This is a genomic window from Rossellomorea sp. SC111, assembly GCF_024733565.1.
Lineage (GTDB): Bacteria > Bacillota > Bacilli > Bacillales > Bacillaceae_B > Rossellomorea.
Genome location: NZ_JANIOC010000009.1, coordinates 112,907 through 170,577 on the forward strand (window position 1 = coordinate 112,907; position 57,671 = coordinate 170,577).

The 57,671-nt window shown below is 46.5% G+C and carries 58 protein-coding genes (1 of these 58 cut by a window edge); 15 read left to right on the plus strand and 43 right to left on the minus strand.

Going from position 1 to position 57,671, the window contains the following annotated elements; genetic code table 11:
* On the plus strand, positions 1–126 hold the 3' portion of the coding sequence (locus NQ095_RS13315; RefSeq protein WP_258263955.1) for a DUF4179 domain-containing protein. Its footprint begins 957 nt before the window's first position; only the last 126 of its 1,083 coding nucleotides appear in the window; its start codon lies off the left edge, out of view; it ends in the stop codon at positions 124–126.
* A gap of 51 nt (positions 127–177) precedes the next feature.
* Here NQ095_RS13315 and NQ095_RS13320 read toward each other — a convergent pair whose 3' ends face one another.
* The gene (locus NQ095_RS13320; RefSeq protein ID WP_258263956.1) at positions 178–573 is read right to left on the minus strand and encodes a VOC family protein; all 396 of its coding nucleotides are present in this window, start codon (positions 571–573) and stop codon (positions 178–180) included.
* A gap of 325 nt (positions 574–898) precedes the next feature.
* Between NQ095_RS13320 and NQ095_RS13325 the strand changes: the two genes are divergently transcribed.
* The 4 genes from NQ095_RS13325 (at position 899) to NQ095_RS13340 (ending at position 4,199) form a co-directional block, all read left to right on the plus strand.
* Positions 899–1,504: a DeoR family transcriptional regulator gene (locus tag NQ095_RS13325; RefSeq protein ID WP_309137642.1), complete on the plus strand. Its 606-nt coding sequence runs from the start codon at positions 899–901 to the stop codon at positions 1,502–1,504.
* A gap of 17 nt (positions 1,505–1,521) precedes the next feature.
* Entirely contained in the window at positions 1,522–2,853 is a 1,332-nt protein-coding gene (locus tag NQ095_RS13330; protein WP_258263957.1) for a PepSY-associated TM helix domain-containing protein, read from the plus strand.
* A gap of 16 nt (positions 2,854–2,869) precedes the next feature.
* Positions 2,870–3,337 (plus strand): FixH family protein, encoded by a 468-nt coding sequence (locus NQ095_RS13335; RefSeq protein WP_258263958.1) that lies wholly within the window; start codon positions 2,870–2,872, stop codon positions 3,335–3,337.
* Positions 3,338–3,437: 100 nt separating this feature from the next.
* Complete coding sequence (locus tag NQ095_RS13340; protein ID WP_258263959.1) at positions 3,438–4,199, plus strand: DUF3891 family protein; 762 nt, start codon at positions 3,438–3,440, stop codon at positions 4,197–4,199.
* 33 nt (positions 4,200–4,232) lie between these two features.
* Here NQ095_RS13340 and NQ095_RS13345 read toward each other — a convergent pair whose 3' ends face one another.
* The 3 genes from NQ095_RS13345 to NQ095_RS13355 form a co-directional block, all read right to left on the minus strand.
* A complete protein-coding gene (locus tag NQ095_RS13345) occupies positions 4,233–5,507 on the minus strand; it encodes an MFS transporter (protein ID WP_258263960.1) in 1,275 nt (424 codons plus the stop codon).
* On the minus strand, positions 5,507–6,112 hold the full coding sequence (locus NQ095_RS13350) for a TetR/AcrR family transcriptional regulator (protein WP_258263961.1): 606 nt from the start codon (positions 6,110–6,112) through the stop codon (positions 5,507–5,509). Before NQ095_RS13350 ends, NQ095_RS13345 begins: the two co-directional genes overlap by 1 nt.
* 135 nt (positions 6,113–6,247) lie before the next feature.
* Positions 6,248–6,679: a MarR family winged helix-turn-helix transcriptional regulator gene (locus NQ095_RS13355; RefSeq protein ID WP_258263962.1), complete on the minus strand. Its 432-nt coding sequence runs from the start codon at positions 6,677–6,679 to the stop codon at positions 6,248–6,250.
* A 166-nt stretch (positions 6,680–6,845) separates the two neighbouring features.
* Here NQ095_RS13355 and NQ095_RS13360 point away from each other — a divergent pair, with 166 nt between their 5' ends.
* The 3 genes from NQ095_RS13360 to nagZ all read left to right on the plus strand — a co-directional run bounded on the left by NQ095_RS13360 (position 6,846) and on the right by nagZ (position 9,543).
* Entirely contained in the window at positions 6,846–7,229 is a 384-nt protein-coding gene (locus NQ095_RS13360; RefSeq protein WP_258263963.1) for a CidA/LrgA family protein, read from the plus strand.
* Positions 7,214–7,906 (plus strand): LrgB family protein, encoded by a 693-nt coding sequence (locus tag NQ095_RS13365; RefSeq protein WP_258263964.1) that lies wholly within the window; start codon positions 7,214–7,216, stop codon positions 7,904–7,906. The genes NQ095_RS13360 and NQ095_RS13365 overlap by 16 nt, the downstream gene beginning before the upstream one ends.
* Positions 7,907–8,343: 437 nt before the next feature.
* On the plus strand, positions 8,344–9,543 hold the full coding sequence (nagZ, locus tag NQ095_RS13370) for a beta-N-acetylhexosaminidase (RefSeq protein ID WP_258263965.1): 1,200 nt from the start codon (positions 8,344–8,346) through the stop codon (positions 9,541–9,543).
* A gap of 39 nt (positions 9,544–9,582) precedes the next feature.
* Here nagZ and NQ095_RS13375 read toward each other — a convergent pair whose 3' ends face one another.
* The 13 genes from NQ095_RS13375 to NQ095_RS13435 form a co-directional block, all read right to left on the minus strand.
* Positions 9,583–9,765: a DUF4177 domain-containing protein gene (locus NQ095_RS13375; protein WP_258263966.1), complete on the minus strand. Its 183-nt coding sequence runs from the start codon at positions 9,763–9,765 to the stop codon at positions 9,583–9,585.
* 28 nt (positions 9,766–9,793) lie between these two features.
* Positions 9,794–10,561 (minus strand): alpha/beta fold hydrolase, encoded by a 768-nt coding sequence (locus tag NQ095_RS13380; RefSeq protein WP_258263967.1) that lies wholly within the window; start codon positions 10,559–10,561, stop codon positions 9,794–9,796.
* A 6-nt stretch (positions 10,562–10,567) separates the two neighbouring features.
* Entirely contained in the window at positions 10,568–11,506 is a 939-nt protein-coding gene (locus NQ095_RS13385; protein ID WP_258263968.1) for an MBL fold metallo-hydrolase, read from the minus strand.
* Entirely contained in the window at positions 11,490–12,224 is a 735-nt protein-coding gene (locus tag NQ095_RS13390) for a DUF5694 domain-containing protein (RefSeq protein WP_258263969.1), read from the minus strand. The genes NQ095_RS13385 and NQ095_RS13390 overlap by 17 nt, the downstream gene beginning before the upstream one ends.
* Entirely contained in the window at positions 12,221–13,174 is a 954-nt protein-coding gene (locus NQ095_RS13395) for a phosphotransferase family protein (RefSeq protein WP_258263970.1), read from the minus strand. Before NQ095_RS13395 ends, NQ095_RS13390 begins: the two co-directional genes overlap by 4 nt.
* Before the next feature lie 86 nt (positions 13,175–13,260).
* Positions 13,261–13,437, minus strand: coding sequence for a hypothetical protein (locus tag NQ095_RS13400; RefSeq protein ID WP_258263971.1), 177 nt, complete (start codon positions 13,435–13,437; stop codon positions 13,261–13,263).
* A 61-nt stretch (positions 13,438–13,498) separates the two neighbouring features.
* The gene (locus NQ095_RS13405) at positions 13,499–14,368 is read right to left on the minus strand and encodes an aminoglycoside phosphotransferase family protein (protein WP_258263972.1); all 870 of its coding nucleotides are present in this window, start codon (positions 14,366–14,368) and stop codon (positions 13,499–13,501) included.
* A 24-nt stretch (positions 14,369–14,392) separates the two neighbouring features.
* Positions 14,393–15,223 (minus strand): P-loop NTPase family protein, encoded by an 831-nt coding sequence (locus tag NQ095_RS13410; RefSeq protein ID WP_258263973.1) that lies wholly within the window; start codon positions 15,221–15,223, stop codon positions 14,393–14,395.
* A 14-nt stretch (positions 15,224–15,237) separates the two neighbouring features.
* Positions 15,238–15,369 carry a hypothetical protein gene (locus NQ095_RS13415; RefSeq protein WP_258263974.1) on the minus strand — a complete coding sequence of 44 codons (132 nt, stop codon included), beginning with the start codon at positions 15,367–15,369 and terminating at the stop codon, positions 15,238–15,240.
* Positions 15,370–15,381: 12 nt separating this feature from the next.
* Entirely contained in the window at positions 15,382–15,636 is a 255-nt protein-coding gene (locus tag NQ095_RS13420) for a hypothetical protein (protein ID WP_258263975.1), read from the minus strand.
* A 123-nt stretch (positions 15,637–15,759) separates the two neighbouring features.
* On the minus strand, positions 15,760–17,259 hold the full coding sequence (locus NQ095_RS13425) for a malate:quinone oxidoreductase (RefSeq protein WP_258263976.1): 1,500 nt from the start codon (positions 17,257–17,259) through the stop codon (positions 15,760–15,762).
* A gap of 404 nt (positions 17,260–17,663) precedes the next feature.
* Positions 17,664–20,072, minus strand: coding sequence for an MMPL family transporter (locus tag NQ095_RS13430; protein WP_258263977.1), 2,409 nt, complete (start codon positions 20,070–20,072; stop codon positions 17,664–17,666).
* The gene (locus NQ095_RS13435; RefSeq protein ID WP_258263978.1) at positions 20,069–20,521 is read right to left on the minus strand and encodes a MarR family winged helix-turn-helix transcriptional regulator; all 453 of its coding nucleotides are present in this window, start codon (positions 20,519–20,521) and stop codon (positions 20,069–20,071) included. The genes NQ095_RS13430 and NQ095_RS13435 overlap by 4 nt, the downstream gene beginning before the upstream one ends.
* 189 nt (positions 20,522–20,710) lie before the next feature.
* Here NQ095_RS13435 and NQ095_RS13440 point away from each other — a divergent pair, with 189 nt between their 5' ends.
* Positions 20,711–21,403, plus strand: a complete 693-nt coding sequence (locus tag NQ095_RS13440; protein ID WP_258263979.1) for a GntR family transcriptional regulator — start codon at positions 20,711–20,713, stop codon at positions 21,401–21,403.
* The gene (locus NQ095_RS13445; protein WP_258263980.1) at positions 21,400–22,017 is read left to right on the plus strand and encodes a sterol desaturase family protein; all 618 of its coding nucleotides are present in this window, start codon (positions 21,400–21,402) and stop codon (positions 22,015–22,017) included. Before NQ095_RS13440 ends, NQ095_RS13445 begins: the two co-directional genes overlap by 4 nt.
* A gap of 40 nt (positions 22,018–22,057) precedes the next feature.
* Here the strand turns inward: NQ095_RS13445 and NQ095_RS13450 are convergent, their stop codons facing one another.
* From NQ095_RS13450 to abc-f, 12 genes are all read right to left on the minus strand, one after another.
* Positions 22,058–23,149 carry an ABC transporter permease gene (locus NQ095_RS13450; protein WP_258263981.1) on the minus strand — a complete coding sequence of 364 codons (1,092 nt, stop codon included), beginning with the start codon at positions 23,147–23,149 and terminating at the stop codon, positions 22,058–22,060.
* Positions 23,146–24,072 carry an ABC transporter ATP-binding protein gene (locus NQ095_RS13455; RefSeq protein WP_258263982.1) on the minus strand — a complete coding sequence of 309 codons (927 nt, stop codon included), beginning with the start codon at positions 24,070–24,072 and terminating at the stop codon, positions 23,146–23,148. Before NQ095_RS13455 ends, NQ095_RS13450 begins: the two co-directional genes overlap by 4 nt.
* Positions 24,073–24,132: 60 nt before the next feature.
* The gene (locus NQ095_RS13460; RefSeq protein WP_258263983.1) at positions 24,133–24,561 is read right to left on the minus strand and encodes a DUF6526 family protein; all 429 of its coding nucleotides are present in this window, start codon (positions 24,559–24,561) and stop codon (positions 24,133–24,135) included.
* 450 nt (positions 24,562–25,011) lie between these two features.
* The gene (locus NQ095_RS13465; RefSeq protein ID WP_258263984.1) at positions 25,012–25,482 is read right to left on the minus strand and encodes a hypothetical protein; all 471 of its coding nucleotides are present in this window, start codon (positions 25,480–25,482) and stop codon (positions 25,012–25,014) included.
* A 129-nt stretch (positions 25,483–25,611) separates the two neighbouring features.
* Complete coding sequence (gene xylF, locus NQ095_RS13470; protein ID WP_258263985.1) at positions 25,612–26,664, minus strand: D-xylose ABC transporter substrate-binding protein; 1,053 nt, start codon at positions 26,662–26,664, stop codon at positions 25,612–25,614.
* Between the two features lie 15 nt (positions 26,665–26,679).
* Positions 26,680–28,200: a response regulator gene (locus tag NQ095_RS13475; protein ID WP_258263986.1), complete on the minus strand. Its 1,521-nt coding sequence runs from the start codon at positions 28,198–28,200 to the stop codon at positions 26,680–26,682.
* On the minus strand, positions 28,175–29,635 hold the full coding sequence (locus NQ095_RS13480) for a sensor histidine kinase (RefSeq protein ID WP_258263987.1): 1,461 nt from the start codon (positions 29,633–29,635) through the stop codon (positions 28,175–28,177). The genes NQ095_RS13475 and NQ095_RS13480 overlap by 26 nt, the downstream gene beginning before the upstream one ends.
* Complete coding sequence (locus tag NQ095_RS13485) at positions 29,632–30,612, minus strand: sugar ABC transporter substrate-binding protein (RefSeq protein ID WP_258263988.1); 981 nt, start codon at positions 30,610–30,612, stop codon at positions 29,632–29,634. The genes NQ095_RS13480 and NQ095_RS13485 overlap by 4 nt, the downstream gene beginning before the upstream one ends.
* Before the next feature lie 163 nt (positions 30,613–30,775).
* A complete protein-coding gene (locus NQ095_RS13490; RefSeq protein WP_258263989.1) occupies positions 30,776–31,948 on the minus strand; it encodes a sugar ABC transporter permease in 1,173 nt (390 codons plus the stop codon).
* Positions 31,949–31,962: 14 nt separating this feature from the next.
* The gene (locus NQ095_RS13495; protein WP_258263990.1) at positions 31,963–33,483 is read right to left on the minus strand and encodes a sugar ABC transporter ATP-binding protein; all 1,521 of its coding nucleotides are present in this window, start codon (positions 33,481–33,483) and stop codon (positions 31,963–31,965) included.
* Between the two features lie 76 nt (positions 33,484–33,559).
* Positions 33,560–34,678: a sugar ABC transporter substrate-binding protein gene (locus tag NQ095_RS13500; protein ID WP_258263991.1), complete on the minus strand. Its 1,119-nt coding sequence runs from the start codon at positions 34,676–34,678 to the stop codon at positions 33,560–33,562.
* A gap of 162 nt (positions 34,679–34,840) precedes the next feature.
* Positions 34,841–36,472, minus strand: a complete 1,632-nt coding sequence (gene abc-f, locus NQ095_RS13505; RefSeq protein ID WP_258263992.1) for a ribosomal protection-like ABC-F family protein — start codon at positions 36,470–36,472, stop codon at positions 34,841–34,843.
* Positions 36,473–36,846: 374 nt separating this feature from the next.
* Here abc-f and NQ095_RS13510 point away from each other — a divergent pair, with 374 nt between their 5' ends.
* Complete coding sequence (locus tag NQ095_RS13510; protein ID WP_258263993.1) at positions 36,847–37,620, plus strand: TerC family protein; 774 nt, start codon at positions 36,847–36,849, stop codon at positions 37,618–37,620.
* Positions 37,621–37,661: 41 nt separating this feature from the next.
* On the opposite strand, the gene NQ095_RS13515 is transcribed toward NQ095_RS13510, so the two are convergent.
* The 9 genes from NQ095_RS13515 to NQ095_RS13555 all read right to left on the minus strand — a co-directional run bounded on the left by NQ095_RS13515 (position 37,662) and on the right by NQ095_RS13555 (position 46,455).
* Complete coding sequence (locus NQ095_RS13515; RefSeq protein WP_258263994.1) at positions 37,662–38,783, minus strand: NADH-dependent flavin oxidoreductase; 1,122 nt, start codon at positions 38,781–38,783, stop codon at positions 37,662–37,664.
* Positions 38,784–38,934: 151 nt separating this feature from the next.
* Positions 38,935–39,222 (minus strand): hypothetical protein, encoded by a 288-nt coding sequence (locus NQ095_RS13520; protein ID WP_258263995.1) that lies wholly within the window; start codon positions 39,220–39,222, stop codon positions 38,935–38,937.
* A 652-nt stretch (positions 39,223–39,874) separates the two neighbouring features.
* A complete protein-coding gene (gene rlmD, locus NQ095_RS13525; protein ID WP_258263996.1) occupies positions 39,875–41,278 on the minus strand; it encodes a 23S rRNA (uracil(1939)-C(5))-methyltransferase RlmD in 1,404 nt (467 codons plus the stop codon).
* Between the two features lie 15 nt (positions 41,279–41,293).
* A complete protein-coding gene (locus tag NQ095_RS13530) occupies positions 41,294–42,163 on the minus strand; it encodes a DNA-3-methyladenine glycosylase family protein (protein ID WP_258263997.1) in 870 nt (289 codons plus the stop codon).
* A gap of 119 nt (positions 42,164–42,282) precedes the next feature.
* Positions 42,283–43,056: a delta-lactam-biosynthetic de-N-acetylase gene (gene pdaA / locus NQ095_RS13535; protein ID WP_258263998.1), complete on the minus strand. Its 774-nt coding sequence runs from the start codon at positions 43,054–43,056 to the stop codon at positions 42,283–42,285.
* 216 nt (positions 43,057–43,272) lie between these two features.
* Entirely contained in the window at positions 43,273–43,845 is a 573-nt protein-coding gene (locus NQ095_RS13540) for a DUF4825 domain-containing protein (protein WP_258263999.1), read from the minus strand.
* Positions 43,846–43,969: 124 nt separating this feature from the next.
* A complete protein-coding gene (locus NQ095_RS13545; RefSeq protein ID WP_258264000.1) occupies positions 43,970–45,526 on the minus strand; it encodes a fumarate hydratase in 1,557 nt (518 codons plus the stop codon).
* Positions 45,527–45,608: 82 nt separating this feature from the next.
* Positions 45,609–46,055, minus strand: coding sequence for a GNAT family N-acetyltransferase (locus NQ095_RS13550; protein ID WP_258264001.1), 447 nt, complete (start codon positions 46,053–46,055; stop codon positions 45,609–45,611).
* Between the two features lie 217 nt (positions 46,056–46,272).
* The gene (locus NQ095_RS13555) at positions 46,273–46,455 is read right to left on the minus strand and encodes an SE1561 family protein (RefSeq protein WP_034761313.1); all 183 of its coding nucleotides are present in this window, start codon (positions 46,453–46,455) and stop codon (positions 46,273–46,275) included.
* A 115-nt stretch (positions 46,456–46,570) separates the two neighbouring features.
* Between NQ095_RS13555 and yfkAB the strand changes: the two genes are divergently transcribed.
* Complete coding sequence (gene yfkAB, locus NQ095_RS13560) at positions 46,571–47,698, plus strand: radical SAM/CxCxxxxC motif protein YfkAB (protein WP_258264002.1); 1,128 nt, start codon at positions 46,571–46,573, stop codon at positions 47,696–47,698.
* A 247-nt stretch (positions 47,699–47,945) separates the two neighbouring features.
* Here yfkAB and NQ095_RS13565 read toward each other — a convergent pair whose 3' ends face one another.
* The 4 genes from NQ095_RS13565 to cax form a co-directional block, all read right to left on the minus strand.
* On the minus strand, positions 47,946–48,122 hold the full coding sequence (locus NQ095_RS13565; protein ID WP_258264003.1) for a hypothetical protein: 177 nt from the start codon (positions 48,120–48,122) through the stop codon (positions 47,946–47,948).
* Positions 48,123–48,227: 105 nt separating this feature from the next.
* Positions 48,228–49,070, minus strand: coding sequence for a YfkD family protein (locus NQ095_RS13570; RefSeq protein WP_258264004.1), 843 nt, complete (start codon positions 49,068–49,070; stop codon positions 48,228–48,230).
* A gap of 227 nt (positions 49,071–49,297) precedes the next feature.
* On the minus strand, positions 49,298–51,739 hold the full coding sequence (locus tag NQ095_RS13575; RefSeq protein WP_258264005.1) for a transthyretin-like family protein: 2,442 nt from the start codon (positions 51,737–51,739) through the stop codon (positions 49,298–49,300).
* Positions 51,740–51,864: 125 nt separating this feature from the next.
* On the minus strand, positions 51,865–52,923 hold the full coding sequence (gene cax / locus NQ095_RS13580) for a calcium/proton exchanger (RefSeq protein ID WP_258264006.1): 1,059 nt from the start codon (positions 52,921–52,923) through the stop codon (positions 51,865–51,867).
* Positions 52,924–53,009: 86 nt separating this feature from the next.
* On the opposite strand from cax, the gene NQ095_RS13585 reads away from it, so the two are divergent.
* Positions 53,010–53,423 carry a pyridoxamine 5'-phosphate oxidase family protein gene (locus NQ095_RS13585; protein WP_258264007.1) on the plus strand — a complete coding sequence of 138 codons (414 nt, stop codon included), beginning with the start codon at positions 53,010–53,012 and terminating at the stop codon, positions 53,421–53,423.
* A gap of 238 nt (positions 53,424–53,661) precedes the next feature.
* Here the strand turns inward: NQ095_RS13585 and NQ095_RS13590 are convergent, their stop codons facing one another.
* Positions 53,662–54,045: an OsmC family protein gene (locus NQ095_RS13590; protein ID WP_258264008.1), complete on the minus strand. Its 384-nt coding sequence runs from the start codon at positions 54,043–54,045 to the stop codon at positions 53,662–53,664.
* Positions 54,046–54,175: 130 nt separating this feature from the next.
* Here NQ095_RS13590 and NQ095_RS13595 point away from each other — a divergent pair, with 130 nt between their 5' ends.
* Both NQ095_RS13595 and NQ095_RS13600 read left to right on the plus strand, forming a co-directional pair.
* Positions 54,176–55,360: an MFS transporter gene (locus NQ095_RS13595; protein ID WP_258264009.1), complete on the plus strand. Its 1,185-nt coding sequence runs from the start codon at positions 54,176–54,178 to the stop codon at positions 55,358–55,360.
* A 213-nt stretch (positions 55,361–55,573) separates the two neighbouring features.
* Positions 55,574–57,490 carry a heavy metal translocating P-type ATPase gene (locus tag NQ095_RS13600; protein WP_309137643.1) on the plus strand — a complete coding sequence of 639 codons (1,917 nt, stop codon included), beginning with the start codon at positions 55,574–55,576 and terminating at the stop codon, positions 57,488–57,490.
* The last annotated feature ends 181 nt before the right edge of the window (positions 57,491–57,671 follow it).

Sequence of the window (57,671 nt, forward strand, 5' to 3'; positions counted from 1 at the left end):
ATTAACGACTATGTTAAACAAATTATTGATGTTAAGAAAAAGGAACTCTCAGTTGAGGATATTCCTTATAAAATCATCATTCGGGATAAAAAGCATAAACAGATGTATGAAGAATTATATGAATGAAGTCTAGAAAAAGGTGTTCGCGTTTTGCGAACACCTTTTTTAGACAGTCAGTTATTTCGCGTCCTTATCCGGCTGATGAATCCCGAACACATTGCCTTCCGTGTCTATGTAATACCCCTGCCACGCCATTCCCGGCAATGCGTACTTCGGCATGGCCACCTGGCCGCCGTGCTCAAGGATAAGCTTCTCGGTTTCATCATAATTCCCGACGCCCATCGTGCAGGAATATCCGTTCATCGGCTGATTCGGTTCAGGTGGAGGACTTTGACGCTGCATCAGTGCACCATTGATCCCCATCTCATTCTCATCCCCTGTCACAGCCCCGACATAAGGCATTCCGGCGTATTCGCTCCAGTCCTCGAATTTCCAGCCGAATACTTCCCCGTAGAACGTCTTGGCCCGTTCCATATCATCCACATGCACTTCGAAATGTACCATTCTTCCCATTGTTCATACCTCCCATATACTGGATTTCATTATAATGATTTCGATATTACGGAGAGAATCCCTTCTTTTATATTTATTAAATGCGGTTCATTCTAGCAGGCTTGCTTTCTGGCACATGACATCACAGAAGACTAACAAAAACAAACAGAAATAAATCGGCGAATAAGAAACATTTTATGATCCATCCCCTCTATCCTTACGTTTTCTTCATGATTATCATTTGTGTGGAAAATCAAAAGTTTCTTTGTCGGTTATGTTACACATCAACATTTCCTCACTTTTTTTCACATTAAATCTATTGAATAAAGGTTAAAGCTTATCTATTATGAATCTAGCATACATAGAAGAAAGGATGGTTATCATGCTGCCGATCGATCGACAAGAACAAATTTTAACCTGGCTTGAAGAAGAGGGAACACTGCGTGTATCAGACATCAGCACCCGCCTCGAGGTATCGGAAATGACGGTCTACAGGGACCTTAAGCCACTGTTGGAAGCGAACAAAGTCCGCAAGACGTCAAATGGCATTTCTACGATGGAATCTGAGGGCATCCCAACTGATTCCTGTGTATATTGCCTGAAGACAACGACCTCAAGAAGAGCTTTACAACTCATAAAGAAGGATCATTCGATTGAACAAACATGCTGTCCGCACTGTGGATTACTCCGTTATGAAGACATCAAGGAGGATGTGATGCAGATTCTCTGTCGTGACTTCCTGACGGACATGACGATCAGTGGAAAAACCGCCACATACCTGATTGATGCGGACCTGAACCTGAACTGCTGTCAGCCACAGGTCATTTCCTTTGAATCGAGGAAGCAGGCCGAACAATTCCAAACCGGATTCGGAGGTAAAATCTACACGCTTCCACAAGCCATCATGGCGATCTCGAATGACATGCAAGGATCGGGCAGTTGCCACGACTAGGAAAAGAGGAAAAAACGATGGACAAAAAATCATATCAAACGATTTGGAGATGGCATTTCTACGCAGGCATCATCATTGCCCCATTTCTATTGATCCTCGCTGTGACGGGATCGATTTATCTCTTCAAGCCCCAGATCGAACAGAATCTCTATCAACAGTATTACGAAATTAATCCACAGGGAGAGAAGCTTCCAGCCACTGAACTCATCGATAATGTGAAAACGCTTCACCCCGATGCACAGATCACAAGCTTCCGCCCAGGGGAGAGTGCCGACCGCTCCAGTGAAATCGGCATCAGTACAGAAAACGGGTCTGCAACCGTCTTCTTGAATCCTTACACAGGAAAGTCCCTCGGTAAATTGAAGCCCGAGGACCGGATTATGAATAAAGTCGAAGAAATTCACGGAGAGCTGATGGCGGGTACAATCGGCGACCGCATTGTGGAACTTGTTGCCTGCTGGGCCGTCGTCCTCATTGTCACGGGATTATTCTTATGGTTCCCGCGTAAGAAGGACAAGCTATCAGGCGTGTTCCTTCCCCGCATCAATAAAGGAAAGAAGATCTTCAGAAGGGATCTCCACGCAGTACCGGCGTTCTGGGTCACAGCAGGAATGCTGTTCCTGATCATGACAGGTCTTCCCTGGTCCGGATTCTGGGGAACCAACTTTCAGAATCTCATGACCAACGCAGGAGCCGGCTACCCTCCTTCTATCTGGACAGGGGAAGCTCCTCAGTCCGTCGTGAAAACAAAGGAAATCGCCGACGTCCCCTGGGCTGCTGAGAATTTGGACGTTCCCGTATCGGCCCTTGAAGGGTACACGCCATTATCCATGAATGATGTCGTAACGATTGCGAAACGAGAAGGAATTGATCCGAGTTATACCGTCTACATCCCTCAGGATGAAAAAGGCGTCTATACTCTATCCGCCTTCCCGGCTAAAGCACAAAATGAAGTCACGATGCACCTTGATCAGTATACAGGAGCCGTCCTCGCCGATTACCGATTCGCCAACTACGGGATTGGTGGCAAAATCGTCGCCATGGGGATCACCCTCCATACAGGCACCCAATTCGGCTTCATCAATCAACTGTTCAGCCTGTTGATCTGCCTTGGCATCATGCTTGTCTCCATCAGCGGATTCTATCTGTGGCTGAAGCGCAAACCGAAAAAAGAAATGGGTGCACCGAAATCACCGGGGATCCTGAAGATGAAGTACTTCCTGCTTATCATGATTGCACTAGGTATCTTATTCCCACTCGTCGGGGCTTCCTTGATTGTCATACTGCTTCTTGACCGGTTATTGATTAAAAAAATCCCTGCTACGAAAAAATTCTTCGGTGCGGCATAAGAAAGGACGATTCGATATGAAATCAACGATAAAATACTTTAGTATCCTTTTCCTTTGTATGCTTCTTGGTGCCTGCGCCCCGAAGGAAGATCCGGCAGAATTGTACGAGCAGGAATCTCCCCTCCAGGCTGATATTACGATGCCGGACGATTTTTCCGACAGCGGTGACCTGATCAAGATCGAACTCACACAAAATAGCAAAATAGTGGAGGACGCCGACTTTGTTCACGTGGAAATCTGGAAAGGCGACGGGTCCTTCCATGATGGAATGGAAGAAGCCGAGAATGCTGGAGATGGGATTTACACATTCAATAAGAACCTGAAGGAAGATGGACTCTATTACATCAAAGTCCACGCAGGAAACAACGGCTCCACCATTATGCCGACTCTGCCTTTTGCCGTCGGCGAACTATCCAAAGCCGACGTCGAAGCCTTGAATGACCACGTTCCCGTGGAGAATGGAGATCACAGTCAGCACCACTAGCGTTCAAAGATCGAAAGCCGATGCCGCTTTCGATCTCTTTTTGGCAGAATAAAAGATGTCTAGTTTGCTATAATGGTCTTAAAAAGGGGATGTTGACTCTATGATTATCCGGGAAACCGAGGATTCCTTCTTCATGATCAAACAACACGACCACGCCTATGTATCCGGCGAAACGATCAAACATGTCAATCGCAATCTATTAAAATCCGATCCGCTTTTCGATGACTTCGTCTACGCATCCCATCAGCACGACCGGAGCTGGATCGGCCTTGATGACACGCCGATCTGGAACGACGGGAAGCAGATTCCCTTCACCTTCTCAGACTATCCCCTTCTGCCGAAACTTGCATTCTACAAAAGCGGGCTGGATGAAATCGAGGAGACTAACCTCTATTCAGCACTTCTATGCAGCCTTCATTTCTGCTCTTTCTTTGCCAAATCGAAGGATCCGGACTGCCTGCAATTTTTACAGGATGAAGCATCAAGGCAGAAGAACATCCGAAAGCAGCTGCCGAAGCTTGACGAAGAACTGCTTATCCAGCACTTTCAGCTCCTTCAATTGTCCGATAATCTCTCCCTCTATTTTTGCCTGAATGAACCGGGTGTGGATAAAGAGAGCGAGCATCCGTGGTTCAGGGATGGTTTCAAGAACACGGAGAGCTTTCACCCCGGGAATCAAAAGCTTCTGGCCAGGTGGGTGAATGAGCATGAGGTGACGTTTGATGCCTTTCCATTTGAAACGGATTTTCATGTGACCCTGCCTTATAAAAAAGTGGCCAAGGCGACGATCCGGAATCTGGGGATTGCGGAAGCGTATAGGGAAAGTGAACTAGAGGAACATACTATTTTAATACGAAAGTAAAGAAGACCCTTAGATGAGGGTCTTCCTTCATTTTCAAGAAGAAACCGATGCCTTCACTTCCTGCACCACTTCCCCCCTCGTTTCCAGCGTCTTCATAATCACATGATACATGACAGTCCCGGTCATACCGAAGATCAAGAGGATGCCGCCCATCATCAACGGACTGACCCACTCCCCTACGATGATGAGGAGGGAAGCAATGATCATGGCGCCATAATAGGTCAGGCTGTAGAAGGCCATATATGTGCTGCGGGCGTTGGACGGCGCCAGGTCCCCGATCATCGCCTGCTTGATCGGCACGTACATGAGCTCCCCGAACGTCCCGACAAAGCCCAGGATAAAGAGGAATAAAATATTGTTCGTGAAAGCAAAGGCGCTGAAACAAATGGAAAAGATGAACATCCCCGTCACAAGCGTCCATCGGTCACTCCACTTTTTAAAAAGAAATAGTACGACTGCGGATAAGAGCACGACGATAATGGTATTTTCCGTCCGCAGGAATCCGAGCATCCTCGTACCGTCAAGCGTGAAGTCGAATCCCAGGAAAGAAGCCTGTTGCTCTGAGATATCCCTCTCAAGACGAATTCCGACGTAATTAGTCAGGGATTGCTCCAGGGTGAAAATGAAAACGGCGCCGATGATATACATCATGAATAATTTATCTTTCAATACGGTTGAATAGTTTTGAACCATCTTGTTGGATGAAGAAGTGGTTTCAGTGGTGGCAGGTTCCGGTGTGTAGGTTTCTGTGATGAAGAAAATGGTAATCAGGACGGACAGGAGTGTGATCCCTGATATCCCGAGGAATAATTCAAACAGGTACGTTTTAAATAGAAATGCCCCGATGATGCCTCCGATGGCAGTGGCGAGATTTCCAAGCCAGTAGCTGACGGTGAATACGAGCTTCCGTGAATCGGAATCGGTCACATCGATGATCATTGCTTGTGCTGCAGGCTGGAACATCCCCCCGGCAAACATATTGAGTACGAAAAACGCCGCTGTTACGTATGGCAGGTCGAACCACGGTGAATTGCATAGAGCAATGAAGAAGAACGTCGCCATTATTCCGAGTTCGGCAAAAATCATAATCTTCCGGCGACCGATCTTATCTGAGATATGCCCGCCGATAAATCCACCAACGATCCCGCTGATGACGATCAGGACAAGGATGACCCCCGTTTGAGTAGCACCGATCTTCTGGGCGAAATAGATGGCCATGAACGGAATGACCGCCATGGTGACAAGCCCTCCGAGGAACTGCATGGCAAGCCTTAGTTTCAGATTGGGATGAATGTCGCGTATTTTCATCACATATCCCACCCTTCCGTCACAGGACCGAATAACCGCAGGGCCTGTATTTTCATATTGCTCCAGATCAGATTCGTATAGTCATCGATAAAGGTCAGCCTCAGCCCATTTAATAAGGAAACATACGATTGAGCCATCAGCACCGGTGACCCTTCATAGAAGCATCCCTCCTTTTGCCCTCTTTCAATGACAGGATGAATGCGTTCTGCAAACACATCGACAAAGGCACTCAACTCTGCGAACAAGACGGGATACCTGTCCGGCCTCGCCAGTACCTGCTGTGAAAGGCGCAGGAAATCCTTATTCCTTGCAAACACATCCAGCTGGCAGTCGATCATATTCCGGACCATCTCCATCGGACTTCCACTGTACCGTTCCTCTATCTCACTAAAATATGGCTTGATCTCTTCCAACGGTTCAAGGATCGCAGCTTCAAAGAGAACCTCTTTAGTAGCAAAGTATGTGAACACGGATCCGAAGCTGACCCCTGCCTCCTTGGCAATCGCTGAAATCGTCGTCTCGGCAAATCCATTTTCGCTGTATGTTTTGACGGCTGCTTCCAGGATAGCCGCTCTCTTTTTCATCATTTTTTCCTCCCGCGACATGATGTTTCCCTCCTTTATTCAAAATTGATTGATTGATCAATTTTTATTTTACTGTTATGTATTTCCAAGGTCAACGATTATTTTTCGACAAAAAAACCGCTTTCTGGTGTGCCAACAACAGAAAGCGGACTTATTTTATTCGTCAAACGCCCCGTTCATCCGGACCAGCAGTTCCCCGAATACTTCCTTCTCCTCATCCGACCAGCCTTCAAGCATACCTTCATACCACTCGAGCCTCATGCGACTGTCAATAGCAAGCTTTTCCTTCCCTTGCTCAGTGAGGTCAAACAGGCTTACGCGTCCGTCACTTGGGTCTGAAAAGCGCTGGATGAGCTTCTTTGCCTCGAGTGCGGCCGCCTGTCTGGACAAAGTCGAAATATCCAGTTGGAACGCTTCGGCAAGCTCCTTCAATCGTGATGGTCCCTGTTCATCGAGCTGCCTCATCAGCAGGTATGCCGAGCGCTCCAAGATCCCGATTTTCCGATCGGACTGATCCCGGAAGACCGCCTTTCTGATCAAGGACGTCAACTCGTATTCAATCCGTTTTATCGAGTTCTCTTTGGACATAGATCTCCCTCCTTTTTACGTCAGTCAACCTGACAGATTCATTGACAACACTGCAGTTACTTGTATAATACAAGTATATAGTTGTATCGTACAAGTAATCCCAGGAAAAGTAAAGCGTTTTCATTGAAAGGTGGGAAAAGGGTTTCCTTTCAGGAGGTCCCGTGTTATGAAAATCATTCGAATCATCATCCAAATCGGCATTCTTTATGCCTTTTCCTTTATAGGAGGAACTGCCCAGCATCTCCTCCACCTTCCGATACCCGGAAGCATCATCGGCTTGATCCTGCTCCTTGCCTGCCTGTCGTTGAAAATTGTCCCTGTGATCATCGTCGAGGATGGCGCAAGCTTTTTACTCGCCATTCTCCCGCTATTATTCATCCCGGCCATGACAGGGGTCATGAATTATCCTTCTCTCTTATCAGGGACAGGTGCCGTGCTATTTCTCATTGTCGTCGTGAGTACCATCGTTACCATGGCTGTATCCGGTTTTGCCAGCCAGCACTTAGAAAAAAGATCTGAAAGAAGGGAACAAGCATGCAGCAAGCACTGATCGCAATCGTGATCATCGCATTCACCGCCGTCCTTTATTTTTCCATGGTGAAGGTGTATCAGCGGTTTCCGTTTCCGATGCTGATTCCGGTCCTGACCACAACGATCGTGATCGTCGGACTTTTAGTCAGTATGCACATCCCATATAAAGATTACATGATCGGCGGGAAATGGATCCATTCCCTGCTTGGTCCCGCCGTCGTCGCCCTTGCGTATCCCTTATATAAGCAGCGGAAGATCCTGATGAAGTATCGCTTCCCGATCATCGGAGGCGTCTTCGCAGGACTTCTGACCGGAATGGTGAGCGGGCTCATGTTTGCACGCATTCTCGGCATCGACCATGAGCTAATCCTTTCCATCGTGCCGAAATCGATCACGACACCCGTCGCCATCCAGATTGCATCAGGTCTCGGGGGAGTCCCGGCCATGACCGTCGTCTTCGTCATGATCGCCGGATTCTCAGGGGTCATCCTCGGACCGATGATCCTGAAAATGGGCCGCATCCATAGCTCACTCGGACGCGGAATCGCCTTAGGCAGCGCATCCCACGCCCTCGGTACGTCGAAAGCGATGGAATACGGGGAGTTGACCGTCTCCATGAGTTCCGTGTCCATGACGTTGAGTGCCCTGCTAGGCTCTGTGTTTGGTCCGATTGTGGTGTGGGTGTTTCATGTGTGATGGGGGTGTTTAGGCAGACTAAGATTTTTCGACAAACTGGGCATGTATAGAATTTCGGGATCGTTTATTTGATATGAGGTTTATACTTTGAGGACTGGGAGCATATTTTTCTATCGGGATCATAAATCTGATAAGTGAGCATTCCTTATGTATCTGGAGCGTATATCCGAAATAAGATACATATCTTTTGGACCCGGACCGTATTTCCGAAGCAATGTGCATATCCTGTAAATTAAAAGCTTAAAGAAAGAATACCGACCCATATATCGGAACAGACTTATAGTAATAGCCAACATATGAAAGAAAAACAGAAATGAATACACTAAGTTGTCCACAAAGACCCGTTCATACCGGGTCTTTTTCTATTTTTCCGTTTACGGTACTTCAGATACGAACAGAATGATACCAAGTATCCTACATGGAAAGGAACAAATGATATGTCGAAAAATAAGATTGGTTATTCCCTTTTAATCGTCATGATTCTTGTACTCATTCTGTCCTACTTCGCCATCAACCCGATCGGGAGTGAAAATCGTGAAGTAGACTCCCAAAGCCTGATTTCCAACATGACCCTCGATGAAAAAATCGGCCAGATGCTCGTAGCAGGTGTCAATGGAACGCAAATGGATGAGCCGACGAAGGATTTGATCCAAAAGCATAAAGTCGGAGGATTTATCTTCTTCTCGGATCATTTAAAAGGACCGGAGCAAACCGTCCGTTTTGTAAACCAACTGAAAAAAGCAAACGCCGATAACCCTCTTCCCCTCCTATTAAGCGTCGATCAGGAAGGCGGGAACGTGACGCGACTCCCTGGAGGACTCGTGAATTTCCCTACCAATCAACAAATTGGAAACGCGAACGATCCGGACGTTTCCTATGAAGTGGGGACCCTTCTCGGCAAAGAGCTGAAAGACTTCGGATTCAATTTGAACTTCGCTCCCGTCCTGGACGTAAACAGCAATCCGGATAACCCGATCATCGGCGACCGCTCCTTCAGCCCGGACCCTGATATTGTGAGCGAACTAGGAATCCAGACGATGAAAGGGATTCAATCCCAAAACATCCTGTCATCGATCAAACACTTCCCTGGTCACGGTGACACATCCGTAGATTCACATCTGGCCCTTCCTGTCGTGAACAAAAGCTTACAGGAACTCGAGTCCCTGGAACTGATTCCATTCAGGCGTGCCATCAATGATGGAGCCGACCTTGTAATGGTTGCCCATATCCTGCTTCCCAAACTCGATGACAGCTATCCGTCATCATTATCGGAGGCCATCGTGACGGATCTTTTACGTAAGAAACTGAACTATAATGGCGTCGTCATCACGGATGATATGACCATGAAAGCCGTGACGGACAACTACGGAATGGGAGAAGCTGCAGTGCAATCCGTCAAAGCCGGCAGTGACCTGATCCTCATCGCCCACGATGCTCAAAAGGCAGTGACAGCTATGGAAGCACTGAAATCTGCCGTTAAAAATGGGGAAATTTCAGAGGAGCGAATAGATGAAAGCGTGCAGAGAATCATCAACCTCAAACAAAAGTACCATCTGAAAGATACTCAAACAGGTGAAGTCGACCTAACGGAACTAAATCAAGCGATCAAATCAGTCAATTCGAAAATCACACCATAATAAAAAGCGGATCTCTCTTAGTGAGAAATCCGTTTTTTTTTAGGACAGTGCTCTTTCAAATATGATTTCATAATCCGTCGGTTTTCCGTGGCCATTGTACCTGAGCGGAAGCACCTGGACGAGCCGCCATCCCTCAGCGGCATACTCCTCAATGATCTCCCTGTGCTTTGGCTCGGTGAAAAATCCACCTAGGCTGGTTTGGACGTAAGTGTATTCGTACATGGTTGCACCTCCGTGGGTTTTTCTTACTTTACGTATTCACGGTACTTGAGGTTTCAAATTTCTCGTCGGAATGGACAAGTTCCATCAGCTTTTCAACTGCCTTTATAACCACCAATGGTTCATCCCTTTGAATATAATGAGCACTATTCTTAGCAAGCACAAATTCACCCTTAGAAGAACTCAGTGCCATCTCCCTCTGCATGTCATTCCACAATTCCTGGGATGCTTCTGAATAATGATCTTTTTTACCAGCGGAAAGTACTATGACCGGCATGCTTAATGTCTTCTTATATTCTTTTAACTGCCCCAAGCTTTCCATAAATTCTTGGTAATTGCCTTCTCGTACAAATTGCTTGCGATATGCTTCCTGGAAATCACTCGGCATCGTAGGAAGGAAACGTTCTCTATAACCCACAGGTGTCGAGTCAACCAGTACCAAGCCCGCGACTTCTTCAGGATATTCATGAGCATATACACTCACATTCACTCCACCGAAAGAGTGCCCGACCAATATGTAAGGAGGCTTGATATTCAAGCTACACAACAACTCCTTTAGCTCTTTTACCATCTCGCGGCTCGTCCTTGGATTCGGGCTCTTCTCGCTTGCCCCAAGTCCGGCACGATCATATATCAGTACTTCTGTTATCCCAGATAACTCTCCGATCACGGGATCCCATGCTTTCGAATAATCTCCGTAACCTGCATCCATCACCACAGTGGGTTTACCGTTTTTCTCCCCCATCAGTTTGGCGTATAATTTGAAATCGTTTACCGATACGAGTGTTTCTTTTTTCATTTTTCACTAAGTCCTCTCTTCGCTTTTTACTTTTTTAACATTCTGGAAGTATACCTCTGGAGAAGACCAATCATTAAACAAAGGAGGGATTGCAGGGGTGTCTACATGTTGACTGGACAGTAGGTGTGTAATATATTGAATCATTTTATCAATGTCCTCTTTTTTCCCGATCGGTCCGTGTCCGGGGATGACCATTTCGATATCCAGCTCCATTACTTCTTGTAAAATCTCTACCCACTGTTTTGGATCGCTCTCCTCAAAGAATGTCGGATGACAGTGAACGAACACAAGGTCCCCCATAAGAATCACCTTTTCTTCCGGAATGTAAAGCATGGCATCACAAAAAGAGTGGCCGCCTCCTAACGTAAACATCTTCGCCCGTCGTTTTGTTCCCTGTAAACTCTTCTCTTCTATAAATGTTTCATTAGGCAAAGTCAATTCCAGGTCAGGTAACGACCGTTTCATTTCATATAAAAAGCTCACTTGATCTTGAAGGGCTGATTCCCCGGTTTCATCGAGCTGCTTCTCAAGAGATTCTATATATTGAGTGAGTCCGTCGATGTCCGCTTTCTGCTTCTTTATTCTAGGAGGATGGATGTCTTTCATTTTTTCTAATGTGGTCTCGCTTGAGATGATTTGAATGTCCTTAAACGATTGATTGCCCCGGATATGATCTCCGTGATAATGGCTATTTACAACGCACGTGACTCTCTGATTTGTGATTTTTTCAGCAGCATCTCTCAAAGCTTCCGACGCCTGCTGGGTGTTAAACGTATCAAATACAACTACTTGATCTCCTAAATCCACAAATCCCGCATTTCCTACTGCCCCGCCCCCTGGCTTTGCTATTGCAGCGTAGATGCCGTGTTTGACTTTTTTTAGTGTAAAGTGTTTGCTGTTGAACTCATCGATCATTCGCTCCACCCCTTTATTGAAAATATTCATTCGGCGAAACCACGTCCACCAACCCACTCTCCTTCAGAAACTGAGTCACCAGGTGCACATGTCCCGACCCGATAATCAACAGTGTACGGTCATCAGGCAAGGTACTGAGTTCAGCGAGGTTCGAGTAGATGATTAAATTCCGTTGGTACCACCATCTCACCCAATCGATTCCAATATAGCTGGTTTCCCTGCCAATACGCGCTATCGCCATATACATTTCGTGATCGAGTTGAACCCTCGACTCTGAATTACTTTGTTTGACCATTTCATAAATATTGGGCGGATCCATGTTTAATTGGAGCTTTGTACGGTATGTATCATTAATGTGTTGATACATATCAGGCTGCTCATTCTTCGCCCATTCCATGACCTGCCCCAATCCAAGGTTTCCGACATTGTCCATCCAATCAACGGCATAGAGTTCATTATGATGCAACTCAGATGCCAGTCGAAATCCAAACTGATGAATTTCATCCACCTCCAATGCTAAGTCTTCGTTTAGATATTTGCGGAACTCTTCATTAAGTGATTCATTCTTGTCCTTCTCCACTTCCAATGCGATCTTAGTAGGCTTGAACTCTTTCAAACTGTTCACGACTTCCTTGATTTCATTTTGCCTATCATTTAACAAAACATCATCAAGCTCCACATGCTGAAGATCTGGAGTATAGCGCATATGAAATGTTCCCAGGACCATCACTTTCGGTTTTGTATTCATATTGACGAACCCCTTCCCTTCACGATTACTTCGTTTTTGACCCGCTCAACCTCTCCAATCTTCCACTCTATGATTCTCAGAATTCCCTCTTCCGACAGATACCCTTGGAAATACTTCTCCACTTCCCACGCCATCATCATCGCCAAATGGTCTATGTACAGGTAGTTAAAATCACTCCAAAAATCTTCATCATGTAATTCTATCCCACGCTCTTTTACGCATTTCCGATAACACTCAGGAACGAATGAAATCAGTTCATCGTCATACAGATCCTGCATCAGGATCGTCACATCCCTTAAGGGGGAGCCTATTGCTGCCCACTCCCAATCGATGAACCATACCTCTTCATCTTTGTAGAAGACGTTCTCTAAATGAGGGTCACCGTGAGTAATGACGGCAGGACATTTCCATTGATAGTGAGGGATATCCCACTTCTCATAGGCTTCTTCGATTACTTTCATCCACTCTGAACGTGCCCACGCTTTTCTTTTACATAACTTCACTAGCTGTTCCTGACACCAATCCCGCCATTCTGAGCTCAATCTGTGGACGGGCAGCTTGGATGCAGCTTGAACAGAACTTGTGTCATGCAGAGATGCCAACCTTTTCAATACCTCCTCGATGAATTTCCTTTTTTCTTCCATTGGCCTACTTTCAAAGCCTATCTTTAGGGGTTCCCCCAGATCCAACATGAACATCGCTTGCGGAGAATCCTCCCATATGTCCACGACTCTATTAAATGGCCTCAGCACATCTGCTATATTCATATGTATGTCTACTTCTTTGTTCCGCCCATGACCAAACTCTTTATAAATATAACGGGTTCTCTCACCATCACTTTCTCCCACGGCTTCAACCCTATAAATATTGCCTGCATGGGCGCCACCGATTTCCTCCGTGATCTGCAGCTCCAAGTTCATTTCCCTCAACCTGTGGACCCTATGCTTCACATACATCCCCCTAACACAAACCTTATAATGTCATTATTTCAAATTAATGGTATGAATACAAATAAAGACGGCCCCATTCGAGCCGCCTACTGACTTTCACTATTCTGGTTGTCTAACTTATGATTAATCTCATGCAAAAGGTACAACCCTCTCATCAAACAACCCGTAATGATCCCAAAACCAACCGCCAGGCCGAATACATGTAATGGAATCAATAAAAATCCAATAATGGAGGCTGTAAGGATTAGAAATAATAAGAACAATATACTCCCTCCAATTTATTTCTTTATGTAGGGTATTGCATTAACCCGTAGGTGCGATTCCTTACTTTTCCCTTAATGTTTGCAAATACAAAAACCGATCAAGTGCCTTCTCCCAGTTCACATCTAGTTCCTCTTTCACTGCATACACCAACTCATGAAAAACCGGCTGAAGTCCGTAAAAGTTCTCTACTCGTTTGAATATTTCTTCCTTATCTACTGCCTTGTAGTGAGACAAAACTTCCTTTGTCACACCGGGTCCATAAGACCAATACAATCCCGCAAAATCGAAGGCAGGATCTCCCCATTGGGCATCTGTGAAATCAATGACACCACTCACCATACCCGTTTCAGGGTCACATAGAATATTGGCAGTCGTTAGATCGCCATGAATAACGGCAAGGTTTACCGATTCGTATTTGGTCAGGAACTCCCCGAAAAAATCCAGGACGACCGTTTTCTGCGCTGTGGCCAGATGTGGAAACACATATGTCCGGACCTTCAGAAATAATTCTTTCCAGTATTCTTTCGTGTGATGTGTCTTGAGATTCGGCAAATCCGATTTTCTTATGCTGTGCAGCTTGGTCAGAAAATCCCCGAGTAACACTGAACTTTGATGCTTAGGGGGTGTAAACCCTCCAAGGACTACACCTTCAAGGTAAGGATATTTCACCCCTGCCATCTTCCCATTTATGTGAATGAGCTCATATCGGGGGATTTCAAGCATCGGTGCCTTTGCTGCCAAATGTTTCAGCAAAGCGGTCTCATTCACTACTTTTGCCGCTATTTCTCTTGTCTTCGGAAATCTGAATACGGTTTCTTCGTTTATGACAAGGATGTCATTGTCCCAACCGTTACCAAAGGTATCTAGTTTAAAGATTTGATCACTTGGGATCGTTTCATTCACAATTTGCAGCATTTGTTGGGTGTTCAATGATCGCTCCCCCGTTTCCTCCATTTACGATAGACGAAAAGATATAGCTTCTTTGATTCTCTTATAATACATTTCCCAGTCCCCTTCACCATTTTCAACAAGTTCACGACTGATCGGTAAATCCTCAAGGATGCTTAACTCCTGATTTTTTCGCATCTCAAGATACTCGACCAATCCTAGATAACCCTTCAACCCATTCGCCTTCCCATACCCTTGATTCACATGATACTCCGTAAAGAACTCACGCCACTCCTGACTTCGCTCCTTATAGACATGATGGAAGGATTGTTCAACGTTGTCCTGATAAAAGTAGATTAGCAGAGGGTTCATTGGTGAGATCAACGAGCTGATTTTCTTTAGATAGTTTTCCAACCTCTTTGGTTCCGCATTATGCATGGCAATGAACTTGGTAAATGGATTCTGCAGGAAACAGCATTCAAATATGTATACTTCATCACTAAATTCCGTTTTTTCCACGAATTCTTTCCAATAGTGATACGAAACCTCTTCGAACGTGTCGAGATTCAATTCGTAGACATCATAAGAAGCCAATTGATCGGTAAGCGAAGAATCAACATTTGTAAGCTGACCGTATGAAATATAATAATGATGGCCCTTCTTTTCTGCAGCCTCTTGGATCGTCTCCCGATGTTCAGAGAACCTTTCCAGTATGTTGTTGAACTGATCCTCATCTAAACAAGCTGTCGATTCATAATCAGCAGGATGACGACTATCCCCTTCTTGAAAGAGCTTAGCCGTGATGCCTTCACTTTCTAAATATTCTTTAATGAAATGGGCCGTGGTTGACTTGCCAGACCCCGGTATCCCTTCGACGATAATAAGATTCGATTTCAAACTTGCTCCTCTTTTCATTCTAACTTGTTCTTTTCCTTCATTTCCTCCAACAACTCCACAATCCGTCCATTCGATTTATTCATTTTCCTCACCTGAATTTCAATCGAGAAAAGGGTGACGAGTGCTAAAATTCCAACTATGATCATGATTTATTCTCCCTAAAACAATATTTCTATATATGGTGTGACAAGTCCTATCAACATGACCAGGGCTACTGCCAAATAAGCAAATCCCGGCTTCCGATCCTTATCATTTTCTATCATCTTTTCTATCCCGAATAGCAAAAACATCAAAGCTAAACATGTTAGAATGCTATTACTCGAAAAATCGAGATTCCCAATAAAGAAGTGATAGAATCCAGCACCACATGCTAAAAGAGCAAGGAGAACGTTTACCTTTTTCAATACGTACAATCGAATCCCCTCCTAACACTCCCTTATTTTACCACTAACGGACCTTTTCTTGGGTTGGATCCCGGAATTTTTACCACAAAAAAATACCCTGCGAACATCCACAGGGCATTCCTTCTTATTCACTTAGCTATACGCAACCTCTTTATCCCTCAAACCCAACGCCTTCGCAGTTGACGTATGAATCTCCCTGAAGAGTTCAGGATTTTCACTTAATGCCACTCCATAGGATGGGATCATTTCTTTGATCTTCGGCTCCCATTCTTTCATGTGCTGCGGGAAGCATTTGTCCAATACTTCCAGCATGACGTGAACGGCTGTGGAAGCACCCGGAGATGCCCCAAGGAGTGCAGCGACGGAGCCATCGGAGGAACTGACCACTTCTGTACCGAACTGAAGGGTTCCTTTGCCTGCTTCAGTGTCCTTGATGACCTGCACACGCTGGCCGGCTACGACGATATCCCAGTCTTCGCTCTTGGCGTTCGGAATGAATTCGCGTAATTCTTCCATGCGTTTCTCATTGGACAGGAGAACCTGCTGGATCAGATACTTCGTCAACCCCATTTCCTTTACTCCTGCTGCAAGCATGGTAAAAAGATTATTCGGTTTGACCGATGTGATCAAATCCATATTCGATCCCGCCTTCAGGAACTTCGGTGAGAACCCGGCAAATGGTCCGAACAGAAGGGATTTCTTGTTATCGATGTAACGGGTGTCAAGATGCGGAACCGACATCGGAGGAGCTCCGACCTTCGCTTTCCCATAGACTTTCCCGTGATGCTGAGCGATGACTTCAGGGTTATTGCACACCATGAAGAGTCCCGATACAGGGAATCCACCGATTTGCTTCGACTCAGGGATACCTGTTTTTTGCAATAACGGAAGACTTCCGCCACCGCCACCGATAAAGACGAACTTCGCCGTATGATATTCCATCTTGATGCCATCGATATCATGGACCTTCACTTCCCATGAACCGTCGGATTTGCGTTTAATATCTTCCACACTATGGTTGTAGTTGATCTCGACGCCTTTATCATTCAAATAGTCGAACATTTTGCGGGTCAATGCCCCGAAGTTGACGTCCGTCCCTGAATCGATCTTCGTCGCTGCGATTGGTTCCTCCGATTCACGGCCCTCCATGATCAGCGGAATCCATTCCTTCAATTTCTCGGGATTATCGGAGAATTCCATGCCTTCGAAGAGAGGACTTTCTGACAGCGCTTCCAAACGTTTTTTCAGAAACTCCACATTTTCTTCACCTTGAACCATGCTCATATGCGGGATCGGCATGATGAAGTCCTGCGGTTGACCAATGAGATTGCGGTTGACGAGATAAGACCAGAATTGTCGTGACAGTTGGAACTGTTCATTGACCTTGATTGCTTTCGTAATGTCTATAGATCCATCAGGCTTTTCGGATGTATAGTTGAGCTCGCATAGTGCAGAATGTCCAGTTCCGGCATTGTTCCATTCGTTCGAGCTTTCTTCTCCAGGCTTCGCGAGCTTTTCAAACACTGTGATTTCCCATTCCGGTGCCAACTCTTTCAGGATCACCCCTAAAGTCGCACTCATGACACCAGCACCAATTAAGATAACATCTGTTTTCTTCTGTAAGCTGCTCATTATAACCTTCCTCATCCACTATATTTGCAGGCGCTTTCAACCCAGCACCTTCATGTGTCTAAAAAAAACCATACCATCTTCTATTATAATGATTCATAGGGTAAAATATCTAGTATTATCTGATTATTATAAACTATTTTATGAAAAAACAAAAGTGAAAATAGTGGCATGAATGCTTGGTGATAAAGGTTTGGAAGTACCTTCACACCCTCTGAACCCTTATATGTCAAAGGGAAACCCGACAACATCAGTAGAGATTCTGATTAGTTTTTCAGAAAAATATTTTTTTCTATTAATCGAACTAAAATTCAGATTATTTCGCCTGTTTTTCACTTCGTTTTTGTCTGAACTAGTCTTTCACTCAAAAGACAGCCCGCTCTATTTTAGAACGGGCTGCTATCAATCTACTTCTCCTTCTTCGGTCGGAACGGCCACCAGACCCCGTTACCGAATGACACGGTCATGGCCGGTATCAATAGTGGCAGGACGATCAGTCCATATAGAAGCAGCCCGGTTATGACGATTGTCGCGATCTGCACAAGACTGAGTACGCCCGATGGTACCATGGCCCCGAATGTACCTGCGAGGATGATGGCTGCCGTGATGATGACGGTTCCCATCTTCGCCATGGATGCTTTGATGGCGTCAGTCACCGTCATACCCCCTGCTGATTGTTCCCGGAAACGGTCCATGAGGAAGATCGAGTAGTCGACCCCAAGTGCCACGAGCATGACGAATCCGAAGAAAGGAACGGCCCAGCTGATGCCGTCATATCCAAGTCCCTCCACGAAGATCCACTCGGCTACGGCCACAGACGTGAAGTACGTCAGAAGCAGGGATCCAATCATGTAAAGCGGCATGATGAAGGAACGGAACAGGATTGCGAGGACCACAAACAAACTAATGAGCATGATCGTCACCGTCTGGGTGAAGTCACTCGTTGAAATATCACTCAGGTCACGGTTGATGCTTGAGACTCCTCCGATGGCGACCTCGGTATCTTCAAGAGGCGTATCCTTGATGACCCGTTCCGTCGTTTCATTGATCCGGTCCACGGTGTCGATGGCTTCCGGTGAATACGGATTATCGGACAGGATGACTTCAAGCTTCAACCCTTTTTCTTCTCCAAAAGAATACCGGTCGATCACTTGGGCAAATTCTTTATTTTCCAATGTACCCGGCGGTAAGTATAACCCGGTATCGCGGATGGTCTCGCTGTCACTCATCCCCTGAAGCTGATCTCCGGCCTGATTCAATCCGTCTGTGATCTGGTTCAGACCGTCCAGTGGACTCGGCGCACCCGGTTGCGGAGCCTGACCCTGACCGGCCATGGCTGCCTGCTGGCTGAGTCCTTTCACAGCTTGATCAAGACCATCAGCTGCCCCGTTCACCCCTTCAGCGATCTTTCCTAGCTGATAGTCCGCATTGAATTCTTCGATCGCATCGCCGGCAGGACGTGTGATGGAGCGGACGCTCTTCACCCCGTCGACTTTCGCTAGCTCACGGCTCAGCTTTTCAACATAAGGAACGGTATCTTCGGTCACAAGCTTCTCATCACTTGAAAGCAGGACCTGCACCGGCAAGGAATCTCCTTGACCAAAACCGTCTTCTATTGCTTGTAGACCTTTGACGGAATCATAGCTGTCCCCGATTTCATCCACCGTGTTGAATGAAAGCGCATCGTCGTATGTGAATAACAACGGAACCGTAATGATCGCCACTACTGCCATGGATAACAGTGGGCGATTGACAGAAAGCTTGCCCATCCATGCCCATAACTTACTATCATTGTGAGATACGGATTTCTTCGATGGCCAGAATAATTTTTCCTTCAAAGTGGCCATAAAGAACGGCATGACCGTACTTAACACTAATAGCAGCACTGCAATTCCAACCGCCACGGCCACGGCTGATTTAAAGATCGGGAAGTCGGCAAAACCGATGGCGAAGAATCCGATGAACACGGCGAGTCCGCTTATATAAAGCGTACGGCCCGCCGTCTTATACGTGCGGATGATCGCTTCATTAATGGGCTGACCCGCTCCCAGCTCTTCCTTGAACCGACTCAGTAACAGGATGCAATAATCCGTCCCGATCCCGAACAGGATGGCCACAAGGAAGATTTGCGTGTAGTTCGATACAGGAAACCCAAACCAGTCGATGAAAAATGCGACAATCGATTGACTGAGTAAATACGTGATCCCTACGGCTACAAGGGGAATCAGTGGTGTGACGATGGAACGGAAAACGGCTAATAATAAGGCAAAAATCAATACGACCGTAATAATTTCCGTCCGCTTCAATCCTTCCTGCGCGCTCAGGTTCACATCATTATTAATGATGGCTTCCCCTGTCAGGTACACGGATGACTGTCCTTTGAGAATATCTGATTTTATAGCGTCAGCCAGCTCTACGACTTCCTCCTGTGAACCATCGACCGTGATGGGCACGAGAACAGTCTTTTCATCTTCTGAGACGAGCTGATTTTCCAGTTCCTCGCTTTCAAACGGATCGAGGACCGAACTGACAGGATTTCCGAGCTGCTTCAATTCCTCTACATTCGACGCGATGTCTTTCTTCGCCGAATCAGTCAATGCTTCATCCAGTGAGTACACCACGGAGATTGTTTCATCCCCTGCCCCGGCGTCATTCAGCATTTCCATGGCTTTCTTTGATGCGGCGTCATCCGGAAGCTGGAACGTTCCCGCATCCTCTGCCTGCTTTGTGAGGTTCGGTGAAATGACAAATAATAATATCGTTATGATGAGCAGACCAATCGTAACCGGCCACTTAAATTTGATGATTGATTTCATCCTTTTTCACCCTCCAATTTCAAGATCGATCTGATCTTCCTGAACATCGTCAGGAATTGATCCAGTTCCTCGTCCTTCACATGATCGGCAAATAAATCTTCGATATAGGCATAAACCGCATGATCGGACTCGGTTACGACCCGGCGACCTTCATCGGTGAGGCATACAAGCTTGGTACGCTGATCTCCTTCAGCCTTCACGATTACGATGAGGCCTTTCTCCTCAAGCCTCTTCAGACGGTTCGAAATCGCACTCTTATGGACCCCCTGGAGCTCGGCGATCATCCCCCCTGCAAGCGGACCATTCTTATTGACAAGCTTCAGCACCTGGATCTGTTCAGGAGAATATTCCTGCCACACATCAGCTTTAACATTCTTAAGCACCCGATCTGTCCCGAACACCATGACATCCTCGAACAGTTCGACTGCTTCAATTAATCGCTTATCCAACTAGTTGACCCCCTAAACTATATATTCTAATTTATAGTTTAGGGGGTCAACTATACGGAGTCAAGAAATAAGGTGTTTAAAAAAGTAACATTATTAAATTTCAGAATTTATTGACAAATACCATTGATAGAGTCATATAATGGTATTACCATATTATAAAATTGGTATTACCAATCAGGAGGTACCACAATGAAAGAACGTTCTTCCGACCTCATCGCCCGTGACATTACCCGTTCCATACTGGGCGGGGAACTGAAGATTCAGGAACCCCTTCAATCAGAAAGAGATTTGGCGGCTCATTACAAAGTCGGTCGCCCCACCATCCGCGAAGCCTTGCTGCGCTTGGAACAGGACGGCTGGATCACGAGCCGGAAGGGAATGCCCTCTGTCGTGAATGATTACTGGAAACAGGGAAACTTGATGACGATCGTCACGATCCTTCAGCACAAAGATGAAATTCCGGATGAATTCATCGTTTATATGCTCGAGCTGCGCGTTTCCATCACCCCCACATATTTCAGGGATGCTTTGGAGAATAACAAACTGAAGGTCATATCCCTCTTCGCTCCGTTTGAAGATATAGATGACACAGCTGTAACGTATGCGGAATTCGACTGGTATATCCAGCACGGGGTTGCCATGCTTTCTCCGAATCCTATTTACCTCTTGATCCTGAACAGCTTTAAGGATGTGTATATCAGGATGGCGGAGAAATATTTCAGCGTTTCCACACACCGCGCCGCTTCACGGAATTATTACGAAACACTTCTTAAATCAATGTTGAAGGGGGACCTTCCACAAGCTGAACAAACTGTCCATGACATGATGGAAACGAGCATTACACTTTGGAAACAAAAAATGAATGGAGGCATGGTGAAATGAAGGAGAATCGATTGTATCGGGATTTCTTTTTACACTTGGACATTTTGATCATGATGGGTATTTTTCTTGTGGTACTTGGCTTTTTGTTCACGAAGGAGCTTTCCCTATTCAGCTTCTTATTTTTTGCCGTCGGGATCATCACTTACATGTTCAGCGAATACCTTACCCACCGCTTTCTCTTCCACATCAAGTCACCGAAGAGCCCTTTTTTACTGAATTTAATCAAGCGCCTGCATTACGATCATCATAAAAAGCCTAATGACTTGAAGCTCCTCTTTCTGCCGATCTGGTACAGCGCACCCAACCTGTTTGTCCTGTGCTTATTGTTTTACTTCATAACCGGCTCGGTGTCAATTACCCTTGCTTTCACCACCGGGATCCTCTTCATGTTCTTTGTATACGAATGGAAGCACTATATCGCTCACCGGCCCATGAAACCGAAGACACGGTTCGGGCGCTGGCTCAAAAAGACGCATATCCTCCATCACTATAAGAATGAGAACTATTGGTATGGGGTGTCCACTCCATTTGTCGATGTGTTGTTCGGAACTTATAAAGAGGGAAATGACGTGGAGATGAGTGAGACCGCGAAGGATTTGGAGAAAAGGGCATAAAAGAAGTCCAATCGTGACCCGATTGGACTTCTTTTCTATTCTATTCCCACTTAAACACATAACTGGCAAGGGCAAATCCGCCAACAAGCCACGCTCCAAGAATCAGTGTCTCCGTTCCAAGCTCCAAAAACGGCGTCCCGAGATTCATCGTTTCCCGCAGAGCGGAACTGAGGTGAGCAATCGGCAACACCTTCACGATGGGCTGGATGATGTCCGGCATATTGTTGATCGGGAAGAACACACCGCCAAGAAACAGCATCGGAAATGTTACAAAGCCCGCAATCGGCCCTGCACTTTCAGGGTTCTTCGCCATACCCGCAATGATGAAGCCGAGTGACATGAACGCCAGGGTCCCAAGGATGATGAAGAATATCATCGCAAGCCACGATCCGGCTACGTTAATATCAAAAATAAGGTCGGCAATCAGTACCACGAGCAGTGCCTGTGTTCCGTTCAGCATCAGTCGTGCCGTGATTTGGGCTGCGATGAAGGTGGATGCCTTCAGCCTCGTCCCCTGCATGCGGCGGAGGATGCCCCGTTCACGCCAGGCAGAAATCTGACCCGCCACCCCGTTCATATTGTTGCTCATGATCATCATGGCAACAATGCCGGGTACGAGGAAATCGACATAGCGGATGTTCAGTGCTTCGATTCCGACTTTTTCGACCGTCACGACAGGCTTGTAGTCGACAAGGTCCTTGCTGTATTGATCAATAATTCCGTTCACTACCGTTAGTCCAAGTTCAGCGGTTGTCAGGTTCTTCTCGTTATAGTAAACGGGAATTGAGAACGCTTCGTCTCTGTCCTTCACGTTTTCCCCGTATCCTTTCGGGATTTCGATGAGTAGCTGGATATCACCGTTTTTCACGGCTTTTTTTCCCGCTTTGACGTTATCGAATTTAGCTGTTTCAATTCCCTCATTTTTATTGAATAAGTTCTTTAAATCCTTTGACGCATCGGTTTGATCACTGTCGATCATCCCCACCGTCAGGGAAACCGAGTTCCCTCCGCCTGCGAATGAACCGAGGGCCACCATCAGGATGACCGGGAAGAGCAGGGTAAAGAACAATACTTGTTTATTTCGTGCAAATATCCGTAACTGTGCCAGTGTCAGCTGCCAATATGCTCTCATGATTCCCGCAGCCTCCTTCCTGTCATATGAATGAAGACATCCTCTAATGTCGCTTGACGCGTCTGAAGGTCTTCGATTTTCAAGTCATGCTCGGTCGATAAGGTAATCAAGGAAGTCAACGCTCTTTGCAACTCATCAGTGTAAAGCTGTACGAATGTATCCTTGATGGCGACTTCTTCGACCCCATCCATCTTCATGAACCACTCCTGTTCAGGAGGATTGTCCAAATGGAATTCGATCGTACTGGTCGACTGCAGCGTTTTCACCAGATTTCCCGGTGTATCGAGGGCGATGAGTTCCCCCTGGTCCATGATGCCGATCCGGTCGCAGAGCACATGAGCTTCATCCATATAGTGAGTTGAAAGGATCACCGTCTTCCCCCGCTCCTTTAGTCGCAGCACAATATCCCACAGCGTCCTTCTTGCCTGTGGATCCAGGCCAGTCGTCGGTTCATCGAGGAAGACGATATTTGGATCATGAATCAAAGCGAGGGCAATCGCCAGACGCTGCTTCTGCCCGCCTGATAACCCCTTGATCCGGTCCTTCCGCTTCTCCGTCAGCAGCATATCCTCGATCAATTGATCAATATCCACATTTTTCGGATAAAAGCTCGCATACAAATGAAGGATTTCCTCCACCTTGAGCAGTTCAAAGAGTGAGGTCGACTGAAGCTGAACCCCGATCACTTCCTTCACCTTATTCACCTCTTTACGCACGTCAAATCTGGCTAAGCTTGCCGTCCCTGCGTCCGGCTTCCGGAGTCCCACGAGCATCTCGATCGTCGTCGTCTTCCCTGCCCCGTTCGGTCCGAGCAATCCGAAGATCTCCCCCTTTTCCACCTGAAAACGGACTCCCTTCACTGCCGTAAAGGAACCATATCTTTTTACTAATTCTTTTACATCCACCATGATTTCGTTCGGCATAACGAGCCTCCTTCTAAAAAAACGTAACCGCCCATGAATGAGCGGTCCAATCCCTGTTGTTTATACGCGATGATGATCTGCACGCCAGTTCTGAACTGCTTTTTTAATGTCATTGGGTGTTAAGTTTTCCGCCATTGTCCGTTCGACTAACGCAGGGAACTCTTCACTCGCTGCGAATCGGAGTGCGATGATTTGCTTCAGGGATAGCTTGCTATCGAGCTCATTCCCTGTGAGACGGTAGTAACGGAAATTCTCTTCCGTGCGGATCACACGGTCCTGTACCTGAAGGGCATATGTCCTGAGCCTCACCCCGACCAGAATCAGCATAATCACCATTAGAAGCACGATAAAACTAAGTAACGTTTCCTCTCCGACATTTTTTACAAAAAACGTAATGGTCAAAATAAGGGTAACAAGGGCAGACAGCGCTATTCCTACATGGAATACCGGATCGAACTTGCTGTGATTTGCATAGTTTTGCTGTTTCATATGTACCTCCTGAGGGTTATAGGTTCATTATATACCAGATGGATGAGGGATTGTGTAAAGTGCCTCACTTAGACATCATATTCGGAGGTTGGGCAGGGTATGATGAGTGCTTTTTGTAGCGGAGTATGGTAGTTTTATAAAAATTGGCATTATATGTTAATAGACGCAAATAATGAAAAAATGACGCAATTACCATCAAGTGACACCTTTCTCTTCCCTCATCCCCCTCTAGATCCAGTTCCCTCAACTCTCTTTTTCTAGCAATTACATAATGATGGACTTCAATGATGCCATATATCATTCTAAAATGGCAAAATACTAGTCTTTCTGAACATTCAAAGCCTCCTTATACTTAAAGCACTTCCCTCTTAATCACCCTGCTGACTCAAGGGGACACTCTTCCAAACCACACCACATCAAAATAAAAAAGCACCCAAATCCGGATGCTCTTCACTCTTTCATAGAAGCCCTGGCCTTATTTATTTTATATTCCGAGACCTGCACGATTCCAATCGCATCCTCTTCCCCGTCACACCCCTGCAACGAAATGAATCCGCTTTTCTCTTCGATTCCGTCGCATACCGCCTGACTCTTTTCTTCCCCGGTCCCTGTCTTTACTACATAATTCACTTTACTTCCATCATACGTTATTTCATTGACACTTATCTGGTTGTTGAAAAAGTTGGATACCGTCACTTCAGACTCTTTCTTCTCCTGTACCCCATCTACAAAACGCAGTAGTTTGTCCAGATTGGTTACTTCCCCTTCTTCATCGACCAGCGTGTCGCCATTGTCCGTCGCTTCCTTCACGGTGTATGCATCTGCCTGTTCTGAATTCGAACATCCTGCAAAGAGGATAGAACCAGTCAAGAACATAAAAGCCATTTTTCCCACGATTTTCCCATCTCCCATCACATTCATTTATGTTGAGTATAACGGAATTGGAAAAATTATGAAAGTTCTATTTGTAAGGTTTATTTCCTTTTCCCAATGAGAGATACGAGTTTTCGTCTGTTTCCTTTAAAAAATTTAAGCACCCTCTCCCATGGATCACTTATACACATCCTCCCGCGAATGAAAACCGTCAGCGATAATGGTGCGATCGAGGTTCTCCCGGTTTACGGCAATGGGTTCAAGGAGGACGGATGGCACTTCGATCTTACCATTGTTGATTTTTTTATCGGTGTCGATGTATTCGTTTTTGGCGAGTGCGATGGCAAGGGATGCCGCTTCATGGGCAAGGGTGTTGATCGGTTTGTAGACCGTCATGGTTTGGGTGCCCTGAACGATCCTTTGAGCGGCGGCTAGCTCTGCGTCCTGTCCGGCGATGGGGACTTTCCTTTCGAGCCCTGCTTCTTCCAGTGCCTTCAATGCCATTCCGGCGGTTGCATCATTTGCTGCAATGACCGCGTCTATTTCATTGTGGTTGGCTTTAAGCGCTTCTTTCATATTGGTATAGGCGTTTACGGGCAGCCAGTTATCTGTCCATTGATCATAGACTATCTGGATATCCCCTTGGTCAATTAAAGAGTCCAATACGCTGAAGACACCTTTTTTCATCAGGTGGGCATTGTAGTCTGTATCGGCCCCTCCAATGTATACATACTTACCATTCGGTACACGTTCTGTAAGTGCCTTTGCCTGAAGCTCCCCTACCCGTTCGTTATCAAATGAGACATACAGATCGATGTCGGCGTTTTTCACAAGCCGGTCATACGAAACCACCTTGATGCCGGCGCGGTGGGCTTTCTGCACGATTGCCGCCGCGGCTTCCGCGTTATAAGGAACGATGACGAGTACATCGATTCCCTGACTGATCAACGTTTCCGCCTGAAGGACTTGAAGGGCATCGTTTCCTCTTGCCTCCATGATCTCCACTTCCGCTCCCAGGTCTTCAACGGCCTGTTTGAATAAATCACGATCCCTCACCCATCGTTCCTCCTCGAGTGTGTCCATGGAGAATCCGATCTTCACGACGTCGGGAGAGGCTTTCTCTTCTTCTTTATGCACCTGTTCGACGGGTTCCCTCTGCACGCATGCAGCCAGAACCAGCCCAATGATCATTATCCAGCCTATGTTTATCCGTTTCTTCCAATGGGCCATGGCGCCTCTTCCCCTTTATGCATGTTGGCCAAGCAATGTCTTTCGGTACTCTTTTGGAGAATTATGGGTCATTTTCTTAAAGACCTTGCTGAAATAATTCGGATCATGATATCCGACTTCGAAGGTGATTTCCTTTATACTTTTCTCCATGTCCCCAAGCAGTGCTTTCGCCTTCTCCATACGGCACTCTGTCAGGAAATCGATGTAGTTGACTCCTTGTTTCTCCTTGAACATCTTACTGATATAAATAGGGCTGAGGTTCACTTTTTGTGCAAGGGTATCCAATGAGATGTCCTGATGGGAATGATCTTTGATGAATTGTTTGATTAGTTGGAACGTATCGCTCTCCATTCGGTTGAATCGCTCTGTATAAGAGTCCTTCATCCCGCTCATGAGACGCTCGGTTTCTTCCCGTAGCTGGCGGTAATCCATCGGCTGTACCGCAAAAAGCGGCGTGGCCGTTTCGACACCGCATTCACTCAAAGTCCGGGAAATCATCCACAGTACCTCCAAAGTCCGTTGCTGGGTGTAAACGAGGGGCGTCCTTTCTTTCTCTAATAATGTGAAAGAATTCATGATCCTGGCATGCACCTGATCCCACTTCCCCTGTCTGATTTTTTCCATTAAGTCCTTTTGATCCATCATTGCCTGTTCCCGTTTCCCGGGCTCCAGGGGGATTTCTTCGAAAAAACGGTATTTCTTTCGCACCTGTGTATCGACAGTGGCAAGCATCGCTTCCTGATAGGAATGACGCACTTGATCCATTGAATGATACACCTTTCCGATCCCGATGAACCATTCCTTTTCATTGGCAAGTGAAAGCAGTTCCCTTGCCAAGCTGGTTGCCTGGGACCTGTAGGTTGTCGAAGGCTGCCTGAACACAATGATGGGGAGCTGCCTGCCGTACAACGCTCCGGTCCATCCACTATGCAACACTTTCTTCCGGATGGCTGAGTACTGTTTTTCTCCTCCTTCAGGAAGGTGCAGGACCATCACGAACATTTCCTCCGACGAAGGGATTTCGATCATGTCCATGAGCATATTGACATGAACATCATGGACGTGATCGAATAATAATTGTGTGACCACATCGGTTTCCACCAGCATCTGTGTCTTTTGCCATTTTTCCTTCTGTTGCAAGGCTTCTACATACCGCTTTCGCTCTTGTTCAATCTGTTCGAACACCTTGCTGATCGTATGGACAATCTCAGAAGCTTTGCTCGGCTTCAGTATATAGTCCTTGACGCCGAGCTTGATGGCTGCCTTCATGTACGAAAAGGTATCATAGGCCGTCACCATGATGAATTTGATATGGGGATGTTCCCCGTTGATGATTTCCATCGCCTCGAGACCATTCATGACGGGCATTTTAATATCCATCAAGATCAGATCAGGAGAATATTCCTTTGCCATCTCCACAGCCATCATCCCGTTCTTCGCCTGTTGAACGTCAAGTCCGGGGAAATTCTTCTGTAAAATCGTCTGCATGCCATCACGTTCCAACTGCTCATCATCCACTATGAGAAGCTTGATCATCCGTATCTGCTCCTTCCCTTTTAATCCTCAGCGAAATTTTAGTACCCTTGCCCTCTTCACTTTCAATCCGAAGGACATCTTCAAACCCATAAAATAATTGAAGACGCTTTACCACATTGCTAAAGCCAATCCCGGTTGAATGACTCTCAGGGGACCCTCCTTCTAGGAGGATGTGCCGCATTTTCTCCTGGGACATTCCCACGCCATCATCCTGTATCTCAACAAGGATGATGCCGTCTTCTTTGCGGACACGGAACCAGATCGTCCCTCCATCCTCTTTCGGTTCCACGGCATGAATGACGGCATTTTCAACGATGGGCTGCAGGGTCAATGCCGGGATTCGAACGTCCATGCAATCTTCATCGACTTCCATGTGCAGCTGCAATCGATTGGTGAAACGGGCTTTTTGAATGTGCATATATTGTTCCAGCACATGAATTTCATCCCTTAAGGTAACAGACCTGTTCTGTCGTTTCAGATTATACCGAAGAATCCCCGCCACGCTCACCAGGAGGTCGCTCGTTTCCTCAGATCCTTCTAAGTACGCTTTTTTTGAAAGGGTATTTAACGTATTAAATAAGAAATGCGGATTGATTTGACTCTGGAGGCTTCTAAACTGGCTTTCCTGTAAGAGAAGCTTGCTTTCCTGAAGTTCCCTTTCCAGTGCCGCTTTCTGCTTGATTTCTGAGATCAAATTATTAATATTGATCCTCATGCGGTCGAAAGTCTTCGCCAAAAAGGCGATTTCATCGCTTCCCTCCACCTTTACCTGCCGGCTGAAATTCCCCTTTGACAGTTCATTTGCGGCTCTGGTCAACTGAAAGACCGGACGTGTGATCCCGAGTGAGAACCAATATGAAGCAATCAGGAGCAGACAAGTAATGAGAAGGAGCACCCAAATCCCAAGCTTGATGACCTCCGCTGACTGTTCCATGATCCCCCTGTACATCACATTGTATGTGGTCAATTCTTTATCTATCAACGTAAGGGTCATCTCAGAGATGTAGCCAGATATCCGGTTTGCCTCGGCAAACTCCTGTGCAGAAGCTTCAGCATCCCTTTCTTTCTGGAACAGGATCAATCGGTCCGTCGTTTCTACCAGACTATCAATCAAGTGAAGATAGTTGGTCAATGTAAAGTCGTTATCCCGGTTTCGCAGGGAATTGACTCCAGACTTGGCCGATTCGACCCCTTCCTTGCTTTTCTCCAATTGTTTAAGGGTTTTATCATTGGTGTCGACCATATAGTTATTCAAGTCGTTGACAACCTGCTGACTTGCCCTTGATACTTCATTCATGTTCAGATAGCGCTTGAGAATCTCATTGTATTGCTCATGCGTTCTATAATTATAGTAAGTTAGGGCGAGCCAGATGGCGGACATGATGATCATGACCACCGTGGTGAGGGTGAGGATCTTTTTCTGGATGTTTGTCATTGGTCCTTCTCCACTTTCAACATCTTCAATTCAGTCAGATACCCTCTCTCGTCTAGAGGGACGGTTTCCCCATTCAGCCACTCTTCCATGAGACGGACGCTCATTTCGCCCATTTTCTCTGGCTCCTGCTCCACCACACCGTCGATCATCCCCCGTGATAATAGCGTCAATGATTCCGGTCCATCGTCAAAGGAATAAATGAAATACGTTTCCTCTTGAGAGCGCTTACTTATTTCATCAATCATTGCCCCGAGATTACTCGCATTGACAGAGATGAACGCATCGATATCCGGAAAGCGGTTCATGACACCCCTCGTTGTCGTAATGATCTGATCCCGGTCCCTTCCTGTTTCCCCATCCACAAGCGTGATGTCAGGGTATCCCTTCATCACATCGCGGATGCCCCTGACCCGTTCTTTCTGATAATATTCCTGATCATGATCCACCATCAGGACAATCCTGCCTCTTTCCCCCATTTTACGGATAAGCTCTTTTGCAACCAGCTTCCCTGCTTCATATTGATCAGACCCTACATATGTACGGCGCAGACTTTCCTCCATCGGAACATCGTTGGCGACCGTTATCACAGGAATCCCATTAAAGGAAGCCTTCACCTTTGTGAGCTCCTTGAATTCAGGTGTATCCGTCCCCTGGATCAGGATCCCATCGACCTTCGATTGGATGGCGATTTCAATATTTTTCAGGAACTCTTCCTGATTTTTCCCAAAACTACCCCATACTTCAATGCTCACATTTTCTTCTTTTGCCTGCCGCTTAGCACCCTTCGCTACCTTGTCCCAAAACGGTGTCTGGGTATCCTGAGTAATCAGGACGAGTCTGTGCCGATCTTCACCTGTCATCCCCATCTCCCCGGGCAGATGCGCGTCAGCTTCGAAAACTCTTTTTGCTGATAAAAATGTTAAATGACACAATATAAGAACGACCACTAAAAGGCCGACAAAACGGATCTTACGCACCCCACAAGTCCCCTTCCCCAAAGTGAAAACTCCTACTTTTATCATAGCATAGGAAAGATGTGGAAGGATCCAGCACTTTCTCATATTTTTCAATTGCCTCTTTTGATTTACTGTAAAAAAAAAAGCAGCAAGGCCGGACTCCTCAGGAATCCGGCTGCTTCGATTATCTTTTCTTGCGGGTCATCACATCAAAGATGACAGCCCCTGCAAGCACTCCTCCGCGGATCATATATTGATAGGAAATTCCGACGCCAAGGAGGTTCATTCCACTTGTCAATGAAGCCATGACGATGGCTCCGATGATGGCACCCGTAACTTTCCCGACCCCACCGGCGGAGGATACCCCTCCCACGTAAGCAGCTGCGATCGCATCCAGTTCGAATAACGTTCCGGCAGTGGTCGTGGCGGATTGAAGGCGGGATGTGAACAATATACCGGAAAGGGCAGCAAGCATCCCCATGGAACCGAAGACGATATAGGTGATTTTCTTTACGTTGATCCCGCTAAGATGAGCCGCTTCGGGATTGCTTCCCACAGCGTAAATATGGCGGCCAAGTACCGTTTTGGAAGTCAGGAAGTGATAGACGACCACCACGATCAGAATGATGATGACCGTCCAGGAAAACCCGTGATACCCCGAAAGAATCCAGGTCACATATCCGATGATGGCGGAAACGAAGACGAGCTTTAGTGTGAAAATGGGTGCAGAGATGACTTCAAACTCGTACTTGATCTTATTTCGTCTTGTAGAGAGTTCACTATAAATATATAGGATGATGCCCCCAAGCCCCACAAGCAGGGAAAGAAGATGAAGTCCGTTCACTTCCATCAGGGATGGGATAAATCCGTTTCCGATGGCATTAAAGTGATCATCCTGAATGATGATGGTGCCCGTCTTCTCCGTCACTTGAAGGAGCGCCCCTCGGAAAATAAGCATTCCGGCAAGGGTTGCTACGAAAGAGGGGATACCGATTTGAGCCACAAGCAGACCGTTGAACAACCCGACGATGGCTCCGATAATAAGAATGATCGGAATCGTAATCCAAGTAGAAAGACCCGCCTGTGTGAGCAAAATCGCTGCAATGGCCCCGAGGAATCCCGCCGCATATCCAACGGACAGATCGATATGCCGGATGACGATGACCAGGGTCATCCCGACAGCAAGCACGGCGATATAGCCTGCAGAATCCAATAGATTACTAATGTTTCTTGACGTCATGAATAAGCCGTCCGTCATAAACGTAAATGTAAGTATGATAGCGAATAGTGCAATATACATGCCGTAATCACGGATGTTGTCGCGAATCAGCATTCTCGCTTCTTGAAAGATATTCATATGTGTTTACCCCCTTATTGCGTTGCAAGTTCCATTATTTTTTCCTGATTGGCATCATCCACCTGTAATTCGCCTTTGATTTCACCCTGGGCCATGACGTATACTCGATCACTCATTCCCAGTACTTCACCGAGCTCGGAGGAAATCATGATGATGCTGAGTCCCTGTTCTATCAGCTCGTTCATCACCGTATAGATTTCGAACTTCGCCCCGACATCGATTCCCCTGGTCGGTTCATCGAGGATGAGAAGCTTCGGTCCGACGAAGAGCCATTTCCCGATGGACACTTTCTGCTGATTCCCCCCACTCAAGTTCCCTACGATCTGTTCAAGGGAAGATGCCTTGATATGAAGAGAAGAATGATAGCGTTCAGCCACTTTGATTTCTTCATTATCATTAATGATTCCTTTGGAGGATATCCCGCCTAAATTGGCAGCCGAAATATTACTTTTTATGTCTTGCAAAAGGAAAAGCCCGTCATCTTTACGGTCTTCTGTGACATAAGCGATTCCGGCTTTGATGGCATCCTTTGTATGTTTGAGTGTGGTAATATTGTCATTCCAAACAAGATTTCCTTCAAGCTTGTATGATTTCGCATTGCCGAATATGCTCAAGGCAAGCTCTGTTCGACCTGATCCCATAAGACCCGCAATTCCAACGATTTCTCCTTTTTTCACATGAAGGTCCACATTCTTGATCACCTGTCTGCCAAGCTGGGGATCATAAGCAGACCAGTTTTGAAGTTCCAAGATGGGTTCACCATGGGATTTATTCGGTCGTTTCGGATAGATATCTTCAATGGAACGGCCCACCATATTCTTTATGATGATCCCTTCCGATACTTCCTCTTTTGATGCATCCAGGGTGCAAATGGTCTTCCCATCCCTGATAACGGTCGCCTTATCGGCGATGTGAATGACTTCCTTTAATTTGTGGGAAATCATGATACATGTGATGCCTTGTTTTTTCAGGTCCTTCAGTAATTCAAGCAGATTCTCACTGTCGTCTTCATTTAACGCTGCTGTCGGTTCATCCAATATCAATAATTTCACGTCTTTGCTCAAAGCCTTCGCTATCTCGACCAGCTGGCGTTTTCCTACACTGAGGTCCCTCACAAGAGTATCGGGGTTCACATCCAGCTTCACTTTTTTCAGAAGCTTCTGCGCCTCCACGATCGTTCGGTTCCAATCAATGAAGCCGCCAAGCTTTACTTCATTCCCAGCAAAAATATTTTCATAAACGGTCAGATCCGGAAAGAGAGCCAGCTCCTGATAGATGATGGCAATTCCTGCGTTGACACTGTCACTGATTTTGTTAAATTGCTGAACGGCTCCACCGAACACGATGTCCCCGGTATACGTACCATACGGATACACTCCGCTCAGCACCTTCATTAGCGTGGATTTCCCAGCACCGTTTTCACCTATCAAACAATGAATTTCCCCTTCTTCCACTTTGAAATTCACATCGCTCAGTGCTTTGACACCCGTAAATTCCTTGGAGATATCATTCATTTCCAACAAATACTTCTTCATCACATATAACCCCCTTTAACAAAAACAATGACAATACAGGATGGCGGCGGCTTTCCGGCCACCATCCCGCTTATTGCTATTCCTTTAATCCTGTAAATTCATCCGCTTTGTAATATCCTGAATCGATCAGTTCTTCCTTGACGTTGTCTTGATCGACCACGATAACTTCCGTTTGCTTCGCTTCCACATCTTTCTTACCATTGTCATAAGAACCTGTCGTTTCAGGTGTTTTTCCATCCAGTACGTCTACGGCAATGCCCATGGCATCTGTTACAAGCGTACGTACGTCTTTGAAGACTGTCATGGACTGCTTTCCATCGACCACATATTGTACGGAAGCTTTTTCTGCATCCTGACCTGTGACAACGTAGCTGGATACTGCTTTGTCAGAAGCAAATACATCTGCGATGGAACGTGCTGTACCATCATTCGGTGCAAGAACTGCCACATTCCCCTTCATGTCAGCGCCTGCTGCTGTCAGATGTGTTTGTGCTTTGTTCTTCGCTTCGTTCGGATCCCAGTTCGTTGTGACCTGACCAAGTATTTTACTCATTTCGTCACGGCTCAACTCAGCTGTATCCTTAAGGGATTCTGCTTCGCTTGAATTCGCGATTTTGAATGTTCCATCTGCAATTTTCGGCTGAAGAACTTTCCATGCTCCTTCAAAGAACAAAAACGCATTATTGTCAGAAGCTGCACCGGCATATAGATAAAGCGGTACATCTTTGCCCTCAGCGTGATCGATCAAGTATTGTCCCTGTGCTTCGCCGACGGCTACGCTGTCAAATGTGACATAATAATCCACTGCATCTGTATTCGTAATCAGACGATCATACGAAATGACCGTAATGCCTTCCTTCTTCGCTGACTCCACGGCAGCCGCTGCTGCAGCCCCATCCTGCGGCGTGATGATCAGTACGTCGATCCCCTTATTGATCAATGTTTCTACATTTTCTTTTTCCTTGGCAGAAGAGCCCTGGCTGAACAGGATTTCCGTTGTATACTCTGAATCCTTCAACGCTTCTTTAAAGCGCTTTTCATCCTGGACCCATCTCGGTTCGTCTTTTGTCGGCAGGACGATTCCTACACTGACACCCTTCTTGCTACCCGTACTGCTACTGCTGCACGCTGCAAGCATACCCATGAAAAGAATGAGAACCATTAACATTGAAACGATTTTGACCGTCTTCCTCATTACTTACTCCCCCTTTGTTATCAAGCTCAAGGTTAATTATATTGAGAATTCAGAATGTTTGTAATCGCTTTCACTAGCACTCTTTTGGTATTGTCTGGACTTTTTTGGCATGGGTGATAAAAAAGAGGGACGTTCCAATATCGATTCGGAACGTCCCTCTTTTTACTTCAGTTCATTAATCTGTTTAGTCAATTCTATAAACTTCCTGTCGAGCTCTGCATACCCCTCATCTCCCGGCGCCTTAAAACTAAGATGCCCCAGCACTTCCTGCCTCTCAGTCTCTAGCTTCATCCGCTGTTCTTCTTTGTCATCCCGTTCAGATGCCGGCTCATCAAGCTCCTTCCTGATGGTCCCGTTTTCGATCACAAGCTTGATATCCGTGGTTTTCTCAAGGAAATAGCGGTCATGGGAAACAATGATCAGAGTTCCATTGTACTGTGAAAGGGTATCCTCAAGCTGTTCACGTGAAGCAAGATCCAGATGGTTCGTCGGTTCATCCAGTATTAAGACATCCCTTTCCTCCAGGATATATTTCATCAGTTTGATCTTCACCCGTTCCCCCATACTCATATTCCGGATCGGTTCCTGCCAATGAGATGTCTGAAACCCGAGATGCTTCATTAATGTCTGAACTTTCCCTCTCTCGGCAAAGGTTTCTTTATGGAAGAGCTCTCCCGGTGTCTGATCGAAGGGGAGATCAAATACTTCCTGGGTCAGGTAGCCGATATTGGCTGATGGTGACATCCATACCTCTCCATCGGAGGGTTCCATTCCCATGAAGATCTTCAGCAGTGTCGTCTTCCCGCTTCCGTTCGGTCCAAGGATCGATATTTTTTCACCATGCTGGATGGTGAAATTTGCGTTTTCAAATAAGGTCCGTCCCTCAAATGATTTCTTGAGATTCTTCATTTCAAGGAATCGCTTCCCCGTTTTGTGGGTGGTTTGGATGCTGAAACGGACGTTATGTTCTTCTTCGACCTCTGTCACTTTTGTTCTCTCGAGTTCCTTCTCCAGACGTTTTTGCTTGGATTTGACCTGGGTGTCCATGCGTTTTGCTTTGACGCGGTAATGTTCTTTGTACCCTTCCTGTTTCGTGGACTCGGCATGGGCTTTTTTCGACCAGGAGGTGAGTTCCTTCATCTGGCTCTCGATCCGCTCCACCATCTTTTGCTGCTTTTCATACTCCCGCTGCTGAGTCATCCTCCGCTGCTTTCGGGCTTCCATGTAACTGGAATAATTCCCTTTATGCTCAATGAGCTTTTTTCCTTCGATGGACCAGATCTTCGTCACAGCCTCATCCAGGAAATAGCGGTCATGGGAAACGAGAAGGATGGTACCTTTGTAGTCCCTGATATATTTGGTCAGCGATTTCAGGCTCTCTTGATCAAGATGATTCGTCGGTTCATCCAATAACAAAAGGTCTGCCTTTTGAGAGAACCCTTTTGCGAGTCTCGCCTTCAACTTCTCGCCACCACTCAACTGCTGGAATTCATGATTGGGTACCTGCCATTTTTCCAGTAGCTTGGCTTGCGTTATGGTCATTCCTTCGGAGGAATGGGTTTCGGTTTCCTGCTCTACCATGGTGATGGTCACATCGTGGTGAAGCCATTGGATCTGTCCCTCCGTTGGTGTCCGTTCACCCGTGATTAATTGCAGCAGTGTAGTCTTTCCAGCACCGTTATTTCCGATGATCCCGATGACTTCCCCTTCCTGCACGCTACCGTTCACCTCTTCAAATAACTTCTCTTCCATCACTTCATAGGTTATATTCAATAATTTCATGATTTCTCTCATAGTATCTTCCCCTCTCTTCAGGAGAACAAAAAAATCCTCCCAATGGTTCTGGAAGGATTAGCCGTACCGGTCACGTACACAAAGAAAGCTATCTTGTATCAATAGCTAAAAGCGCATATAAAAAATGGGCAGACTAATCCTATTTAAGTTGATTTGAAATATGGAATTTCAAACGTCTCGAAAATAAGATTAGTGCTTCATCGTCCACCCATCACTCCTGTCATATTTAGTAAATTTACTATACCATGAAAACCTCCTATGGTGCAAAACCATTTTAGATTCGTATTAGATGGAAAATAAGTGGTAAGATAAGCTATGAACTAATTTTTCAGTGAAAACACCCGTTTTCTATCTTATAGTTAGGAGAGTTGCACTTGGAATCAATTTGGTTGGAATACGGATGGACATTATTAGTCCTAATCGGCCTCGAAGGTTTATTATCAGCAGATAATGCCCTTGTCCTGGCCGTGATTGCAAAACATTTATCCGAAGAGGAGAAGAAGAAAGCCATTAAGTATGGAATCTTCCTGGCATTCGCCTTCCGGTTTGTGGCACTCTTTGCGATTTCCTTCATCGCAAACGTCTGGCAGATCCAGGCAGTCGGGGCAGCCTACCTGCTGTACCTCGGTCTGAAACATGTCATCAAAGCGAAGTTCGGGAAGGATAATACGAAAAATCAGGAAGAAACGGAAGAAGAAGCGGCAGGTAAAGGATTCTGGCCGACAGTTGGGAAGATCGCCCTGGCAGACCTTGCTTTTGCCATCGATTCAATCCTCGCTGCTGTTGCTCTTGCCCTCGGACTTCCTGATTCACCACTGGGAGATTTCGGCGGCATGGATGGTGGACAATTCATCGTGGTCGTCCTTGGCGGGATTGCAGGATTGATCCTCATTAAATACGCAGCCACCTGGTTCGTTCAACTTCTGGAAAAACGCCCGGCACTTGAAACGACAGCTTATGCCATCGTCGCCTGGGTCGGTGTGAAACTTGCGGTCATCACCCTTGCCCATGAAGATATCGGAGTGCTGGATCATGATTTTCCACATAGTACACTGTGGACACTGATTTTCTATGGCGTTCTCGTTGGGATTGCTTTGTTTGGATGGTTTGCGCCTGGAAATAAAACATCTCACCAAGGTGAGGCTTAAAAAAAACGTCCTGTGAACGAATCACAGGACGTTTTTTTATATTATACTCCAGGGAACCAGCCAGGAGTATTCACAATCGCATTCCATAACGGATCAGGAACGACCAATTCGTTCTGCTTTCCTTTGTCGATCTCCGTCACGATTTCATCTTCTCTTCCTTCTTTGATTTTCTTTAACCAATCAGGATCAATGATGAGCTCTCGGCCGAGAGCGAGCAGCGGAACGCCTGAGCCGAACGCCTTATGGGCATCGTCTGCAGAGTAGATCGAACCTACCCCGATCAGAGGAGTACGGTTGCCGATCGTTTCCAACAGATAGTCCATTCTTGTTTTCTCCAAGTCCTCCACGCCTTTTCTCGGCTTTGAGAAGAAATCGAAAAGGGAGACGTGAAGATAATCAAGCTCTTTGTCTGCAAGGGCATCGACAAGGGTAAGGGTCTCACCCATCGTGAATCCATTCTCTTCAGGCTCTTCTGGTGAAAAGCGGTATCCAATGAGGAACGATGGATCCGCATGTTCCGCGACCACACTCTTCACTTTATCCACAATGGCAAGTGGGAAGGTCATACGATTTTGAAGGTTGCCGCCAAAACGGTCTTGTCTCTGGTTTGTCATCGGTGAAAAGAACTGATGAATCAGATACCCATTCGCCCCATGAATCTCGACTCCATCATAGCCTGCCTCAATTGCGCGGCGTGTCGTCTCACCGAATGCTTCGATGATATTCTCGATTTCTGCCTCTGATAAGGCTCTCGCTTTCTTCTCGCCATTTTCACCCATGACGTCACTGGCACTGACAACATCCCCATCAGGAACCAGGTCAGGTGGGCATTGTACTCCTCCGTGGAAAATCTGGAGGACCGCTTTAGCGCCCTGATCCTTGATTCCTTTCGCCAAACGTTCTAGGCTTGGAATCATCTCATCGGAATCCGCTCCAAACTCACCGGGGAACCCCTTTCCATCTGCCGTTACATATGTGCAGGCCGTAATCACCATGCTGACATCCTTGGAACGTCTCGAATAGTAGGTAACCTCAGCATCCGTGACGTTACCATTCTCATCCGATGAAAAATTCGTCATCGGCGCCATGATGATCCTGTTCTTCAACTCGACTCCATTTTTAAACGTATAGGGGGATACTAACTCTTTATATTTGCTGTTCATGATTTTGCCTCCTTGTGGTTGTTCAAAGGAAATATTAATGGAAGAAGGACATTTTGAACAGACATCTGCTTGGAGGGTGTGCGCGCATGATCTAAAATGGGCTTCTCTAGGTGATGGATACCTGTAATTTGTACTATTGAATAGAGAGATATTATAAAAACATTTTATATGTTCTTGACCTGAATCCATCTTCAATTAGCTCTGGATTTAATGATTCAATAATATTCAATCCTGTCTCAAGACTTAGTAGTGATAACACAATTTCTTTTGTTTGATCTTTGTTTGCATCATCTCCATTGTTACTAAAGTGTTCGGTTATTGCTTCTGTCATTGATAACATGATTTGTTGATATCTTTCAGCCAGCTTTTGTTTAGCACCTTCATTTCGCAGTGCGAACAAAGTGAACTCTAACATCAACATTGTCCATTGGTTATCCAAATTTCTTTTCTGATGGGTTAAAAGCAATTCCTCTACTTTTTCTGCCCTGGAGGCATTGTCTAATTTTCCCTCAAATACTTTTCCCCACTCACCTGCCTCTATATTAAAACGTCTATCAAATGAAGAGGGAAGAAGAGGATGTACGTGGAGCCATGGTTATTTTTCTGTGGTTTATACTGGGCATTATTTCATTTTTTCCAAATACCGCCGTTACTGAACAAAGCGTGTTAGCCATTTTTATTAGTGATGTAATGGGTATCATACAGAGTTTAATTATTCTATGGTTATATTCACGTTATTCGAAGGTTGCTATCTGGTGGTTACTACCCCTAGTTATCTGGTTTCCTATAACAACTTTTATTAAATTTATAAATTTGTAATGGTCATACCTTAAAGATCCACGAACAAAAAATGAGAAAAGTGTAAAATTGAATACCCTCTTACGTTTAAGGTTGGGTTCACCGCTATCTCACCTTCTGTTTTATTATATTTTTATCTAATCCAAGATGGCTTTTTCGACTAACTCAAAACAAAAACAGGGCTAAACCCATATGGGATAGCCCTGTTTTCCTAATGTTCTTTCACAAATCTCTTCACTTGGGGATGAAATTAGAATTATTTATTTTAACAGGATAGTGAGTTAATTGGTTAGTTACAACTTCATTACCAGCTTCGCCACAACCTCCACATGTGCCGTCTGCGGGAACATATCCACCGGTTGCAAATATTCGACACGGTACTGTTTCTTCAGATAATCGATATCCTTGGCAAGGGTCGACGGGTTGCACGATACATAGACGAACGTCTTCGGCTTCACTTCTTTCAGCGTATCCAGAAGCTTGTTGTCGCAGCCGGTCCTCGGCGGATCAACCACAACGACATCTGGACGCCAGCCTTCATTTTTCCATTTTGGCATGAGGGTTTCGGCACCGCCGACGAAGTATTCAGCATGACCGACACCGAATCTCTCCGCATTCTTCTTCGCGTCATCGATCCCTTCTTTAATCACATCCATACCTCGGATCTCTTTCGCTCCGTCTGCAAGCCATAGCCCGATGGTTCCGACGCCACAGTAGGCATCGACGACCTTTTCTTCACCTGTAAGGGCCGCTGCTTTCTTCGCTTCGTTGTAGAGCTTGCTTGTCTGGATCGGATTCAGCTGGAAAAAGGCACGTGCGGACAGTTCATAGGTGAACTCTTCCAGACGTTCTTCAATGCTTGCTTTTCCGGACAGATGAATCGTTTCATCTCCGAAGACAAGGGCCGTTTTCTGGGGATTGATGTTTTGAGCGATGGAAACGACTTCCGGAAGACGTTTCTGGATTTCCGAAATCAGCAATTCCTTTCGGGGGATCTTTTTCTCCGACGTCACGAGTACGACCTGAACTTCGCCTGTTTCAAACCCGACACGCGTCACGATCGTTTTCAGAATCGGCTTTTTCTTTTTATCATCAAAAACAGGGATGTTGAAGTCGTTGATGATCCGCTTGATTTCGTTTGTCACTTTATTCGTAAGCGGGTGCTGCACGATGCACTCATCGATGTCGATGAGCTTATTGGAATTCATGCTGTATAAGCCTGCAATGGCTTTGCCGTTCTGCGTTCCGACCTGGAACTGGCTTTTGTTCCGGTAGTGCCACGGATTGTCCATGCCGATCGTTGGACGGATGTCCATGTCTTCAAGCTTAAGCTTCGTGTGGCGCTCAAGGGATTGAAGAAGGATGTCGCGTTTGGCATCTAGCTGTCCTTCGTAAGACAGATGCTGAAGCTGGCAGCCTCCGCATAGTTCATAGACCGGGCAAGGCGCTTTCACACGCTCTGGTGACTTCTTCCGAATCTTTTTAATTCGAGCTTCGGTGAATTTCGGGTGGACCTTGGTCACTTCCACGACCACTTCTTCCCCTGCAAGGGCTCCCGGTACGAAGACGATCTTACGCTTGAAGAAACCGACTCCTTCCCCGTTGATGCCGATTTTCTTTATGGTCAGAGGAAACTGTTGTTTCAGCTCGATTTTAACGTCATTTTGTTGTGGCTTTTTTGCATATTGCTTTTTCATTGGTTCACGTCCGTTCTATTCGATACTTCTCCATAAATACAGTGATGCATAGCTTAAATAAGGATGCCAGGATGCGCTGAATTCATCCAGCTCGTCCATGGTCGGTTTCTGTTCCATCTCGAATAATTTTTTGATGGCGTTTTGGATGCCGATATCCGCTTTCGGGAACAGGTTTGGGCGGCCGAGCCCGAATAGCAGAAAGCTCTGAGCCGTCCATGGTCCGATGCCGCGGATCTTCGTGAGCTCTTTGATGACCTCTTCGTCTGGCTGCTGTGCCAGTTTATCCAAGTTCAGTTCTCCGCTGGAAACCTTCTGTCCGATCCCGATCGCATATTCCGCTTTCCGCTGACTGAACTGTAGCTCCCTAAGTTCTTCCACTGTGAGCCCCGCTACTTTTTCCGGTGACGGATAGAACCAGACCCCATCCTTTTTCCAGCCATACGTAGTGACGAATCGATGGGTCAGGGTGAAGGCGAATTTCAGGTTCAGCTGCTGGTGGATGATGCTTTTGATGATGGTGGCAAAAGGATCGAATTCAAGGACGAGTGGAGTACCGACATGCTCTTCAAAGATCGGTTTCAGATCGGTTCCCAGGAAGTGCTCATGCATCTCATGAAGCCCGGTTTCCCATTGAAAAATATCAGAGATGCGTTTTTGCTTCGCTTCCAGATTCTCTTCATTTTCAAACGTAATCCTGAATTCAGGCTCATCCGTTGTTCCCGTTGCTTGAATCTCAATGACCTCACCCTCTTCATTACAGTGATAATAAGGGACTTTCACACTTCGATTCCCCTGATCCACTGCATTCAACGGATCAAGCGCCAACCTGTCCAGCACCCGGTCAAAATCATACGGACCCTCAATCTTAACATTCCTCACTGCCATAATCCTCACCCTTCCGCACAAAACTTGTATGTGTATTATAGCATAAACAGAAGAGGGACGGACCTTCATTCCTAGGACCAAGTCCTAGGAATGAAGGTCCGTCCCTCTTATTCAGCCTCTTATTTCATCATCGGATGCTCATCGAGGCTTTTGAAGGTGTAACCCCGTTTTTTGAGGTCCTGAATCGCTTTTTCGAGTGCGTCTGCATTGTCTTTGGAGACGGAGTGCAGGAGGATGATGGCACCTGGATGAGCCTGGGCCATGATGTTGTCATAGGAGTACTTCCATCCCTTTTGCTGATCGGTCTTCCAATCGATGAAGGCAAGCGACCAGAAGACGTGTGTGTAGCCTTCTTCTTTCGCGATTTGAAGCGTGCGTTCAGAGAAGACGCCCCTTGGCGGACGGAGGTACTTCATTTCTTTCTGTCCCGTCAGTTCTTTCGTTTTCACTTTCACTTTTTGGAGTTCTTCCCTGATCTTTTGATCGGAACTTGCCGTGAAGTCCGGGTGATGCCACGAATGGTTCCCGATGATGTGCCCCTCTTTCGCCATCCGCTTCACGAGGTCTTCTGCACTGAGCAGATAATGACCGGTCACGAAGAAGGTGGCCGGGACTTTTTCCTGCTTCAGTACATTGAGAATCTTTTCGGTATAGCCATTTTCATACCCGTTGTCGAATGTGACGTAGAGCACTTTTTTATCCGGTGAGCCTTTATAAAAGGCATCGTACTTGTCGAGCAGCTGATCATAGGCCGCTCCAGCTTCCGGCTGCACTTCATTTTGACTTCTTTTGAATCCCCAGCCGATCGGATTATTGGATACTGCATAAGCCTCGGCTGGGATGAGCAATACTAAGATTGCCGCTATGATTAACACTTTTAGTGATTTTCGCAAAACTGAACCCTTCTTTCCCTTGCGTTTCCCTTAGTTTTTGAGAAGTGGAAGGATTCATGTGTACTAATAGTATCCATAAATGGGTGTTCATGTGGTGATTTTCATTTGATTCGGGTCCGCAGCTATGATGGATGTTGCATTTTTCCGCTTAGTTGCGGCGCTTCATTAATATTGCGTTGCCTTCACCTGTTCCGATTAAATCAGAGGTCCGTCCCTCTACTCAAAAAATGTCTGATACTTCGTTGCCATTTCGGTCAGTTTTCCTTCGTGTTCTTCGATGAAGGTGGAGACGGTCTTTTTGTCCCAGATGTCGTCGCCTTTTGGGAAATCGCTGAATTCTTTGGATAAACCTGCGACCATTTTATCCCTGGAGACCGATACCATGGATTCGTCAACGGTGAAGTGAAATTCTTTTGCATTCGGTACAAGAAGCGTCAGGTAGATGGCGTTGTAGTAAAAGTTTTTCCGGTTGACGTTGCTGCCGTCAAACCAGTATTCATTCACATCGCTTTCAGACAACTTCCCTTTTTTCTCATAGCCGTATGTCACCTTAACCATTTCACCGGAAAGATCGATTTCTTTAATGGTTTCACCACCCGGCAGCTCTTGCAGGATCGCCTGCACTTTCGAGTTATCTCCTACGTATGTTCCGCTATTTTCTTTTAACGTATTCACACTCACATCTTCAATCGAGGTGATATCCGCTTCTTTTTCAGGATTGGTCGCACACCCCGTTAAAAGTACCATCAAAGTAAGTATCAACATACAGAATAATTTATTAAAAATCATACTCGCCCTCCAACTCCTGTTTGTATGTAATACGAATGAATGCTCATAAAGTTTCATCCTGATTTTAACATAAATAACCAATAAAAAAACCACCCCGAAGCACGTACGGGATGGTCCCAATTACTTATTTAAAAACCTTTTCTTTGAACTGTGCCAATTTTTCCAGAGAAGATTTGTCGACTTCCACGTGCAGGCTGTTTCCGTGTGAATCCATTGTTACAACCGCCGTAAATCCTTCTACGTTCAGATGCCACATCGCTTCCGGAATACCGAACTGCATCAGGTCCACTCCGTCTACACCTTTGATACAATCAGCGTAGTACTGAGCGGCCCCACCGATGGCATTCAAGTACACACCGCCGTGATCCTTCAGGGCAGCAAGTGTTTTCGGACCCATTCCGCCTTTTCCGATGACGGCACGGATACCGAAACGCTTCATGATATCCCCTTGATAAGGCTCCTCACGAATCGATGTTGTTGGACCGGCCGCTTTCACATGCCAGTTCCCTTCATCGTCCTTCAGCATAACCGGACCACAGTGATAGATGATCTGACCGTCGAGATCAACCGGCGCATCGTTTTCACTCAAATGCTTGTGGATCGCGTCACGGCCTGTGTACATGCGGCCGTTTATATGGACGACGTCTCCCACTTTCAGTTCACGGATTTTCTCTTCCGTGATCGGTGCTTCAAGTACCACCACGTTCGGCTGCTCTCCTGATGCAGCCGCTGCCGTTTCAAGTTCCGCTTCCGATCCTTGAGTCAAGTCGATCTTATCGCCTTCCTGATAGAACCACTCATCGACTCCACCAGTTGCCGGATCAAGCTTCACGCCTAAACGACGGAACGCCCAGCAGTTATACGCAACCGAAACGAAGAAGCTTGCTGGAATACGGTTCATCACGCCGACCTTACAACCAAGAAGCGTCGTTTCCCCGCCAAATCCCATCGTACCGATTCCAAGCTCGTTGGCGTTATCCATCACGTACTCTTCCAGTTTACGAAGATCTTCATTCGGGTTTACGTCTTCAACGGAACGGAATAACTGTTCCTTTGCAAGATCATAACCAGAAGAACGATCTCCCCCGATTCCGACACCGATGAACCCGGCGCTGCATCCTTGACCCTGAGCCTGATACACAGAATGCATCACGCATTTACGGATCCCGTCAAGGTCACGCCCGGCACGGCCAAGTCCTTCAAGCTCACAAGGAAGGCTGTACTGGATGTTTTTATTTTCACAACCGCCGCCCTTTAAGATGAGGCGCGCATCGATATAATCCTTTTCCCACTGTTCGAACTTAATGACAGGCGTCCCAAGACCAAGATTGTCCCCTGAGTTTGCCCCCGTCAATGAATCAACGGAATTCGGACGCAGCTTCCCGTCCTTTGTCGCCTGTACCATGGCAGCATAGATCGCTTCCTTGATCTCAAGCTGATTCACGCCGACCGGTGTTTTTATTTTAAAAGTAGGAAGACCTGTATCCTGACAAATCGGGGATACATTGTCGTCCGCCATCTTCACGTTATTTGAAATCGTGTCCAGACTCATCGCCGCACGCGTCCCGGCGTTCTCACGGGCTTTCGCCGAGCGGATCGCACGTCTGACATCCTTCGGCAGATTCGTGGACGTTTCCACAATCAAATCGTACATACTTTGCTGTAATGTCTCTTTATTCATCGTTCTCCCCCTCTAAAGATCTCAAACAGTCTCAATTTTCATTCATTATTATACTCCTATAAGAATGAGATTGAAAGGGATTTCACAATGGAATTTCCTTCTCGAAATAACATGAAATCTCGTCTTCTTCCATATAAATGTACCCGTTGTTTTGATAAAATTTGATGGCATCCGCCCACTGTTTATTCGTTTCGAGGATGAGTCGTTGTGCACCGAGGGAGTGCGCTTTTCCTTCCAAATGGTTGAGCATGATGCGACCGAGTCCACGCTTTCTGTAGGAGGCAAGCACCGACATCCGCACGATCTGGTATGTATCCTCTGTTTCTTTTCTGATTGCTCCGGTACAAATGATGCGATCCTTTTCCTTTCCGACAAAAAAGTGATGCTGTGTACCATCATACTCAAGTGATATGTCATGGATATCCGGGTTCAGGGTATGATCGATGAATCCGAAACGTTCGAGGAATCCGGACAAGATCACGTTTTTCGCCTGCTCGCTTTGGTGTTTTTCGATGGGTGTGATGATCATTGGGGTGTCGCTCCTTTAATAGATGGTTTTGTATTAAAGTTAGACATGTTGATGGGGAAATCCTGCTTGTGCATTCCTGTCTTATATGGGACATAGGATGGAAGATGGGGATATCAACCGTTATGGGGATTTATCGACCGTTCTGCGAAAAACGACAAATACCGACTTCCCACACCAAGGTCCGTCCCTCATAAAAATAAGAGCCCAGAAAGGACTCCTACTCACTCTTCTTAAATTGTTCGCATTTCACTTCTATGTCATCGATCATGGCGATCAGGCGATCGATATCGTCAATGTCCGCTTGTTCCGGGTCGATCGAATCCAGTACGTCGACGAACAGGTTCAGGCGTTGTTTCAAATAGCTTACTTGTGAGTCTTTATCATTGATAGCTTTACCCAAGAATTCTCTCTCCTTTCAATACGTTTACTATGGTAACCAATAACTTTCCGATTGACAAGGGCTTACCCTTTCTCAATAATGGATAGATGACCTAATCATAAAGGAGCTTTTACAAATGAAAACTGAAACTCTCTCCAAGAAAATGTCGATTGACCATGATCCTTGGGAGGCTTATTTAGATGTGGATGAACATGGTGACATTACGCTTTCGAATATCGAATTCACCACCACCACGCTTTGCAATATGAGATGCGAGCACTGCGCCGTCGGATACACGCTGTCACCGAAGGACCCGAGTGCCCTGCCCATTGAACTGATCCTGCAGAAGCTCGACGATATCAAAACGCTTCGTTCCCTTAGTATTACCGGCGGAGAGCCGATGATGTCCAAGAAATCCGTTGAAAATTACGTTCTGCCATTACTTAAGTATGCACATTCCAGAGGCGTACATACCCAGATCAACTCGAACCTGACCCTGGATCTCGACCGCTATTTGATGATTGCCCCGTACCTCGATGTCCTGCACATCTCCCACAACTGGGGAACGATCGACGAATTCATCGATGTCGGTTTTGCCAATATGGAACGGAAGCCAACGAGGGAGCAGCGTCGGAAGCTGTTTGACCGCATGATCGAAAACAGCCGTGCCCTTTCAGAACGCGGGGTTCTTGTATCGGCGGAGACCATGTTAAATAAGAACACTCTGCCATACCTCGAGAAGATCCATCGCCAGGTTGTCGATGAAATGAAGTGCGGCCGTCACGAAATTCACCCTATGTACCCTTCCGACTTCGCTTCAAGCCTTGAGACTCTTTCATTGGAAGAAACACGTGAAGCGATCCGGGATATCCTTAGGTTCCGCGATGAGAATGTGTGGATGCTATTCGGCACTCTGCCATTTTATCCATGCAGCTCTTCACAGGAAGACTTGGATCTTCTGAAGGAACTTTACTCTGCGAAAAAAGTGAGCGTGAGAAATGATCCCGACGGCCGATCCCGTCTGAACGTGAACATTTTCACCGGTGATGTCATCGTCACCGACTTCGGCGACACCCCGCCACTCGGGAATATCACAAAAGATACACTGCCTGACATTTTCGAAAAGTGGAAGGATCAGCCTCTCGCGAAAGAACTGAACTGCCACTGTCCCATGGCCCGCTGCCTCGGACCGAACGTACTCGTGAAGTCGATGTATTACAAAGATGTAGACTTTTCGAAGCGTGAAGCGAAGATCTCCCGATAAAATGAAAATGAAAGCTCAAATCTGTTATGGATTCGGGCTTTTTTTAGACGAATTCAGTCACAGGAGAGTGGTTCGTCCTATACCATGAAATGAATTTGTTCCACTTTCATTATAGTGACGGATCGCCCATCAAAGGTCCGTCCCTCCATTCCACCACCAAAACCCTTATACAATGCCATTTCTCCTTCCAAAACCAAGGTCCGTCCCTCACAAAAAAAACACCACGGATCTAAATCCGAAGTGTTTTTTATCCTATGGGTTTGCGGTCGCTGTTTGGGTTGGTGATTTTTTCGATTGCCGGGTCCATGACGTTGTATTTTTGTTTCTTGATTTCTGCATAGATTCTGGCTCTTCTGGCGCCGAACCATACGCGAAGTGTGGTGAATACCACCAGCAGCCCGCCGAATAGTAATAGATACTCCATGTTATCCCTCCTTTAATTCAGAATATTCTAATTATTATAACATATGCACAGAAATAATAAAAGAGTGAAATAAGGTTTTACCCGATTTCACTCTTCTTTAAACCTTTATCTAGGAGATTCGCTTGCCATGAATCCGAAGTGGACGTGATCCTGAACCGGAATCCAGGCTCCTACTCCTTGTGATGTGACGTTTTTCACGACGATGGAACGTTTCGTTCCTTTCATGACGAGGAATACTTCCCCATAGGTAACTTTCCCTTTTTCGTTTATGGCCGGTGCATAAGCATACAGATAGCCCAGTCGTTTAGGGGAAATGTTATACACTTGATCCTTCTTTGTCCCCGCCCCCACGATGGTCTGGAAGGCGAGTGGCAATTTGGATTTATCCATTGCTTTGATGAGCATCATTTTTTCTACATCATCTGCATGGGGAACTTTTGCCGTAAGCCCACCCTTTACGACCTTTTGTGCTTCCTGGACGTAGTGAATTTGATAGTTGGATTTTCCTCCGCGGTTATCAAAGTAATTCGTGTTGACCTTTTGATACTCCCAGTTCGGGGAGGTTTCCGTCGATGCATAGTTCAGCGGCCATTCCCCAAGATAAATAGTGGCACGAAGTCCGATCGTCGGTGCTTTATTGACCGTGGACTCGTTCAGGATGCGGATCAGGTTCGGGTTCTCGATCCTCACATTGGAGGTTTCGATCAGCTCCTGACTCCATTCGCTCGGTTGCAGATAAGGTTGATCCTGTGTAGAATTTGGATACGTATTTTCCTTGGCGATATTCAGTACTGAGTTCGGGATCTTTACGCTCGAATCCTCAGTCGAAGTCGGAGCCTTCTCCGTTTTTGGCTTCATTTCTTTTTTAGGACTGGTTTGGGCGTGAAGCCCTGTAGTTGTAACGAAAAATGCGAGTATGACCATAAGAGCAGTGCGCATTAATTTCATGTATTTGACTCCTTTCAAGCATATAAGGGTTTGCCGTTAGTTTTTCCTAGAAGGTGCAGCTTATCCAAAAAACTTTATTTGAAAGAATATTTACAAAATTCTAATTTTATTTTATACTAATGTTGAAGAGGGAACGTCCGAGCTTCTCCTACAAAGCGTATCGGTGTTTCCGATCATTCTGCATTCCCTGAAAAAGCCCTGGAATCTCTAAAGATTCCAGGGCTTTTTTAATCGTCTTCCATTTTTCTTGAAGAACATGCAAGAATGGTGCAACCCGGATTGGAAACGATTCTTTTTCCTTTCCAAAAGATGAATGCCCGGATCGTGAGACTCTCAGTCATACCTTGTTTTGGGGTTATGTTTGCTGAATAGTTGCCGTCTTCATCCGGGATCGCTGGATTTGGCTTGATGACACTTTTCAAATGTTCTTCCAATACTTCAAAATGCACCTGAATCTGTTTCAAATCCTCACACTGGACTTTCCCTGTGAGACATGCTCCCTTGCAGTTTACAATCACTGGAACATTCAGGGATAAACCCGGGTTCGTAAATTCCTTGGATGCCTCTGAGATTACTTCAGCTGCTTCTTTTGAAGCCGCTGTGATGTCATTTGAAGAACTTGTTTCCTCATCGCCTATATTTTCAAGAAGAAGCACTTCCCCGTCTTCAGAAGTCCCACTTGCACGCTCTTCATCCTTCAATTCTTCGCAGCAGTCGATCGGGTCCACCTCATCTTCGTCTTCCCCTGGATGTGGGCATGTGCAATGAATTTTGATCACTTTCTTCTCTATTATGATTTCCTTTCCCTCGATCCAGGCTGTTGCCTGAACCACAGCTTCTTCGGATACATGTGAATCCGGGGTGAGCACCGCTTCATATTCCCCTTTTGCATTCGTTTTGATTTGATCGGGGGTGATGGTCGCAACTTCGGGGGTGACTTTCAGCTTGATCCCCACGTTGGCGGCCGGCCTTCCATTACAGGTGAATTTCCCGGTAATCGCTGCTCCATCACAAGAAATACATTCAGGTATACAGAGTGTCAGCTTAGGCTTCTCACATATGAGGCAACCGGCATAGATGAACACCATTTCCGAAACCGCTTTTCCACCTACCACTGCCGTCGCCGTAAATGGGACCTCCCTGAATGGGGTATTCGGAGGAACGAAAGCTAGGGTTGAAAATTCCCCGTTCTCATCAGTAGTGACAACCGGTGGCTTAAAGGTTAACACTGGACTTGAAAACGAGACCTCTTTATTTGCCAGTGGAAATCCTTCACACGAAAGACAGCCTGAAATGATTCCTTTACAATTCAGCTTTTTGTTCTCTTTGATGTGAATCTTTGGATGCTTGCATCGACAATCTATGGTGACCTCCCCAGAGGCGGTGACCTGTTCCCCGTAGGCGGTAGCCGTCGCTTTGATAATGATCGTTTCATGGACTCCGAGTCGTGGCCAGAGATTGGTGACATATCTGCCTTCTTCATCGGTAAATGCCGGGTTCGGATCGATTTCTACTGCATCTGGCTCAGAAGCCGTGACCGTAAACAAAATCCTGGCTTGCTTAACAGGCGCCCCGTCGCATGTCAGCCTTCCCGTCAGTTTCGTTCCTTCACACGTGACTTCCTCACATGGAACTTCAAGGGTCAACTTTGGCTTGCGGCACTTTTTGCATCCTGAAATCACGGTATCGGTGGCTCTTATGGTCTTCCCATCGATCACGGCTGTCGCTGTATAGGAAGCAGTTTGAAATGGTGTCCCTTTTTTCACTGTGACAACAGATGAAAACCTTCCGTTCTCATCGGTAACCGGGTTCGGTGTCTGGAACATGAGGATGGATGAACCTGACAATGTGACCGGTACATTTGCCTGCGGAATTCCATCACATGTGACTTTACCTGAGATGGTCGAGCGGCAGTCGATTTTTTTTAACCTGTCTAGCTTGATGGCCGGGTTCTTGCATTTCACACATCTTACTTCCACTTCCCTCGTTATCGACACTACCTTTAATCCCCCGATGTTCGTCACGGCCGTGATTCGGATCGTTTCATCCACATCGGGAAACGGAACCAGTGTTGCCGTGTATCTCCCGTCACTCTGTGTAATCGCGGGATTAGGGGTGAGGACGACGCGGTTGGAGGCGGATTCGATGATAAATGATATGGCTGCATTTCCGATTGCCTGGCCGTCACATACAAGTCTTCCCCTGATTTGTGTGCCTTTGCAGCCGACAGGACAAGGAATCGGCTCCAGTGTCAGCACTGGATTTTTGCATAGGATGCAATCCACTCTAACAAAAATCGTGTCACTGATGGTCTTTCCGATCACGACGGCCGTTGCTGTGACCTGGACATTCGGTGTAATCGGGGTACCCGGTGCCACGGTCACCCTCGTCGAAAACCGGCCCGTGCTGTCCGTGACCGGTGTGGAATCTTCAAAGACCAGACCCCCAAACGAGGAGCTAAGCGTAACCGTCACACCTTGCAGGGGCTGATAATCGCACAGGATCCTCCCGCTGATGATGCCTTCGCAGCTGATGATGCCGATATCATCCAGTTGAATGGTTGGATTCGTGCATCCTTCAAAAGGAAAAATCCCCGGACATCCTCTCGGAGGTAACTCGATTTTACAATCAATGATTTTACCGTTCGTCGGTTTTTTCTTTTTTCTCACGCTACTCATTCCTTTGCACAAAAACTCTCCTGTTATCTTATTCAAGAATGAGTAGGCGGTTCTCACGGAAATGATTTTCCCGCAAAAAGACCCGGCAGAAATCCTGCCGGGTCTTACCTTGACAATTATAGTAAATAAAATCCGATTCCCATGATGAAGTAAGCGGCAAGAAGGGTCAATCCTTCGAACCAATTCGTTTCTCCATCATTTGAGATGATCACTGTGAGCAGCACCGCCGACACCATTGCCACAAGTTCCGGTAACGTAAACACAAGTGACATGCTTTTTTCAAAAAATAATGAAACCAGAACGAGCACAGGTGCTACGAACATGGCGACCTGCAGGGTGGACCCTACGGCAATCTCAACAGCGACATCCATCTTGTTTTTATACGCCATGATCACGGCTGAAGCATGCTCCGCCGCATTCCCTACTATCGCTACAATGATGACCCCGATAAAGAGCTCGCTCCAACCGAAAGCTTCCCCTACTTCTTCAAAAGTATGGACAAGGCGCTCCGATACATAAGCGACGGCAACAGTCGAGAGAGCAAGAATGAGTAAAGCTTTCCCCTTGCTCCATTCAGGTTCCTCATCATGATCGTGTGCTCCTTCGCTGTTCTCACTCTGATACACACCGCGGTGTGTCACAAGTTTGAAGAACAGGGCGAATAAATAAAGGAGAATCAAAATGATTGATATCCCGATGGAAAGGCTCATCGTCCTCCCTTCATTCATGTCCATGGAGAACACTTCCGGAATAACGAAGGCGACGATGATGGCGAACATAAGGAGCCCTGAATTGTGGCGGGCATCGAACACATTGAACTTCTGACGCTTGAACTTCACGCCTCCGACAAAGAAGGACAATCCTGCAACCAGAAGGAGATTCCCGAGGACGGACCCGGTCAGCGAGGCCAATACGACCCCGATCAAACCGGCCTTTAGCGCAAAAATGGATATGATCAGTTCCACCGCGTTCCCGAAGGTGGCATTCAGAAGTCCACCGATACGGGGACCCGACACAACGGCCAGGCTTTCCGTCGCCCTACCCATAAACGCCGCCAGGGCAATGATCGTGACACAATAAATGACGAACATAATGACACTTGGCCAATGAAGCAGAGAACCGATCACCGAAACCGGGACCCCTGCAAATACAAGCAGCGTAAATACTTTATTCATGTTACGACCCATCCTTTATAATAAATTTGGTTAAAACCTGCCTGTTTAGACACATTATAGATAGAACCTGATTAGGAGGAATATCCATGGTACAAACCTTAAAAGATAAAATAACAGAGCTGTTTTCACATCATAAAATCGGCACCCTTGCCACCATCCGTGACAACAAACCGTACTCACGGTTTATGATGTTCGATCACGACGATCTTACTCTGTATACGGCAACCAACGAACATGCCCACAAGGCAGAAGACATCGCACAGAACCCTCAAGTGCACATCCTTCTAGGCTATGACCGTGATTCCGATCATGAACACTATGTAGAAATCGAAGCAGAGGCATCCGTCGAAGAATCACCGGAACTGAAAGCGAAATTCTGGAAAGAGGAGCTCAAACACTGGATCGCAAGCCCCGATGATCCCGAATACCTGCTCCTCAAACTCACACCCAAAACCATCCTCTACTACTCAAAACCCGGCAGCGAGCCCCAGGAGCTGTAAGTGAATTTTGAGTGAATCGTGAGGGACGGACCTCTAACAGACCAACAGAAAGGCCTATTTCGATACTTTGAGGGACGGACCTTCAAATGGTCAGACGCCTGCACCTGTTCTTTCCATTCTGAGGTCCGTCCCTCTTCTCTTCCGCGCAACTTCATTCAAAAAACCTCTCATTGAGGGACGGACCTTCAACCAAGTGTATCTTACGATCACCTTATAGAGGTCCGTCCCTCACCACTCTTTACCCCACCAACTCAAACGTCTCTTCTATCTTGATGCTGTCCTGCACCGATTGCACCATGGAGCAGTTCTTGCGTGTGAGTTTCATGGCTTTTTCGATCTTCGCTTCGTCAAGGTCCGTCCCTCTGATTGTGAAGTGAAGGGAGATGGCTTCGACGCGGTTGGCTTCGTCTTCGTTGCGGGTGACGTCTGCTTTGATATGGATGTCGTCGAAAGGAATGCGCATTTTTTCGAGTACGTTGCGGAGCACTCCCCCACTGCATACGGCGACAGATGACACTAATAATTGGAAGGGGCGGAAACCATACTCTTCGTTACCCGATACCTCCAGCTTCCCAAACACTAAATCACTGTAAAATCCGCCTTCTTGCATGTTATATTCCATTTCTTCATCATTCCTTCCTTAATATGCTAGTAGATGTTTTGATTTTACTCTATTCACCCTGTATTGCCAAACATTGAAATTGAGGGTACCATCAAAGAAGATATTTACTATGATTGGGAGTTTTGACAAAATGAATCAAACATTAGCCTTCCGTTTCAGAGTGCTTGTCGGGATCGTCGCCATTTCCGGTTTCTCACAGGGAATGCTCCTTCCCCTCATCGCCATCATTTTCGAACAGGATGGACTGTCTTCTTCCCTGAACGGGTTAAACGCAACGGCGCTCTATATCGGAATCCTGCTGGCCTCACCACTAATGGAGCGACCGCTTCAGAAAATCGGCTATAAACCGATGATCATCATCGGGGGAATCATCGTTGCCGTATCGCTCTTACTGTTCCCGGTCTGGAAATCCTTCTGGTTCTGGTTCGCCCTTCGCCTTCTGATCGGAATCGGGGATCACATGCTCCACTTTGCCACCCAGACGTGGATCACGTCGTTTTCACCGAAAGAACGCCGGGGACGGAACATTTCCATTTACGGGGTATCCTTTGGGATCGGATTCGCCGTCGGACCGATGATGACACAGCTCATCACGATCCATCAAGCCTTACCGTTCATCATTTCTTCCTTATTAAGCCTGACGGTATGGATGTTCGTCTTTCGCTTGCAAAATGAATTTCCCGAACAGCAGAACATCGGCAGCGCCTCGTTCCTCGGGTCATTCCACCGTTTCGGAAAGGTCCTCAAATATGCCTGGGTCGCTTTGTTGCCGCCTCTCGGATATGGATTCCTTGAAGCGTCATTAAATGGGAACTTCCCTGTTTTCGCCCTGCGAAACGGCCTTTCCATTGAAGCCGTGGCCATCCTCCTTCCTGCGTTTGCAGTGGGAAGCATCATCTCACAGGTGCCCCTCGGCATTCTGAGTGACAAATACGGCAGACAGCATGTCCTCCTCATTGTTATGATGATTGGATTCCTGTGTTTCTCGGCTGCCGGAATCGTTTCTGAGTCCACGATCGGACTGTTCATTTGCTTCACACTTGCCGGCATGGCCGTCGGATCGACGTTTTCCCTCGGCATCAGCTACATGACGGACCTCCTGCCAAAGGAATTACTTCCAGCGGGGAACATCATGTGTGGGATCTTCTTCAGCTTCGGCAGTATGATCGGTCCTTTCATCGGTGGAATCACCATCGACTGGTTCAAAGGATCAAGCTTCTTCTATTTGATCGCCTGCATGATGCTGATGATTTTTGTGAGTCTCCTTGTCTTTTCCCTGCAAAATCGGCGTGGAGAAATAACCCAGAATAACTAGCACAAAATGCTTCCCATCTTCATATACATGTGATAGGATTAGATTATAATCATTACAAATTACTAACTTCATATACTTTCAGCTAAGAGCACGTGCCGTTTTGCTGTCACCTTTCACTGGTGGCAGCTTTCGTCGTTTTATAGGGGTAATGACGTTGATTATTATTCTCAATGAGAAACCCCCATTTTCATTTACTAACAAGGAGGAATACTTATGAGCTCACAGTCCAAAGCACTATCCATGGGGACACCGAAAGATAACATGCACTTCCTTGAAAAAATTAAGCCTCACGCCGAATTGATCGCTGCCCTCATCAGCGGTGTGTTCATACTACTCGGATGGCTGACATCAAATGATGACTCAAGCATGAGCATCATCTTCTACCTCCTTGCCTTTGCCATCGGAGGTTTCGCCAAAGCGAAAGAAGGAATCGAAGAAACCATCGAAAACAAAGAACTCAATGTGGAAATGCTGATGATTTTTGCCGCAGTCGGTTCCGCCATCATCGGGTACTGGACGGAAGGTGCGATTCTGATCTTCATCTTCGCAGTCAGCGGCGCCCTTGAAACGTATACAATGAACAAAAGTCAAAAGGAAATCTCAGCCCTCATGCAGCTTCAGCCGGAAGAAGCCTGGCTTGTCACAGGCTCAGGAGAAAAGAAAGTCACTGTTTCAAGCCTTGAAATCGGTGATCATATCCTGATCAAACCGGGTGAACGGGTACCGACGGACGGTGTGGTCGTAAAAGGCACCACATCCATCGATGAAGCAGCGATTTCCGGTGAAGCCGTCCCCGTTACTAAGGGACAGCGGGATGAGGTCTTCGCTGGAACGGTCAATATCAACGGAGCCATCACGGTTGAAATGACCAAGCCGAGCAGCGAAACCCTTTTCCAAAAAATCATCGACCTGGTGCAATCGGCCCAAAGCGAGAAATCCCCTTCCCAGCAGTTCATCGAACGCTTCGAAGGAACGTATGTAAAAGTCGTCCTCGCCGTAGTACTCCTGATGATGTTCCTCCCTCACTTCATCCTTGGATGGAGCTGGACGGAAACATTCTACCGGGCCATGGTCCTTCTCGTCGTCGCTTCACCATGTGCCCTGGTCGCTGCCATCATGCCGGCAAGTCTTTCGGCCATCTCAAACGGTGCCCGTCACGGGATCCTTTTCAAAGGCGGCGCCCACCTGGAGAACTTGAGTAACATCAAAGCGATTGCCTTTGATAAAACAGGAACCTTGACGAAAGGGAAACCCGTCGTGACCGATATCCTTATAGCAGACACGATGAATGAGAGAGACGTAATAAGCGCAGTTGCTTCCATTGAAAATCAGTCTAACCACCCACTCGCACAGGCTATCGTCGGGCACGCAACCCGAGAGTTCAATATAGAACTTTTCCAGCCTGATTCCCTAGAGGATGTATCCGGATGGGGAGTCAAAGCCCTTGTGGACGGATCAGAATGGAAAATCGGGAAAGCCGACTTTGTGGATAAAATGTTGGCAGAACGGTTCATGAACGGAGCTTACGGAAGAATTTCCTCTGAAGGGAAGACGACCGTTTTTGTGGCAAAAGAAAATGAAATCATCGCATTGATTGCCCTGAAAGACGTCGTCCGGAATGAAACCATCGAAGCACTGAAGCTTCTTGAAAAAGAAGGTGTCCAGACGATCATGCTGACAGGCGACAATGAAAAAACAGCCCGTGCCATCGCAGAAGAAGCAAAAGTCGCTTCCTTTATTGCCGAATGCCTGCCGGAAACGAAGGTAGACGAACTGAAAAAATTGAAGGTCCAATTCGGTACAGTCGGTATGGTCGGGGACGGGATCAATGACGCACCTGCCCTCGCGACAGCCAACGTCGGAATCGCCATGGGAGAAGGAACCGACGTCGCCCTGGAGACAGCCGATGTCGTCCTGATGAAAAACGACCTGACCCGGATCGCCGAAGCCATCAAGCTATCGAAAAAAATGAAGCGCATTGTCCAGCAGAACGTCGTTTTCTCCATCGCGGTCATCATGCTCTTGATTGCCTCCAACTTCCTGCAGATCCTCGACCTGCCCTATGGAGTCATCGGCCATGAAGGAAGTACGATATTGGTTATTTTAAATGGATTACGTTTATTGAAATAATGATGGGAAGCATCCAGCCTTGGTTGGGTGCTCTTTTTGCATGGAACTTATCCACACCACCCCTTCTATCCTTTATCCACATATGAATAACTTTCGATCCCTCTAACACCTCCACTCCATGACCTCTCAATTCTCTAACCATTTCCGTTCCCTCTCCCTATACGTTTAACAAATCCTCTTC

What these genes read in the sequence shown, in the direction of transcription:
- NQ095_RS13415 (WP_258263974.1), bottom strand. Translation starts at nt 15,369, where the DNA reads ATGATCATAGTTGGAATTTTAGCACTCGTCACCCTTTTCTCGATTGAA.
- NQ095_RS13350 (WP_258263961.1), bottom strand. Translation starts at nt 6,112, where the DNA reads ATGTCGCGGGAGGAAAAAATGATGAAAAAGAGAGCGGCTATCCTGGAA.
- NQ095_RS13490 (WP_258263989.1), bottom strand. Translation starts at nt 31,948, where the DNA reads ATGAATATCTTTCAAGAAGCGAGAATGCTGATTCGCGACAACATCCGT.
- NQ095_RS13500 (WP_258263991.1), bottom strand. Translation starts at nt 34,678, where the DNA reads ATGAGGAAGACGGTCAAAATCGTTTCAATGTTAATGGTTCTCATTCTT.
- NQ095_RS13550 (WP_258264001.1), bottom strand. Translation starts at nt 46,055, where the DNA reads ATGATCATCACACCCATCGAAAAACACCAAAGCGAGCAGGCGAAAAAC.
- NQ095_RS13460 (WP_258263983.1), bottom strand. Translation starts at nt 24,561, where the DNA reads ATGAAACAGCAAAACTATGCAAATCACAGCAAGTTCGATCCGGTATTC.
- NQ095_RS13450 (WP_258263981.1), bottom strand. Translation starts at nt 23,149, where the DNA reads ATGAGAGCATATTGGCAGCTGACACTGGCACAGTTACGGATATTTGCA.
- NQ095_RS13430 (WP_258263977.1), bottom strand. Translation starts at nt 20,072, where the DNA reads ATGAAATCAATCATCAAATTTAAGTGGCCGGTTACGATTGGTCTGCTC.
- rlmD (WP_258263996.1), bottom strand. Translation starts at nt 41,278, where the DNA reads ATGAAAAAGCAATATGCAAAAAAGCCACAACAAAATGACGTTAAAATC.
- NQ095_RS13445 (WP_258263980.1), top strand. Translation starts at nt 21,400, where the DNA reads ATGAAGGAGAATCGATTGTATCGGGATTTCTTTTTACACTTGGACATT.
- NQ095_RS13325 (WP_309137642.1), top strand. Translation starts at nt 899, where the DNA reads ATGAATCTAGCATACATAGAAGAAAGGATGGTTATCATGCTGCCGATC.
- NQ095_RS13570 (WP_258264004.1), bottom strand. Translation starts at nt 49,070, where the DNA reads ATGAAATTAATGCGCACTGCTCTTATGGTCATACTCGCATTTTTCGTT.
- NQ095_RS13600 (WP_309137643.1), top strand. Translation starts at nt 55,574, where the DNA reads ATGAGCTCACAGTCCAAAGCACTATCCATGGGGACACCGAAAGATAAC.
- NQ095_RS13390 (WP_258263969.1), bottom strand. Translation starts at nt 12,224, where the DNA reads ATGAATACAAAACCGAAAGTGATGGTCCTGGGAACATTTCATATGCGC.
- NQ095_RS13455 (WP_258263982.1), bottom strand. Translation starts at nt 24,072, where the DNA reads ATGCCGAACGAAATCATGGTGGATGTAAAAGAATTAGTAAAAAGATAT.
- nagZ (WP_258263965.1), top strand. Translation starts at nt 8,344, where the DNA reads ATGTCGAAAAATAAGATTGGTTATTCCCTTTTAATCGTCATGATTCTT.
- NQ095_RS13475 (WP_258263986.1), bottom strand. Translation starts at nt 28,200, where the DNA reads ATGATCAAGCTTCTCATAGTGGATGATGAGCAGTTGGAACGTGATGGC.
- cax (WP_258264006.1), bottom strand. Translation starts at nt 52,923, where the DNA reads ATGAATAAAGTATTTACGCTGCTTGTATTTGCAGGGGTCCCGGTTTCG.
- NQ095_RS13360 (WP_258263963.1), top strand. Translation starts at nt 6,846, where the DNA reads ATGAAAATCATTCGAATCATCATCCAAATCGGCATTCTTTATGCCTTT.
- NQ095_RS13595 (WP_258264009.1), top strand. Translation starts at nt 54,176, where the DNA reads ATGAATCAAACATTAGCCTTCCGTTTCAGAGTGCTTGTCGGGATCGTC.
- yfkAB (WP_258264002.1), top strand. Translation starts at nt 46,571, where the DNA reads ATGAAAACTGAAACTCTCTCCAAGAAAATGTCGATTGACCATGATCCT.
- NQ095_RS13480 (WP_258263987.1), bottom strand. Translation starts at nt 29,635, where the DNA reads ATGACAAACATCCAGAAAAAGATCCTCACCCTCACCACGGTGGTCATG.
- NQ095_RS13585 (WP_258264007.1), top strand. Translation starts at nt 53,010, where the DNA reads ATGGTACAAACCTTAAAAGATAAAATAACAGAGCTGTTTTCACATCAT.
- NQ095_RS13495 (WP_258263990.1), bottom strand. Translation starts at nt 33,483, where the DNA reads ATGAAGAAGTATTTGTTGGAAATGAATGATATCTCCAAGGAATTTACG.
- NQ095_RS13565 (WP_258264003.1), bottom strand. Translation starts at nt 48,122, where the DNA reads ATGGAGTATCTATTACTATTCGGCGGGCTGCTGGTGGTATTCACCACA.
- NQ095_RS13345 (WP_258263960.1), bottom strand. Translation starts at nt 5,507, where the DNA reads ATGAAAATACGCGACATTCATCCCAATCTGAAACTAAGGCTTGCCATG.
- NQ095_RS13440 (WP_258263979.1), top strand. Translation starts at nt 20,711, where the DNA reads ATGAAAGAACGTTCTTCCGACCTCATCGCCCGTGACATTACCCGTTCC.
- NQ095_RS13515 (WP_258263994.1), bottom strand. Translation starts at nt 38,783, where the DNA reads ATGAACAGCAAATATAAAGAGTTAGTATCCCCCTATACGTTTAAAAAT.
- NQ095_RS13380 (WP_258263967.1), bottom strand. Translation starts at nt 10,561, where the DNA reads ATGAAAAAAGAAACACTCGTATCGGTAAACGATTTCAAATTATACGCC.
- NQ095_RS13340 (WP_258263959.1), top strand. Translation starts at nt 3,438, where the DNA reads ATGATTATCCGGGAAACCGAGGATTCCTTCTTCATGATCAAACAACAC.
- NQ095_RS13365 (WP_258263964.1), top strand. Translation starts at nt 7,214, where the DNA reads ATGCAGCAAGCACTGATCGCAATCGTGATCATCGCATTCACCGCCGTC.
- NQ095_RS13465 (WP_258263984.1), bottom strand. Translation starts at nt 25,482, where the DNA reads ATGAATGTGATGGGAGATGGGAAAATCGTGGGAAAAATGGCTTTTATG.
- NQ095_RS13355 (WP_258263962.1), bottom strand. Translation starts at nt 6,679, where the DNA reads ATGTCCAAAGAGAACTCGATAAAACGGATTGAATACGAGTTGACGTCC.
- xylF (WP_258263985.1), bottom strand. Translation starts at nt 26,664, where the DNA reads ATGGCCCATTGGAAGAAACGGATAAACATAGGCTGGATAATGATCATT.
- NQ095_RS13540 (WP_258263999.1), bottom strand. Translation starts at nt 43,845, where the DNA reads ATGATTTTTAATAAATTATTCTGTATGTTGATACTTACTTTGATGGTA.
- NQ095_RS13530 (WP_258263997.1), bottom strand. Translation starts at nt 42,163, where the DNA reads ATGGCAGTGAGGAATGTTAAGATTGAGGGTCCGTATGATTTTGACCGG.
- NQ095_RS13375 (WP_258263966.1), bottom strand. Translation starts at nt 9,765, where the DNA reads ATGTACGAATACACTTACGTCCAAACCAGCCTAGGTGGATTTTTCACC.
- NQ095_RS13385 (WP_258263968.1), bottom strand. Translation starts at nt 11,506, where the DNA reads ATGAATATTTTCAATAAAGGGGTGGAGCGAATGATCGATGAGTTCAAC.
- abc-f (WP_258263992.1), bottom strand. Translation starts at nt 36,472, where the DNA reads ATGAGAGAAATCATGAAATTATTGAATATAACCTATGAAGTGATGGAA.
- NQ095_RS13590 (WP_258264008.1), bottom strand. Translation starts at nt 54,045, where the DNA reads ATGGAATATAACATGCAAGAAGGCGGATTTTACAGTGATTTAGTGTTT.
- NQ095_RS13545 (WP_258264000.1), bottom strand. Translation starts at nt 45,526, where the DNA reads ATGAATAAAGAGACATTACAGCAAAGTATGTACGATTTGATTGTGGAA.
- NQ095_RS13330 (WP_258263957.1), top strand. Translation starts at nt 1,522, where the DNA reads ATGGACAAAAAATCATATCAAACGATTTGGAGATGGCATTTCTACGCA.
- NQ095_RS13425 (WP_258263976.1), bottom strand. Translation starts at nt 17,259, where the DNA reads ATGAGCAGCTTACAGAAGAAAACAGATGTTATCTTAATTGGTGCTGGT.
- NQ095_RS13335 (WP_258263958.1), top strand. Translation starts at nt 2,870, where the DNA reads ATGAAATCAACGATAAAATACTTTAGTATCCTTTTCCTTTGTATGCTT.
- NQ095_RS13320 (WP_258263956.1), bottom strand. Translation starts at nt 573, where the DNA reads ATGGGAAGAATGGTACATTTCGAAGTGCATGTGGATGATATGGAACGG.